45 protein-coding genes and 6 pseudogenes are annotated in these 41,231 nt (G+C 68.8%); 25 read left to right on the forward strand and 26 right to left on the reverse strand.

Annotation, left to right across the window (positions count from 1 at the left end; translation table 11 throughout):
• Window positions 1-78: 78 nt before the first annotated feature.
• The 4 genes from ACF08M_RS37395 to ACF08M_RS37410 form a co-directional block, all read right to left on the reverse strand.
• A complete protein-coding gene (locus ACF08M_RS37395) occupies window positions 79-384 on the reverse strand; it encodes a transposase (protein WP_392189762.1) in 306 nt (101 codons plus the stop codon).
• Between the two features lie 66 nt (window positions 385-450).
• Window positions 451-798, reverse strand: a complete 348-nt coding sequence (locus ACF08M_RS37400) for a glycosyltransferase family 2 protein (RefSeq protein ID WP_392189763.1) — start codon at window positions 796-798, stop codon at window positions 451-453.
• A 179-nt stretch (window positions 799-977) separates the two neighbouring features.
• Window positions 978-1,937, reverse strand: coding sequence for a hydroxymethylbilane synthase (gene hemC / locus ACF08M_RS37405; RefSeq protein ID WP_392189764.1), 960 nt, complete (start codon window positions 1,935-1,937; stop codon window positions 978-980).
• Between the two features lie 396 nt (window positions 1,938-2,333).
• Window positions 2,334-3,110 (reverse strand): hypothetical protein, encoded by a 777-nt coding sequence (locus ACF08M_RS37410; protein WP_392189806.1) that lies wholly within the window; start codon window positions 3,108-3,110, stop codon window positions 2,334-2,336.
• A gap of 18 nt (window positions 3,111-3,128) precedes the next feature.
• Here ACF08M_RS37410 and ACF08M_RS37415 point away from each other — a divergent pair.
• From ACF08M_RS37415 to ACF08M_RS37440, 6 genes and pseudogenes are all read left to right on the forward strand, one after another.
• A pseudogene (locus tag ACF08M_RS37415) lies at window positions 3,129-3,383 on the forward strand (ABC transporter permease subunit); the annotation flags it as partial.
• Window positions 3,380-4,228, forward strand: a complete 849-nt coding sequence (locus ACF08M_RS37420; RefSeq protein WP_392189765.1) for an ABC transporter permease — start codon at window positions 3,380-3,382, stop codon at window positions 4,226-4,228. The pseudogene ACF08M_RS37415 and the gene ACF08M_RS37420, both read left to right, overlap by 4 nt.
• Entirely contained in the window at window positions 4,225-5,736 is a 1,512-nt protein-coding gene (locus ACF08M_RS37425) for an ABC transporter ATP-binding protein (RefSeq protein ID WP_392189766.1), read from the forward strand. Before ACF08M_RS37420 ends, ACF08M_RS37425 begins: the two co-directional genes overlap by 4 nt.
• A gap of 554 nt (window positions 5,737-6,290) precedes the next feature.
• A complete protein-coding gene (locus tag ACF08M_RS37430) occupies window positions 6,291-6,569 on the forward strand; it encodes a GFA family protein (protein WP_392189804.1) in 279 nt (92 codons plus the stop codon).
• Window positions 6,570-7,255: 686 nt separating this feature from the next.
• Window positions 7,256-7,576: an NADAR family protein gene (locus ACF08M_RS37435; RefSeq protein ID WP_392189767.1), complete on the forward strand. Its 321-nt coding sequence runs from the start codon at window positions 7,256-7,258 to the stop codon at window positions 7,574-7,576.
• A 64-nt stretch (window positions 7,577-7,640) separates the two neighbouring features.
• A complete protein-coding gene (locus ACF08M_RS37440) occupies window positions 7,641-8,153 on the forward strand; it encodes a hypothetical protein (protein ID WP_392189768.1) in 513 nt (170 codons plus the stop codon).
• A gap of 111 nt (window positions 8,154-8,264) precedes the next feature.
• On the opposite strand, the gene ACF08M_RS37445 is transcribed toward ACF08M_RS37440, so the two are convergent.
• Both ACF08M_RS37445 and ACF08M_RS37450 read right to left on the reverse strand, forming a co-directional pair.
• Window positions 8,265-9,335 carry a hypothetical protein gene (locus ACF08M_RS37445; protein ID WP_392189769.1) on the reverse strand — a complete coding sequence of 357 codons (1,071 nt, stop codon included), beginning with the start codon at window positions 9,333-9,335 and terminating at the stop codon, window positions 8,265-8,267.
• 108 nt (window positions 9,336-9,443) lie between these two features.
• Window positions 9,444-9,920 carry a PadR family transcriptional regulator gene (locus ACF08M_RS37450; RefSeq protein WP_392189770.1) on the reverse strand — a complete coding sequence of 159 codons (477 nt, stop codon included), beginning with the start codon at window positions 9,918-9,920 and terminating at the stop codon, window positions 9,444-9,446.
• Window positions 9,921-10,470: 550 nt separating this feature from the next.
• Here ACF08M_RS37450 and ACF08M_RS37455 point away from each other — a divergent pair.
• A pseudogene (locus ACF08M_RS37455) lies at window positions 10,471-11,143 on the forward strand (IS6 family transposase); the annotation flags it as partial.
• Between the two features lie 527 nt (window positions 11,144-11,670).
• On the forward strand, window positions 11,671-12,504 hold the full coding sequence (locus ACF08M_RS37460; RefSeq protein WP_392189771.1) for an alpha/beta fold hydrolase: 834 nt from the start codon (window positions 11,671-11,673) through the stop codon (window positions 12,502-12,504).
• Between the two features lie 113 nt (window positions 12,505-12,617).
• Here the strand turns inward: ACF08M_RS37460 and ACF08M_RS37465 are convergent, their stop codons facing one another.
• From ACF08M_RS37465 to ACF08M_RS37485, 5 genes are all read right to left on the reverse strand, one after another.
• Window positions 12,618-13,304 carry an SDR family NAD(P)-dependent oxidoreductase gene (locus tag ACF08M_RS37465; RefSeq protein WP_392189772.1) on the reverse strand — a complete coding sequence of 229 codons (687 nt, stop codon included), beginning with the start codon at window positions 13,302-13,304 and terminating at the stop codon, window positions 12,618-12,620.
• A gap of 192 nt (window positions 13,305-13,496) precedes the next feature.
• Window positions 13,497-14,405 (reverse strand): MBL fold metallo-hydrolase, encoded by a 909-nt coding sequence (locus ACF08M_RS37470; RefSeq protein WP_392189805.1) that lies wholly within the window; start codon window positions 14,403-14,405, stop codon window positions 13,497-13,499.
• Window positions 14,406-15,014: 609 nt separating this feature from the next.
• On the reverse strand, window positions 15,015-15,536 hold the full coding sequence (locus ACF08M_RS37475; RefSeq protein ID WP_392189773.1) for a hypothetical protein: 522 nt from the start codon (window positions 15,534-15,536) through the stop codon (window positions 15,015-15,017).
• Window positions 15,537-15,664: 128 nt separating this feature from the next.
• Window positions 15,665-15,868, reverse strand: a complete 204-nt coding sequence (locus tag ACF08M_RS37480) for a hypothetical protein (protein WP_392189774.1) — start codon at window positions 15,866-15,868, stop codon at window positions 15,665-15,667.
• A 325-nt stretch (window positions 15,869-16,193) separates the two neighbouring features.
• Window positions 16,194-17,198, reverse strand: a complete 1,005-nt coding sequence (locus ACF08M_RS37485; protein WP_392189775.1) for a helix-turn-helix transcriptional regulator — start codon at window positions 17,196-17,198, stop codon at window positions 16,194-16,196.
• Between the two features lie 225 nt (window positions 17,199-17,423).
• On the opposite strand from ACF08M_RS37485, the gene ACF08M_RS37490 reads away from it, so the two are divergent.
• From ACF08M_RS37490 to ACF08M_RS37500, 3 genes and pseudogenes are all read left to right on the forward strand, one after another.
• Window positions 17,424-18,272 (forward strand): IS5 family transposase, encoded by an 849-nt coding sequence (locus tag ACF08M_RS37490; protein WP_392189776.1) that lies wholly within the window; start codon window positions 17,424-17,426, stop codon window positions 18,270-18,272.
• Between the two features lie 231 nt (window positions 18,273-18,503).
• A complete protein-coding gene (locus ACF08M_RS37495; RefSeq protein WP_392189777.1) occupies window positions 18,504-18,686 on the forward strand; it encodes a hypothetical protein in 183 nt (60 codons plus the stop codon).
• 229 nt (window positions 18,687-18,915) lie between these two features.
• Window positions 18,916-20,185: pseudogene (locus tag ACF08M_RS37500) on the forward strand (IS256 family transposase).
• A 184-nt stretch (window positions 20,186-20,369) separates the two neighbouring features.
• On the opposite strand, the gene ACF08M_RS37505 reads toward ACF08M_RS37500, so the two are convergent.
• On the reverse strand, window positions 20,370-20,837 hold the full coding sequence (locus ACF08M_RS37505) for a MarR family winged helix-turn-helix transcriptional regulator (protein ID WP_392189778.1): 468 nt from the start codon (window positions 20,835-20,837) through the stop codon (window positions 20,370-20,372).
• A 191-nt stretch (window positions 20,838-21,028) separates the two neighbouring features.
• On the opposite strand from ACF08M_RS37505, the gene ACF08M_RS37510 reads away from it, so the two are divergent.
• The 3 genes from ACF08M_RS37510 to ACF08M_RS37520 all read left to right on the forward strand — a co-directional run bounded on the left by ACF08M_RS37510 (window position 21,029) and on the right by ACF08M_RS37520 (window position 22,745).
• Window positions 21,029-21,589 (forward strand): NADPH-dependent FMN reductase, encoded by a 561-nt coding sequence (locus ACF08M_RS37510; RefSeq protein ID WP_392189779.1) that lies wholly within the window; start codon window positions 21,029-21,031, stop codon window positions 21,587-21,589.
• Window positions 21,590-21,633: 44 nt separating this feature from the next.
• Window positions 21,634-22,185 carry an ester cyclase gene (locus ACF08M_RS37515; RefSeq protein ID WP_392189780.1) on the forward strand — a complete coding sequence of 184 codons (552 nt, stop codon included), beginning with the start codon at window positions 21,634-21,636 and terminating at the stop codon, window positions 22,183-22,185.
• Window positions 22,186-22,259: 74 nt separating this feature from the next.
• Window positions 22,260-22,745 carry an ester cyclase gene (locus ACF08M_RS37520; protein WP_392189781.1) on the forward strand — a complete coding sequence of 162 codons (486 nt, stop codon included), beginning with the start codon at window positions 22,260-22,262 and terminating at the stop codon, window positions 22,743-22,745.
• Between the two features lie 339 nt (window positions 22,746-23,084).
• Here ACF08M_RS37520 and ACF08M_RS37525 read toward each other — a convergent pair.
• The 7 genes and pseudogenes from ACF08M_RS37525 to ACF08M_RS37555 all read right to left on the reverse strand — a co-directional run.
• Window positions 23,085-23,242: pseudogene (locus ACF08M_RS37525) on the reverse strand (IS110 family transposase); the annotation flags it as partial.
• Between the two features lie 18 nt (window positions 23,243-23,260).
• On the reverse strand, window positions 23,261-24,055 hold the full coding sequence (locus ACF08M_RS37530; protein WP_392189782.1) for an SDR family NAD(P)-dependent oxidoreductase: 795 nt from the start codon (window positions 24,053-24,055) through the stop codon (window positions 23,261-23,263).
• A gap of 38 nt (window positions 24,056-24,093) precedes the next feature.
• The gene (locus ACF08M_RS37535) at window positions 24,094-24,285 is read right to left on the reverse strand and encodes a hypothetical protein (protein WP_392189783.1); all 192 of its coding nucleotides are present in this window, start codon (window positions 24,283-24,285) and stop codon (window positions 24,094-24,096) included.
• Between the two features lie 3 nt (window positions 24,286-24,288).
• On the reverse strand, window positions 24,289-25,257 hold the full coding sequence (locus ACF08M_RS37540) for an alpha/beta hydrolase (protein WP_392189784.1): 969 nt from the start codon (window positions 25,255-25,257) through the stop codon (window positions 24,289-24,291).
• A 162-nt stretch (window positions 25,258-25,419) separates the two neighbouring features.
• Entirely contained in the window at window positions 25,420-25,773 is a 354-nt protein-coding gene (locus ACF08M_RS37545) for a UBP-type zinc finger domain-containing protein (protein WP_392189785.1), read from the reverse strand.
• Window positions 25,770-27,239, reverse strand: a complete 1,470-nt coding sequence (locus ACF08M_RS37550) for an ATP-binding protein (RefSeq protein ID WP_392189786.1) — start codon at window positions 27,237-27,239, stop codon at window positions 25,770-25,772. The genes ACF08M_RS37545 and ACF08M_RS37550 overlap by 4 nt, the downstream gene beginning before the upstream one ends.
• The gene (locus ACF08M_RS37555; RefSeq protein WP_392189787.1) at window positions 27,236-28,912 is read right to left on the reverse strand and encodes an FAD-dependent oxidoreductase; all 1,677 of its coding nucleotides are present in this window, start codon (window positions 28,910-28,912) and stop codon (window positions 27,236-27,238) included. Before ACF08M_RS37555 ends, ACF08M_RS37550 begins: the two co-directional genes overlap by 4 nt.
• Window positions 28,913-29,212: 300 nt before the next feature.
• Between ACF08M_RS37555 and ACF08M_RS37560 the strand changes: the two are divergent.
• Window positions 29,213-29,826, forward strand: a pseudogene (locus tag ACF08M_RS37560) (SDR family oxidoreductase).
• A 31-nt stretch (window positions 29,827-29,857) separates the two neighbouring features.
• Window positions 29,858-30,298, forward strand: a complete 441-nt coding sequence (locus ACF08M_RS37565) for a cupin domain-containing protein (protein ID WP_392189788.1) — start codon at window positions 29,858-29,860, stop codon at window positions 30,296-30,298.
• A gap of 434 nt (window positions 30,299-30,732) precedes the next feature.
• Here ACF08M_RS37565 and ACF08M_RS37570 read toward each other — a convergent pair whose 3' ends face one another.
• Entirely contained in the window at window positions 30,733-31,323 is a 591-nt protein-coding gene (locus tag ACF08M_RS37570) for a TetR/AcrR family transcriptional regulator (protein WP_392189789.1), read from the reverse strand.
• Between the two features lie 121 nt (window positions 31,324-31,444).
• Here ACF08M_RS37570 and ACF08M_RS37575 point away from each other — a divergent pair, with 121 nt between their 5' ends.
• Genes ACF08M_RS37575 through ACF08M_RS37590 form a run of 4 tightly spaced genes read left to right on the forward strand, consistent with a single transcriptional unit; the run spans window position 31,445 to window position 34,895 of the window.
• Window positions 31,445-32,077 carry a cysteine hydrolase family protein gene (locus tag ACF08M_RS37575; protein WP_392189790.1) on the forward strand — a complete coding sequence of 211 codons (633 nt, stop codon included), beginning with the start codon at window positions 31,445-31,447 and terminating at the stop codon, window positions 32,075-32,077.
• Window positions 32,074-33,651 carry an aldehyde dehydrogenase (NADP(+)) gene (locus ACF08M_RS37580; protein WP_392189791.1) on the forward strand — a complete coding sequence of 526 codons (1,578 nt, stop codon included), beginning with the start codon at window positions 32,074-32,076 and terminating at the stop codon, window positions 33,649-33,651. The genes ACF08M_RS37575 and ACF08M_RS37580 overlap by 4 nt, the downstream gene beginning before the upstream one ends.
• A gap of 16 nt (window positions 33,652-33,667) precedes the next feature.
• The gene (locus tag ACF08M_RS37585) at window positions 33,668-34,153 is read left to right on the forward strand and encodes a lipocalin-like domain-containing protein (RefSeq protein ID WP_392189792.1); all 486 of its coding nucleotides are present in this window, start codon (window positions 33,668-33,670) and stop codon (window positions 34,151-34,153) included.
• Window positions 34,154-34,196: 43 nt separating this feature from the next.
• Entirely contained in the window at window positions 34,197-34,895 is a 699-nt protein-coding gene (locus ACF08M_RS37590) for an SDR family oxidoreductase (RefSeq protein WP_392189793.1), read from the forward strand.
• Between the two features lie 11 nt (window positions 34,896-34,906).
• On the opposite strand, the gene ACF08M_RS37595 is transcribed toward ACF08M_RS37590, so the two are convergent.
• Entirely contained in the window at window positions 34,907-35,224 is a 318-nt protein-coding gene (locus tag ACF08M_RS37595) for a putative quinol monooxygenase (RefSeq protein WP_392189794.1), read from the reverse strand.
• A gap of 174 nt (window positions 35,225-35,398) precedes the next feature.
• On the opposite strand from ACF08M_RS37595, the gene ACF08M_RS37600 reads away from it, so the two are divergent.
• Window positions 35,399-36,220: an alpha/beta fold hydrolase gene (locus ACF08M_RS37600; protein ID WP_392189795.1), complete on the forward strand. Its 822-nt coding sequence runs from the start codon at window positions 35,399-35,401 to the stop codon at window positions 36,218-36,220.
• A gap of 18 nt (window positions 36,221-36,238) precedes the next feature.
• Here the strand turns inward: ACF08M_RS37600 and ACF08M_RS37605 are convergent, their stop codons facing one another.
• From ACF08M_RS37605 to ACF08M_RS37625, 5 genes are all read right to left on the reverse strand, one after another.
• A complete protein-coding gene (locus ACF08M_RS37605) occupies window positions 36,239-36,922 on the reverse strand; it encodes an SDR family oxidoreductase (RefSeq protein WP_392189796.1) in 684 nt (227 codons plus the stop codon).
• A gap of 5 nt (window positions 36,923-36,927) precedes the next feature.
• Window positions 36,928-37,365, reverse strand: coding sequence for a cupin domain-containing protein (locus tag ACF08M_RS37610; RefSeq protein ID WP_392189797.1), 438 nt, complete (start codon window positions 37,363-37,365; stop codon window positions 36,928-36,930).
• Between the two features lie 225 nt (window positions 37,366-37,590).
• On the reverse strand, window positions 37,591-37,887 hold the full coding sequence (locus ACF08M_RS37615) for a hypothetical protein (protein WP_392189798.1): 297 nt from the start codon (window positions 37,885-37,887) through the stop codon (window positions 37,591-37,593).
• A gap of 152 nt (window positions 37,888-38,039) precedes the next feature.
• Window positions 38,040-38,414, reverse strand: coding sequence for an SgcJ/EcaC family oxidoreductase (locus tag ACF08M_RS37620; RefSeq protein WP_392189799.1), 375 nt, complete (start codon window positions 38,412-38,414; stop codon window positions 38,040-38,042).
• Between the two features lie 34 nt (window positions 38,415-38,448).
• Window positions 38,449-39,162 (reverse strand): SDR family NAD(P)-dependent oxidoreductase, encoded by a 714-nt coding sequence (locus tag ACF08M_RS37625; RefSeq protein ID WP_392189800.1) that lies wholly within the window; start codon window positions 39,160-39,162, stop codon window positions 38,449-38,451.
• A 596-nt stretch (window positions 39,163-39,758) separates the two neighbouring features.
• On the opposite strand from ACF08M_RS37625, the gene ACF08M_RS37630 reads away from it, so the two are divergent.
• From ACF08M_RS37630 to ACF08M_RS37645, 4 genes and pseudogenes are all read left to right on the forward strand, one after another.
• Window positions 39,759-39,905, forward strand: coding sequence for a hypothetical protein (locus ACF08M_RS37630; RefSeq protein WP_392189801.1), 147 nt, complete (start codon window positions 39,759-39,761; stop codon window positions 39,903-39,905).
• A complete protein-coding gene (locus ACF08M_RS37635; RefSeq protein ID WP_392189802.1) occupies window positions 39,902-40,282 on the forward strand; it encodes a hypothetical protein in 381 nt (126 codons plus the stop codon). The genes ACF08M_RS37630 and ACF08M_RS37635 overlap by 4 nt, the downstream gene beginning before the upstream one ends.
• 102 nt (window positions 40,283-40,384) lie before the next feature.
• The gene (locus ACF08M_RS37640) at window positions 40,385-40,936 is read left to right on the forward strand and encodes a hypothetical protein (RefSeq protein ID WP_392189803.1); all 552 of its coding nucleotides are present in this window, start codon (window positions 40,385-40,387) and stop codon (window positions 40,934-40,936) included.
• A gap of 147 nt (window positions 40,937-41,083) precedes the next feature.
• Window positions 41,084-41,231 (forward strand): annotated as a pseudogene (locus tag ACF08M_RS37645) (MFS transporter); the annotation flags it as partial.

Below are 41,231 nucleotides of genomic sequence, written 5' to 3' on the forward strand. Positions count from 1 at the left end.
AGTAGGTGGAGGAGGGGATGTTCAGTTCCCGGAGTACGGGCTCGACCCCCAGATGCGGGTGCTCGTCGACGAGCGCCGTCACCTGGGCGTCGGGTCGAGCTGGGCCGCGAAAAAAGCCGAGGCCGTCCGCAGGACCTCGTTCGCACGCTTGAGCTGGGCATTCTCCTTGCGCAGGGCGGCAAGCTCCTCACGCTCGGCGGTGGTGAGCAGGTCGCCTCGCTCGCCGGCATCGGCCTCTGCCTGGCGAATCCAGTTGCGCAGGGCCTCGTGGTGCACGCCGAGTTCCTCGGCCATGCGGCGGATTACGGGCTTCGGCTCGGAGGCGCGGTACATCCGCACCGCACGCTCACGCAACTCCAGCGGGTACTTCCTCGGGGCAGGCATCGTCAGAGCTCCTCTCGTGAGCCCCATCTGATCTGCTGTCACCTCTCCCCGCATCTCGGGGGAACCTCAGGTCACATTGTCCGGCCCGGTCAGCCGCGGCTGGACGTAGGCGGCTTCGGGGTGCTGGTCCGCTTCAGTGACCAGCCGGGCGAGCACATCGGCGGCGGGAAAGGTCGCGTCGTTGTCCAGAAAGAACAGGTAGCCGTCGGGCCGGCTCGTATCGGCGAGTGCACGGGCTCCGGTGTTGCGCCCCCCGGGAATACCCATGTTGGTCTCCAGAGCCACCGAGCGGGCCCCGGCAGGGACAATGTCGGGGACGCAGCCGTTGCCGACAACGCAGATCTGCAGATCGACGCCTTGCTGGGCCATCAACGTGGCCTGAGCCGCGCACTCCTGGTCGGGCCTGTCATTCATTGACAAGAGGATTACCTGTACGACAGGGAGGCGTGCTGGCACGTTGTCTTCCAGAAGGGGCATGAGGCTGGCGGGCGGCGGTGCAACGGAGGCGCCGGTGAGCAGTCCGGGGCCCTGGCCGGCTGGATCCTGAGGTGGAGCGAACACCGCCCGGCGCTTCCGCGGGGCTGTGCGGCCTGTCATGACGATTCACCCAGGAGGGCGGCTGCGCCCGCGTCGAGGAGCTGCTGGCCCGCGCGCTGTCCGGTGCGGGTTGCCTGGTTGGTGGGGCCCGAGGTGGTGGTGCGGATCGGGGTGCCGCCGTGCGGGTCCAGGACGACGGCATGCACGGTCACGCTTTCGGCCACTGGGTCGTGGATGGCGTGGACGGACGCGGCGGTCAAGCAGCTGCCGTGCAGGGTGGCGAGCGCGGCCCGTTCGGCGCCCAGCACGATGCGGGTCGGACCGTGGGCGAGAGGGGCCAGCAGACTTCCGGTGTCACGGTCGTCGGCACGGTGCTCGATGGCCACGATTCCCGCGCCCGATGCGGGCAGCCACTGGGTCGGGTCGAGGATCTGTGAGGCCCGGTCGGCAAGCCCGAGCCGACGCAGCCCGGCAAGCACCGCAATCATGACGTCCACACCCAGAGTTCCGGCATCGAGACGGGACAGCCGCGAGTCCGCGTTGCCCCTGATCGGAACCGGCACCAGCTCGGGGTGGAGCGCGCGCAGGAGGGCTGCCCGTCGGGGTGCGCTGGTGCCGACCCGGGTGCCGGGCGGCAGGCCGGCGAGTGTGGCCGGCGGGTGCCAGGCGGGGAGCACGAGGACGTCGCGGCCGTCCTCGCGGGGCAGGACCGCGCCGACGGTGATGCCCGGGGCGCGGTCGTGCGGGCCTGGTACGTCTTTGGCGCAGGCGATGGCGGCGTCGATCCTGCCGTCGAGAAGGCGGGCGTCGGCGGACCGGGTGAAGGCACCCTTCCCGCCGATCTGGGAGAGCGGGCCGCGGTGCCGGTCGCCCTCGGACGTGATCGTGACGATGTCCAGAGGAGTGTCGGGGTGGCGGTCGCGGAAGAGGGCGGCGAACCGGCCGGTCTGCTCCATGGCCATGGGGCTGGGGCGGGTGCCCAGCCGCAAGGGCCGAGTGGTGACGGTGCTGGTCATGTGATGGTGGTCCGGCTTTCGGAGAGGCGGGCGGTGGGCCAGCTGGTGGTGCGCAGGGCGAGGTGGTGGACACCGGTGCAGCTCCGGAGCAGCGTGGTCAATGTCGCGGCCGGGTACGCGGGTTGAGGGCAGCCATGGGCATGATGACCGGACCACCGGTATGCCGGGCCAGGTTGGTGACACGCTTCGTGGCAGGTCCGCCAGGGCGGCAAGTCCTTCCGCCAACTGCTCGGCAAGCCCTGGCTCCTCATCCCGAAGATGTGGACCACCCGGCCACCGGTCAGGTATGCGCTGAACGAAGGGTGTGCGGGCAGCGAGAACAAGGCCGGCGGCCCACTCCTCGCGGGCTCGTCGCCGCCGGGTGGCCCGGCCTGCGTGGTGATCAGCTTGTGGGAGTCAGGCACGCCGGCGGCCTGCCGTGAGCAGATCCGGCGTCCCGTCGGGAACGCGGCCGGGCCACTGGAAGACGACCCTCGCGAAGGGCTTGTCGAGCACATCACCAACCGGTAGCTGCTCGACGGGAGTTCCGGCCGGGTGGACAGTCATCGATGGGTAGCCGCTCTCGCGTACCGTCTGGTCCCAGGTGCGCACGCAGTCGGCGAAGCGCTTTGCCAGCGCGTCGGCGGCCGGGCCGTAGGCATGGATGAAGAACTCGGTGAGACGGCCGGCCGGATTCGGGGCGTCGTTGACCAGGCGATGGGTCAGGTAGGCGAGGGAGCCGTCCGCCAGCATCGCGGCTGCGTCCTGCTGCACCACCAGCGTCGACTCTTCGGGGGCAGTCAGGCGACAGAACCCTGGCAGCGTGGTCGCGGCGTAGACCTGCAGGGTCTCGAAATTGAGGGTACCCCGGACCACGAGGCCAGTGGTGAGCTCGTGACGGGGGCCGCGCAACGCTTCATCGAGCCCGGCGGTGTCGCTGCGCGCTCCGTCCTCCCACCGCACGGTGACCTCGCCGCCGGCCAGAGGGACGGCGGGAGCGGTGCGGGCGGCGGCACCGCGGTCCCGCACGAAACCGCAGTACGTCCAGTGCTCGGTGTGCAGCACGTCTCCACGCCGGACCAAGGTGAGAGAGCGGGTGTAGCCGCCCATTTCCAGCGGCACGACCAGCCGCGCTCCCTCGGCGAGCTGCTCCCGCCACGACGGTGCGATGTCGGCCGCGCTGCGGGTGATCATCACCCCGTCGAACCCCTGCACCACCAGTTGCCCGGCGCCGTACCCGCCATCGCCACCGGCTTCGCCACCACCACCGGCATGCTGCTCGGCGGAGCCGTGGTCGTGGAGACCCTCTTCAACTACCCGGGGATCGGCAACCTGCTGGCCGGTGCCGTCGCCTCGCGCGACACCCCGCTGATCGCCGGGGTCGTCGCCTGCGCCGGTGCCGTCATCAGCCTCGTCCTGCTCGCTGCGGACCTGATCCGAGAGGCCACCCTGGGAGAGCCCGCATGACCACGATCGTCGCCCGAGCGGTTGCACGAAGCTCTACGGGACGCCCCCGCACCCTGGTAACGGCCGCCGTCGCCGTCCTGTCCCTCGTTCTCACCGTCGCCGGCCCCCTGGTGGCCCCGCACTCCCTCGCCTCGCCGGTCACCGCGCCGTTCGCCGCACCGAGTGCCGACGCCCCGCTGGGCGGAGACCAGTTGGGCCGTGACGTCCTCAGCCGCCTCCTGCACGGCGGCACCCTTCTCGTCGTGGGCGCGCTGCTCGTGGCCGCCGTGGTGACCGCGGCCGCCACCCTCATCGGCTGCTTCGCCGTCCTGCGTCCCGTGCTCGGCCGGGCCGTCGAGCGCTGCGCCGATGTCGCGATCCTGCTGCCGCCGCTGCTCGGCATCATGCTGATCGCGCTCGCCTGGCCCGGCGGTGGACGCTGGGCCGTCATCGCCGCCGCAGTTGTCCTCGGAATCCCCTACGCCGTACGGGTCGTCGCCGCTGCCGCCGCCCCGCTCACCACCGCTGGCTACATCGAAGCGGCCGTCACCCGTGGCGAGTCCACCGCCTACATCGCCCTGCGCGAGCTGCTGCCCAACCTGCGCTCCACGGTCCTGACCCTCTTCGGCCTGCGGTTCGTCGAGGCTGTCTACGTCATTTCCATGGCCGGCTTCCTCCAGATCGGCCCCCAACCCCCGGCCTCCGACTGGTCGTTGATGGTCCGAGAGAACGCCTCCGGCATCCTGCTCAACCCCTGGGCCGTCGTCGCCCCGAGCCTCGCCATCGCCGCCGTCGCCATCACCGTCAACCTCGCCACCCGGGCCCTGGCCCCCGAGACCACGCAGAAGGCGGTGACCCGCTCGTGAGCGACCTCGCCCACCAGGACCAGGCCCGCACCCGGCCCGACAACACGGCCGACGTGGAAGCCGACCCCGCACAGCCGGTGGCGACCGTCACCGGCCTGGAGATCGCCCTGCCCGACGGTACGGTCCTGCTGCCCGCCATCTCCGCTGCCGTCCATCCCAGCCAGGTCACGGCCCTGACCGGCGCCTCGGGGTCCGGCAAGACCACGCTCCTGCGCGCCCTCATCGGCCACCTCCCCGCCGGGGCCGTGATTACCGCCGGCACTCTCGACGTCCTCGGCACCCAGCCCCACGCTCTCACCCCGAACGCGCTACGACACCTGCGCCGCACCCGTGTCGCCTACGTCGGCCAAGACCCCGGCTCGGCACTCAACCCCCGCATGACCGTCCACCGCCTGGTCGCCGAACTGGCCACTGACCCCTCCGCCGACTCCGTCGGCACCCTGCTGACGGAATGCAGCCTTCCCGCCGATCTCCTCGGCCGACGGCCCACCGCCCTGTCCGGCGGACAACAGCGCCGTGTCGCCCTCGCCCGTGCCCTCGCCCGCACCCCGGAGATCCTCCTCCTGGACGAACCCACCGCCGGACTCGACATCACCCTGCGCGACGAGATCGCCCACCTGTTGCGCCGCCTTGCCACCGACAGGAATCTCGCCATCGTCATCGCCACCCACGACCCCGCACTGGTCGAGGCGTGCGCTGACGACACCGTTCAGCTCACGCCGCCCCGCGCGCAGCCGCCCGCTCCCGTGCAGCGCATGGTGGAGCGGCCAGCCGTACCAGAGCACACGTCCGGCCGGACCCTGTCCGCACAGCATGTCGAGGTCTACTTCCGCGGCGGAAGCGAGCGGCGCCCCGCCCTGACCGGAATCGACTTCACCGCACCGGCCGGCTCCGCCACCGCCGTGATCGGCCCCTCCGGATCCGGCAAGACCACCCTCCTCCGCGTCCTCGCCGGACTGCACCCGCCAACCAACGGCCACCTCACCCTGGACGGCGAGAAGCTGGCGGCCACGGCCCGCCGCCGCACCCGCGAACAGCAGCGCCGTATCCAGCTCGTCCCGCAGAACCCGCTCGCCGCCCTCAACCCCCGGCGCACCGTCGGAAAGCAACTGACCCGCCCCCTGCGCCTCCACACCACCCTCACGGCGAAGGAAACACCCGCGCGGATCGCCGAACTCCTCGAACAGGTGGAACTCCCCGCCGACTTCGCCGACCGCTACCCGAGCGAGCTGTCCGGCGGCCAGCGCCAGCGGGTCTCCATCGCCCGCGCCCTCGCCGCCGGCCCCGACATCCTCCTGTGCGACGAGGTCACGTCCGCCCTCGACCACGACACCGCCACGGCCGTCATGGACCTCCTCACCCGCCTGCGCGCAGAGCACGGCACAACCCTCGTCGTGGTCTCCCACGAACACCACCTGATCGCCCGCTACACCGACACAGCGCACCTGATGGACACCGGCCGGATCACTACCAGCGGCCCCACGACCGAGCTTCTGCCCGCGGTGTGACCCAGTCCAGGGCTGCGGTTGGTCAGTGCTTCGGCGACGCCGTAAGCGGGTGAGCGGGGCCCCGCCGTCCAAGACGCCGACCTGCTGCTGCACCTCACCGAGTGGCCGCAGTTCTCCCACATCGACCCGCACCGTCTCGCCGCCCGCACCGCCATCCCGCGCGTCATCGACGGCCGCGGCACCCTGAACGCCGACACCTGGCGCGACGCCGGATGACCGTCCGCGCCCTCGGACGCCCCTGAGCCGCAGTTTTGTGGCCCGGCCCGTGACGCCTCTGCAATCGGCGCATGCGGCCGGGCCACGCCAGAGCCGCCAAACAGCGTCCTGACGAACATGGAACGGATGGCACACTGATGGGCCCAACTTGCCCATCGTGTCCGGGAGATCACCTGATGAACGCCGCCCCCGCCGCCGACGGCCAGGGAGCCGAAACAGCCGGGGAACGTACCGGCGGCTGCCTGTGCGGCCGAATCCGTTTCACCACTCGAGGTCCGGCCGTCTTCCCCCACACCTGTGTCTGCCGCCACTGTCAAAAGCTCGGCGGCACACCAGTGATGTGGTGGGTGGGATTCGAAACGGTCACCTGGACCGGTGAGGGCGGCGAGCCAACCTGGTACGAGACCTTCGAAGGCGAGGCGAAACGCGGCTTCTGCCCGACCTGCGGCAGCCGCCTCGCGGCGATCGACAGCGACATCCCAGAGATGGGCATCAACGTCACCGCCCTGGACGACACCAGCGGCCCAGACCTCGTGCCGATCCACGCGTCCTTCCGCGACAACGCCGTGCACTGGCTGCCGTCGGCGCCGGAGACCGAGCACAGCACGGCCGGTTGACCGCCCGTCAACCCCACCTGCTCCCTCGATGGCCCCGGTCGCATCTCGTTCTCGCCCGCGAGCAGGGCGCGAACTCCCGGGCCGGGGCCCGCCGCGGTCATGCTCAGCTGGATGACGGAGAACTCTGCGAGTGCCGCGCGGCCGTCCAAGGACAGTCCAGGGGACGCTCAACCGGAGCGAGTCCAGAAAGGCGCTGGGCTACTTCCTAGACGAATTCTGGCCATCGACGCCTGCCGAGACGAAAGCGTGAGACCACATCCCAGGACGTTGAGAATTCCGGGCGGCTACGAAGAATCTGGGTGAGGGGAGCATCGGGTCCATCAGTGATGAATTGAGAGCCGCCCGCCACATGTTCCGCCGCATAGCGGAACATGCTCGGCACCGGGAACGCGAACAGGTTCATCAATTTCATCGAAGCGGCCTACATCACGCCGGTGAACAAGGCACAGTCGACCTGACAGGAACTGCTCGTCCAGACCGTTGGGTGGCCGTCCCATCCCTTCCACAGCCACCGCCGCGCGCCGTCATGCTGAGGAGGCACAAGACGTGAACACAATGACTTGACAGGGAAGTATGCGCCTGCCCCACTGCGCCCGCCTTTCCGGTGGTCCGCTCATGGCCTGGGTCGGATTCCGCCGGACCTCCTTCAGCTGGACCGGGCCCGGGACACCAATGCGCTCAAGACCATGAATCCCGCCGAGCAGGCTCACCTGCTCGCCGCACCCACGCCGCGCGAGGCGAAAGGGCGCGGTCGCCGCGTGACGCTCCGCCCGGACTGGAACACCGGCGGCCGGATGCTCGCCATGCGGCACGTACTGCGCAGCAAGCTCGCGCCGCACAGCGACCTTACCCGGCGGCTTGTCGCCACCGGCGGTCTCGTGCTCGTCGAGACGAACCACTGGCACGACCAGTTCTGGGACGACTGCACCTGCCCCGCACACGCCACAGTCCTCGGCACCCACATGCTCGGCGAGCTGCTCATGGCCACCCGGTCCATGAACCGCTGAAGTCGCCACCCCGTGCCCCGCGCTCACGACTCACCCGGAGAAGACCACGGCCGACATCGACCGCGTGAAGGCTGCGGCCGCCACCTGGCTTCACGGCAGGGGCGAGCAGGCCCGCTTCGACTTCGCCCAGTCCGACGGCGTGCCGGTCGGCTCCGTGGTCGACATCCACTGGCGGCACGGCGGGCTGCGGGTGCATCTGGACCAGGCAGTGGCCCCGGCGTGGGGCGAGGACCGAGGCGTTCGCACGGCCCACGGAGTGGTTCGGCCTGGACGAGTGCGCGTGACGGAGCGGGGGCTGTCGACACCGGCCGTCGAACGAATCGTCCAGGTCCGCAGCGTACCCCCTCCGGCGAAGTGGGCCACAGGCAAGGCCAGGAAGGGACCGGATACGGATGCCCGGGCCCGAGGGCTGCTGCGTCGGCTAGCCGATGCGCGGAAGGTCGAATCCGTGGTCGTGGTGACCCGGGTGTGCCGGGAGATCGCCGACCTGGCCGGGGCCAGCCAGGAAACTCAAGGCGAGCTGGACGCCGCCGTGCAGGGGAAGGGGGCCCGACCCCGAAGAGTCGAACCCCTATGACCTGCACGTTTGCCAGATCAGTGAAGCTGCGCCCGGAGGCCAGCGGCCCTCTTGCAGGACCGCGAAGAACATAACGGGGCGGGACCCGATGTGGGGTGCGGTCGGCGAGGGTCAGGACGAGCGGGTGTCGCGGTGGTGGCCCCACAGGGACCAGGCCCACAGGAGGGCTGCGGGGGGCAGCACCCAGGTGGAGACGGAGCCTGGATCGGGATCGTCGATGACCTCCGAGAGGGTGATGGCCACGAGGGGCAGGAACAGTAGGCCGGACCTCAGCTTCCGGCGGGCCGCACGGCGGGACGCGCCAGGCCCGTCGGCCAGCCGCAGCGCGTACACCTGCGGGGTTCCGAACTGTTCGTGGGCTTCTCCGCCGGAGGCGGCCAGATGGGCGCGGGCCTCCTCGACATGGGCCTGAGCCTGCCTCGGGGACAAGCCGTACGCGCCCCGCAGTACCCCATCGAGCCGGCGCAGCCACGCCTCGTCGTCGTGGTGTGCCGCCTCCGGGCCGTTGAACCAGCGACTCACCCGTTCCTCCGGCAGCAGCCAACCGATCACGGCGGGCAGCGCGGAGAGGGCCACCACGGCGGGCGCCGGCGCGGAGAACAGCGGCCCGTCAGGGAGGGAGATGGCCAGGGCGGCAACCGTCACCATCACGACGGCTCCGACGATCGCCGTCCACACCCCGCGCGGGCGACCCGCGGTTCGCAGCGTCAGCGCGACGACGATCAGTAACACCACCGTGCCGATCAGGGGGATGCCGACGAGCTCCGGCCAGCCGATCGTGAACTCCAGACCGCTGCTGAACCAGCGTTGCGCAGACAGCCACACGCCGACCGCGCCGAGGACGAGCAGTCCCCCGCGGAATCCCTCGCCGGGCGTGACGCCGTGCATGTCGCGGTGGCTCCGGTGCGCGTCGTCGATCCGTTCGGCGGCCACCTGGGCGGCGAAGTCGTCGGCATCACCGAAGAGTTCGTGCGCGCTGCGGCCGGAGTCGGTGACGGCCTCGTACACCTCGTCGACCACTTGGCCGCCCAGCCCGTCCGGGGGGTCGTGCCGCAGGAGCAAATGGAGCCGGAACCTGCCCGCCCACCGCTCGTCCTCCTCCCGGGGCCACGTTCGGGGCGCCACCTCGCTCCCCGACTGTTCGGGGTCGTCCTGCCCGAGCCTCTGCTGCTGTGTTGTCACCTTCGGTCCTGTCCTCGTCATCCGTCGGTCCCTAGGGTCTGCCGACCGGTGCAGTCCACGGTGCGGACGGTGTCCGGTCGGCCGGTGCGCTGGTGCGCCGACGCGGGGTCATGTGCTCATGCCGGGCTGTTGTGCGTCGGTCGGCTGCATGTCGGCGGGCCCGCTCCCGTGTGGCCCAGCCCCAAGCGGCCGTGCGCCGACGGGGTCCGGCATTGCGGTGGGTGCCGGGTGCGCGGCAGGGGCCCCGGGTGGGGTTGTGGCACCGGGTGGGGAGGATGCCGGCACCGGGCCGGTCAGCAGGCGGGAGACGGACGCGCCGAAGTTCTCCCACGCCGACCACTCAGCGTCGAGCCGCTCCCGGCCGACCTGCGTGATGCGGTAGCACTTGCGTCCCGGCCCGCCCTCGCCCGCGCGCCAGTGGACCTCCACCGCGCCGTCCTCAGCGAGCCGGTTCAGCGCCGGGTACAGCGTCGCCGGCTTGACGGACTCCAACCCGGCCGCGGTCAGTTGCTGAAGGAGCGCGTAGCCGTAACTCTCCTCGTGCCGCAGTGCGCCGAGCAGGCAGAGCGGGAGCACTGCCCGCACCCACGCTCCCTTGGTGTCCGCCGCCACTGTCCGACCGTCCCCTTCCTTGCCGCATACGCTCTCGTCCGCCCGCCCGAGCGGGATGCCCCCCGGGGCCGACGGGGATACGCCCACCGGTCCGTCCGGCCACCTGCCGGCCCGGACTCCGGCATCCGCCGTTCCGGATGCCGGGCGCCTGCAGTGATCAGCAGCCAGGGGGACATGGGCAGGAGGCCCGGAGCCCTCCCAGGCCCGCTGCCCGACCATTCGCGCTCTCCCACTATTCTGAATCTCAGACTAGTGGAGATGTCAAGTACGCAGGACCCACCACGCCCCCGTCCTTCTTCGCCTGATGCACGATCACGTCGACGCTGCGCGGAGCCGCGAATACCGTCTGGTCCTGCGGTGTGAGGTTCGGTGGTGGTGTCACTGGGATGTTCGGGTTTGTGTGTCACTGATGTGTGGGTGCATTGGTGCTGTTCGTAGGCGGTTGGATGGCACTGTCACGTTGGCTGACGACGTGGGATGATCTTGGGGTTGATCGGGCAGGCGAGGACCGTCTGTGGAGAGTGTGCCGCCGTCGTCCAAGGGTCACCGGTACCCGGTGGAGATCATCTCGCACTGCGTGTGGCTGTACTTCCGCTTCCCGCTCAGCTTCCGCGAGGTCGAGGAGCTGATGCTGGAGCGCGGCGTGGTCGTCTCCCACGAGACCGTCCGGCGGTGGTGCCTGAAGTTCGGGCAGGCTTACGCCAACGCGCTGCGCCGCCGGCGCCCCCGCTCGGGGGACAAATGGCACCTGGACGAGGTCTTCGTGAAGATCAACGGTGAGCGGAAGTACCTGTGGCGGGCGGTGGATGCCGACGACAACGTGCTCGACGTACTCGTGCAGAACCGCCGCGACAAGGCCGCGGCCAAGCGGTTCTGCAGGAAGCTGATGAAGGTCGCCCAGTCGGTGCCACGAGTGATCGTCACCGACAAGCTCCGCTCCTACGGTGCCGCCCACCGCGAGGCGATGCCGCTGGTGGAGCACCGCTCCCACAAGGGCCTGAACAACCGGGCCGAGAACTCCCACCAGCCCACCGGGCAGCGCGAACGCGCCATGAAGGGCTTTCGCTCGGTCGGCGGAGCACAGAGATTCCTGGCCGCGTTCAGCGGCATCTCACCCCACTTTCCGACCCCGCCGCCACCTGATGACCGCCACCGAGTACCGCACCTGGATGAGTACCCGATTCACGATCTGGGACCAGACCACCGGCCGCGCCGCCCTGCCCACAACGGCCTGCCCCAGACCGCCACCCGAGGCCGACCCACACCCCGACACACCATCAGACACCCCCACCCCTCACCAACGTGACAGTGCCCCCGCCTGGGGTCGGCCACGCGGGCCTGACCCACCGTGGGCCGTCGAGCACGCTCCCGAAAGCATGCTCGACACGGTTGCCCTCGCCACCGGCGGCGTAAGCGAGTGCCCCACCGTTGTTCTGCGCTGTCGGGCCAGGGATGTGCGCAGTGAGCACATCCAGGTTGCTGCGGAATTTGCCAAGCTGTCGGCGAGTGATCAACCCGCGGGTGGCGGAAGGACCGTCTGCCCCGCGGGGCCGAGGGGCAGACGGGATGGAACCTCCCAGACCACGGCGGAGGAGTCCCGCGGGTCGCCCATCCGGGCGAATGGCGCCAAGCGGCGGTCCGCACCACGGACGGGGACGGCGGGCTGCCGCCGTACCGGTCCCGCCCTTCCCACCACCGCATCGCTTTCATCAAGGAGACCGTCATGTCGTACATCACCGTCGGCCGCGAGAATAGCACCGACATCGACATCTACTACGAGGACCACGGGTCGGGACAGCCGGTTCTGCTGATCCACGGCTACCCGCTCAACGGCGATTCCTGGGAGAGGCAGACCAAGGCCCTTCTGGAGGCCGGGTACCGCGTCATCACCTACGACCGCCGCGGCTTCGGCAGGTCCGGCCGCCCCACAGCCGGTTACGACTACGACACTTTCGCCGCCGACCTCAACACCCTTATGGAGACCTTGGAGCTGACCGACACCGTGCTGGTCGGTTTCTCCATGGGCACCGGCGAAGTCGCCCGCTACCTCGCGACGTACGGCTCCGGCCGCGTGGCCAAGGCCGCTTTCTTGGCCTCTCTGGAGCCCTTCCTCCTCAAGACCGACGGCAACCCCACCGGAGTCGACGGGAGCGTCTTCGAAGGCATCCTGGAAGCCGTCTCCAAAGATCGCTACGCCTACTTCACCGACTTCTACCGGGACTTCTACAACCTCGACGAATACCTCGGCACCCGCATCAGCGACGAGGTTGTCCGCGCCAGTTGGAACACGGCGGCCGGGGCCTCCCCCCACGCCTCCAGCGCCTGCGTCCCCACCTGGACGACCGACTTCCGCGGCGACGTGTCCAAGATCGAAGTGCCGGCGCTCATCCTGCACGGCACAGGCGACCGCGTTCTCCCCATCGACGCCACCGGTCGCCCCTTCCACCGGGCCGTACCCCACGCCGATTACATCGAGATCGAGGGCGCCCCGCACGGGCTCCTGTGGACACACTCCGACGAAGTCAACACCGCGCTCCTCACCTTCCTCGCCAAGTAACCCCCTCCCGCACCGCGCAGGGGCCCGCCGGCACGTGCGCGCCGACGGGCCCCTGCCGCGTACCGAACGCTGACGGTACGGTCCACCGTGTGGGTCTCACATCAGGCACTCCCTCATGCGACGAGGAGCCCACCGTCGACATGGAGATCATGCGCGTTCATGCCCGTGTTGCGCAGGAGGAAGTCGGTGGCGTCGGCTATCTCGGCCCTCGTCACCAGCCGCCCGATGGGGGTGCGCCGTTCATGTGGATGATCCGTGACCTCCTGCCACCTGGGGCTGTCTCCGACCACGCCGGGGTGCAGGGCGTTGATCCTGTGTGGCGCCAGCTCGACGGCGAGGGTTTTGACCAGGCCTGACAGCCCGGCATTGAAGGTGGTCACCATGGTGGAGCCGGGGTAGGGGCGTTCCTTCGCCATGCCGCCGAAGAGCACGACGGAGGCGGCCGGATGGAAGCGGTCCCGCAACGCACGAACTGCTTCGGCGTACCCGACGAGTTTGATGGTCACGGAGCGGACAGCGTCTTCGACATCGAACTCGGCCAAGGAGTTCGGTGCGGGATCCATGGCCGTGAGGACCAGTTGGTCGACCTCGGTGACGCTGGCGAGGGCCGGGAGGATCGTCTCGGGCTGGGCAAGGTCGACGGCCAGGCCGCGGGTCGCGCCTCCGATCCTCTCCGCGGTCGCCTGTGCCCTCGCTCGGTCACGGCTGGTGACGACGACGGAATCGCCGCGGTCGGCGAATCGGCGGGCGACTTCACGTCCGAGACCGCCGCTACCGCCAATGACAACTGACGTGGTCATGCTTTCCCTTCGGGTAGGTAAATGGGGTGCTATGACGCGCGGGGAACCAGGAGCCCCGGTGTACGGATGAGTTGGCTGCACCAACCTCGGCCGGGCCGCACGTCGCAGATCCGGGGCGGCTGCGGCCCGTTACCCGTTCCCTTGGGGATATCCTGAATGCCAGCCTCGCGCAAGGCCGCCGTTGGCAGGGCGTCAGATACGGCTGAATCCCGCCCACTTCTTGATCCTGAAGCGGCTCCCGCTGCGGGCGATCTCGACGGCGCCGTGACCGCACAGGTGCGCCGGTAGCACGAGCACTTTATGGTCGGCGGCCCACTCCAGCGTGCGCCGTCGCGTTGTGCGCGCCTGTTTCTCGTCTTCCTCGAAGCAACTGTCGAACTCGGGGTGTTCGAGCTGCAACGGCGTGTGCAGCAGATCGCCGGCGAACACCGCTCTGTCGCCTCCCGACTGCAGCCGGACCACGGAGGAGCCGGGGGTGTGACCGGGGGCGAGGTCCAGCGTCAGGTTGCCGTCGATGGTATGGCTGCCAGCCCACAGCTTCACCAGACCGGCTTGGTGCACAGGCAGGATGCTATCTTCCCACACGTTCAGGGCGGCCTTCGGATCCTTGGCCTTGCTCCGGTGCTCCGGGGACCAGAATGTGAACTCGGTCTCGGGGATCAGGTAGGTGGCGTTCGGGAAGGTGGGGACCCAGTCCCGGCCCTGACGTCGGGTGTTCCAGCCGACGTGATCGTTGTGCAGATGGGTGTTCACGACGATGTCGACGTCCTGCGGGCGCACCCCGGCTCGGAACAGGCGACGCAGGAAGCCGGTGTCCAGGTACTGCCACGTCTTCGCGTACGGGCGGAACTTGTCGTTTCCGGCACCTGTGTCGATCAGGATCGTCCTGCCTTCGCTGCGCAGCACCCACGTCTGCAGCGCGATGCGGACGGCGTCCGTGTCGGGGTTCCAGAAGTCCGGACTGAGCCAGGAGCGATTCTGCCGCCACAGTTTCTCCGGGCTGTCCGGGAAGAACTCACGCGACGTCATTCCCACCGGGCCCGTGTACTCCACTACGCGGCTGATGGTGACATTGCCGAGCGTGATCGTGGACGCCTGCATCGCCTGCTCGGAGGTGGCGGCGGGTGTGCCATGGGTGCCGCTGGTGAGCGCCCGACCACCATCGAGCAGCGCGGCCGCTCCGAACCCTGCGCTGATGCCCGCTGCGGCTCCTATGAATCCGCGCCGGTTCATGGGGCGTAGAGGCTGGTCACTGTGCATCGCTCGGCTCCTGTCACAGAAGAGGGTGGGGTCACCAGCGGAATGATCGCTTCGTGCTCAGCGTGGCAAAGAGCGCGGCAGTTCAGGTGTGCTGACAATGCAGGCCCCTCGTCCCGGGGCGCATGACTGCGGACGACTTCCCTCACCCCGCACCGCGGCATGGCACAAGGAGTCCTCGGCCTCGGGCTCCTGCCGGTACGTCGCGCCGTCCGCGCTGTCGCCAAGCGCGCCCATCAGCCCCCCGTTCGCCCGCGTCCGCGGCCACGCGGGCGGGGGCGAGGCCGTCCGGTCGCCGGGAGAAACTCCCGCGTCCGCGCCGCGTCGGTGCGCGCGTACGCCGCGTGGAAAAGGGACTTCCCCCATCGCGCCGCTGCCTGCCGCCAAGGCCACGCACAAGCGACGTCCCCGTGGCCGAGAAGCAACGTGCGGCCCTCCGAATCGAACATTCGCTCAGGCCAGGGGCTCACGCCCCGCGAGGGCGTGGGGTATGACGGGCATCACGGGCCTCGATCCGCGCCATGTGGGCCCGGACGATGCCGACGTACGCGCTGCGGAGCGGTTCTTCTTCCAGATATCCCATGTGGGCCGCTCCGGGCTGCGTGCGGAGTCCGGAATACGTGCGGCGATGTCGGCGAGATGCGAGGGAAGGCATTTATCGAATTCCCCGCCGAGGACGAGCGTCGGAATCCGGATTCTTTCGAGTTCGTCGAATATTTCCCAGTCCTTGAGGGTGCCGGTCACATGGTAGTCCGCCTGCCCGACGAGCGTCCGGAAAGTGAGTGGGCTCATCAGTTCCGAATCGAGCCGAACCGGAGCAGTGCGCACCACGCAAGCGCGCAGATATTCCTCTTGCGCTGTCCAGTAGTCGGGGTCGTCCGTCTCACCCCGCAATTCGCGGCCGTAAGTACGGTCGAGCAAATTTCCCGGGAGTCCAGCGAGCAGTTCGCGAACCTCTTCCATGAACCGGGGCACGCTCGCCGGTCTGTTGGCACAGACCGGACTGGTTTACTCCGGCCCTCGCCGTGCGGCGAACTGGAGGCCGAGCATGGCTCCCCAGGAGTGGCCGTAGACATGCGCCCTGTCCAGGCCGAGCCCCTCGGTCACCCCTCCGAGTTCGTCGAGCGGAAGCGGTCCACGGTCAGCAATAGGGGGTCGTCGATCGGGTCAGAACGCCCCACCCCGAGCTGGTCGTACCAGACGATCTCGCGCTCCCGGGCGAGCGGCTCGAACGCCTCAAAGAGCACATCGCTGGGATATCCAGGACCACCGTGCACCAGAAGCAGCGGCACACCGCCACGTCCCATTCTGCGGTACCAAACATTCCCTCCGGGCACCGGGATCCGGCCTTCCGTGATACGGATGGAGTTCACTTCCAACCTCCTTCGACGGTGCGCCAACTGCTGATCAGAATGATGGAGGCGCTCGAAATCATTGCACGCTCAACGTAGCGAAGAATGCGCGAAGAAGTAAGTCTTGACTTGCCTCACGGATTCCGGCAGTACAACTCGGCTTCCGAGCCTCCAACTGTGCGGGGGCGCAGGTCCGCGTCCGCGTGCCTGATGGCGTCACCTGCGGTATCTCGGCCGGACCCGCATGGCTGGCAGAGGGGGCGCCCGGTCGCGGTGGCGGCTACTCCGCTCGCCTGGGGGCGTCCGCGTTCATGCCCGGAGAATGATCGTGATGTTCCGCGCGCCAGGCGGTCGGGGTGCAGCCCAAAGCGAGACGAAAGCGGCGAGAGAAGTGCGAAGCGTCAACGAAACCGCTGGCACGGGCGACGGCGGCGATGGTGAGGTCCGGTCGCGTAATCAAGCGTTGCTGAGCGCCCTCCAGGCGCAATTGCATAATTGATTCACTGAGGGAGAGCGGCTGGGACTGCCAGAGCTGGAACAGCTTGCGCACCGAGATGGCGTGGGCAGCAGCGATATCGTCAGGGCCGAGGCCCTGGTCACCGGCGTGCATGCGGAGAAAGTGTCTGATCCGGTCCAAGAGATGGTCATGAACGGCGTTACGGGACGCGGCATCGTCATCCCGAGCAGCGCTGGCCACCAACCCCTTCAGCAGAGCGATGGTCGCCTCCGTGGCGGACTCACGGTCCCCGGGATCGGTCAGCAGCGGAGCATTGGCGGACAGGGAGGCCAGGTGGTCGCGGACCACTCCGTACAGAGGGCTGCGCGTCAGCCGGTGGTCGGCCCTGCGGATGGTCTCCAGGTTCATCTCCAGGCGGGAACGATCGACCTGGACGCAAACTGTTCTGTAGGCGGCAGAGGCGTGATAGGCGAAGGCGGCATTCAAATCCGTGACGCAGAGATCGCCGCGACGCAACGGGCGGCTGACGTCGTCGTGTTCGTAGTGGCCGGGCCTGTCGCCGTCGAACAGCAGGAGGTAGATCCGCTCTGGACCGGCCCCTCGCAGATCTGCTTTGGTGCGCTCGATCCCGAAGCCGCCGCCGATTGTCTCTGCGAAGAAGACATCGCGGTCCAGTTCCACGCCGGACACACGGGCTCGGGCGGATGTGGGCTGGTCGGCGAGCACACGGACTCGATGGGGTGTGCCCGATGTGGCCATCAGATAGTCCGACATGGCCGCAGCGCGATCCGTCGGTGCGAACCGCGAGGCGTCGAGCAGTACCTGCATGTGTCCGCCTCCGCTCGGAACAGCAGCCGCCGGCCACCGCTTACCCGCTCCCATAAGCAGAACCAGCAGTTTACAGGGGCTTGTGCAGCGCGCGCCGACAAGGTGGCGCCATGAGTTCGTCACAGGGCGGTTTGTGAGTCTTTGAGTGGTTCTGCTGTCACCTGATGGTGTGGGGGTGGGGCGGAATCTGCCGGTCCGGAGCTGCCGGTCTGTTGATGTGACCGGGTGAGTGAACGCAAGCCGTACCCAAGTGACTTGTCGGACGAGCAGTGGGCGTTGATCGAGCCGGTGATCACCGCGTGGAAGGACCGGCACCGTTCGGTCAGTGGCCACCAGGGCAGCTACTCGATGCGGGAGATCGTGAACGCGATCCTCTACCAGGGCCGGACCGGCTGCCAGTGGGCCTATCTCCCGCACGACCTGCCGCAGAAGAGTGCGACGTACTACTACTTCGCCGCGTGGCGCGACGACGGGACCGACCAGGTCACTCATGAACTCCTGCGCTGCCAGGTCAGGGAGAGGGCCCGGCGATTAGAGGACCCGACCCTGGTGGTGCTGGACACGCAGAGCGTCCACGTGGCCGCCGGGGTCCCCGCCTCCACGACCGGCAAGGATCCCGCGAAGCGGGTGCCCGGGCGCAAGCGGGGGCTGGCCGTGGACGTCTTGGGTCTGGTCATCGCCATCGCGATCCTCTCGGCGAACACGCACGACAATGCCGCGGGCATCGCCCTTCTCGACCAGGTCGCCGAGCACGTCGGCGGCAGAGTCAGCAAGGCCCTTGTCGACCAGGGCTTCAAGAACCAGGTCGTCGATCACGGCACTCGCCTCGGTGTCGACGTCGAGATCGTCGCCCGGAACCCGCAGGACAAGGGCTTTGTCCCGCAGCCGAAGCGCTGGAGGGTGGAACAGACCTACGGGATCTTGATACTGCACCGGCGCCTGGTCCGCGACTACGAACACCGGCCGGCCTCCTCGGCCTCTCGCGTCTACTGGGCGATGACCCACGTCATGGCCCGCCGTCTCACCGGGGCGAACACCCCCACCTGGCGCGACCCGCAGGCAGCGGTCGCATGAGCATCCAGCCTCTGCTCTACGCGCTCGACATCCAGGAGAACGCCGCCCGGGCTCTGGCCGACGACCTCCGTGCACAGATCGCCGAACTCCAGGACCGGCTGAAGGAAACGGAGACCCACCTCGAGCACCTGGCGATCACCCGGAAGACGGTCACCGCCCTCGCCGACCGGCTGCCCACCCAGCCGGCCTCGCCCGACCTGCCCGAGCCCGGACTACCCCCGCATCATCACCGTGTTCAACGAGGCCACCGGCCCACTCCGGGCCCGCGACGTCTGCCAGGCCCTCGGCCACGATCTCCTGCCGAAGAACATCGAAGGCACCCGCGCCAAGCTGAAACGCCTGGTCAAGCTCGGCATCCTCACCGAGGCCGACTCCGGACACTTCACCAGGGAGCACCAGCCATCCGCTCCGTGACCAGCGGCCATACCCCAGCCTCACCGGGAAACAGGCATCACCTTACGAACCGCCCTCTCAGACCTGTCGGCCGAGGAAGGCCAGCAGCCGGGGAGTGTCATGAATCAGGTGTGATCTTCCTCGAAGGAGTCACCTGATGAGTACGACGACGGATCACCGGATCGAGACCTTCGGCAGCGTGTCGCTTGCCGTGGCCGACGGGAGTGTTCAGGGTGCCGACGTGAAGTCGATGCCAGTGTCTGAGAATGGTCTGTCCAGCGAGCTGCTGGAGGAGCTGGCCGCGCTTGCGGCGGAGAAGGTCCGCGGGCAGGGGCTGCGGCTGATGGGCAAGGGCGGTCTGCTGCCCGAGCTGGCCCAGCACCTGATGCAGGCCGCCCTGGAGGCCGAGATGGACGAGCACCTGGCCGCCGAGGCCGGCCGGGTCGGCGGGCGCGGATCACGCTCGGGCGGCAACATGCGCAACGGTTACCGGGCCAAGAAAGTCATGACGGAGGTTGGCTCCGTGACGGTGCAAGTCCCGAGGGACCGGCTGGGTACCTTCCGGCCCCGAGTCCTGCCCGCGTACGCCCGCCGCACGGGTGCGTTGGACGATCTGGTGCTCTCGCTGACCGCGAAGGGCCTGACCTCCGGCGAGATCGTCTCCCATCTCGCCCAGACGTACGGGATGACGACCACGAAGGAGACCATCTCCACGATCACGGACAAGGCCCTGGAGTCGATGGCGGAATGGCGCACCCGCCCGCTGGACGCGGTCTACCCGGTCGTCTTCATCGACGCCGTGCACGTCAAGATCAGGGACGGTCATGTCGCCAACCGGCCGGTCTACGTGGCCGTTGCGGTCACCGTTGACGGCTACCGCGAGATCCTCGGTCTGTGGGCCGGGGACGGCGGGGAGGGCGCCAAGTACTGGCAGACCGTCCTGACCGAGATCAAGAACAGGGGTGTGCGCGATGTGCTCATGCTGGTCTGTGACGGGCTGAGCGCCCTGCCGGACGCGGTCAACACGGTCTGGCCCCGCACGGTGGTGCAGACCTACACTCGTCCACCTCATCCGCGCCAGCCTGCGCTATGCCTCGCGCCGGGACTGGGCCGAGGTCGCCCGCGACCTCAAGCCCGTCTACACCGCCGTCAACGAGGAAGAGGCCCGGCAACGGCTCGCCGACTTCGACGCCACGTGGGGCAAGCGCTACCCGTCGATCGCGGGAACCTGGGAGCGGGCCTGGAGTGAGTTCGTGCCCTTCCTCGGCCTGCCCGACGCGATCCGGCAGGTCGTCTACACCACCAACGCGATCGAGTCCCTCAACGCCCGCTACCGGCGCGCGGCTCAGGCCTGCGGGCACTTCCCCAACGAACAGGCCGCCCTCAAGCGCCTCTACCTGGCCACCCTCGCCCTCGATCCCACCGGCCGCGGCCGCCAGCGCTGGAACAACCGCTGGAAGTCCGCACTCAACGAGTTCGACGTCCTCTTCGACGGCCGCCTTACCGCCGGACGAGTGTAGGCCGATCAGCCCACCGATCAACTCGTAGGCCAAACAGACGAATCACACCTAATTCCTGATAGACCCCCCCCTGCGAAAACGCCCCGTTCAGTGGTCAGGCCGCCTCACGAGTGTCCGGGGTGCAGTGGCGCTGGGTCGGCCGCGCCGGAGGCGGCCGTGTCGCTGCGGCGGCCGTGCATCTGTGTCAACGGGGTTCGGTGGTGGTGGCTGCCACGTGCTGGAGTGCGGCGGTGAGTCGTGTGAGGTCGTGGTCGGCGAAGTGGTCGACGAGGTGGTGGCGCACGCTGACCAGGAAAGCGGGCCAGGCCCTTTCGAGGCGCTGCAGGCCGAGCTCGGTCAGGGCGGCGTTCCAGCCGCGACCGTCCTGGGTGCTCTTTGTGCGCTCGACCCAGCCCTGATTCTCCAGCCGGGTGACCACGCGGGTCATTCCGCTGAGGGAGAGGCTGCAGGCGGCGGCGAGTTCGCTCATGCGCATTGCCTGGTCCGGGGCTTCGGACAGGTGCATCAGGGGCGTGTACTCGGACAGCGGCAGTTCGGCTTCGCGCAGGATGTCGGCGTCGACCGCTCGGGGCAGTTCCTGCATGACGCGGCTCAGTTCCCGTACGAAGGCCTCTTCGCTCGCGGTGAGAGGTTGCTGCTGGGCGGAAGACATGGGCTCATCCTATCTCCTTGACTCGTCAAGGAGATAGGCCGGTCAAGGCGTGATCGGGTTCCGGATGTCCGCACCACACCCCCAACTCCTTGACGAGTCAAGGAGTTGGGGGTGTACTTGCTCCGTCAAGCAGTTACTTGACGGAGCAAGTATGTGTTGGGTTGCTCCGCATCCGGACGGACGGAATCTCCATGCCCAAGATCGGCATCATCCTCGGAAGCACCCGCCCCGGACGTAGCGGCGAGGCCGTCGCACGCTGGGTGTACGAGAACACCGCCCAGCGCAGCGACGCCGAGTTCGAACTCGTCGACCTGGCCGACTACGAGCTGCCGCTGCTCGACGAGGCCCACCCGCCGGCCATGGGCCAGTACACCCAGCCGCACACCCGCGCCTGGGCGCAGAAGATCGCGTCGTTCGACGGCTTCGTGATCGTCACGCCCGAGTACAACCGCTCGGTGCCCGGCGCACTCAAGAACGCCATCGACTTCCTGCACGCCGAGTGGATCAACAAGGTGGTCGGATTCGTGAGCTACGGCTCGGCCGGAGGCACGCGTGCCGTCGAGCACCTGCGTCTGATCGCCGGCGAACTCCAGATGGCCGACGTGCGCTCTCAAGTTGCCCTCTCCCTGTTCAACGACTTCGAGAACTTCACCGACTTCAAGCCCCTGGCCATCCAGCGCGACACCCTCGCCACCACTCTCGACCAGGTCATCGCCTGGACCAACGCCCTCGCTCCCCTCCGCTCCCGCTGACCCACCCTGCGCCACCGGCAACGCCCCACCCATCAGGAGTTCAGATGACCAGCAGCAAGCCCACCGACGCCCCCGCCTCCACCAAAACCGCCCCCAGCAGGCGCGGAATGATCGGAACCCTCGCCGGCCTCGGCGCCGGAGCGGCACTCGCCACCGCCGCTCCGGCTCACGCCACCCCCGATCGCCGGAGCTCCCCACACTCGCCACGGCAGGTCGCCGCGGCTTTCTACGCCAGCTACAACGGGGACCTGGCCGCCGGATTCGAGCGGTACATCTCCAAAGACCTCGTGCTCCATGGATTCGACGGGCCCAACGAGCGTTCGGCCTGGGTAGCAGGCGACCTCGAGCTCAAGGCGTCGCTGACCGGATACCGCCTGGACATGTTCGACCAGATCACCGAGGGCCCCAAGGTTGTCACCCGCTGGAGCCTGCGCGGCATCCACACCGGAACGATCCTGGGCATCCCGCCGTCGGGCCGCGAGGTCCACCTCAGCGGCATCTCCATCGACCGCATTGTGGGCGGCCAGTCCGTCGAGCACTGGTCGGAGGGAAACTTCGGCCGCTTTCTTCAGATCCTCCGCGGCGAGGATGCCTGACACTCCGCCACCAGCCCCGCCCCACGCTCATAAGAGCCCAGGCGGTGCCCTCCGAATCCACCAGGAGCACCACAATGAACAAGCCCATCAGCCGACGCACCGTGGTCGGCGGCGCACTCGCCGGCAGCACCCTCGCGCTCACGTCCGCCATCCCCGCCACCGCTGCGACCCCCTCCAGCCCCAAGCGCACAGTGAAGGCCTTCTACGAGAGCTACCGCCTGCGCGACCTGCAGACATCCTGGGACCGCTGCATCCACCCCGACGCCGTCATGCCCGTTCCCGGCTTCGACCGGCAGTCCTGGCTGGAGATGGACAGCAAGATCGTGGCCGCCTTCGCCGACCTCGCCATCACCGTCCTCGACCAGCTGGCCGAAGACGACAAGGTCGCCACCCGCTGGGTGCTGGGCGGCCATCACACCGCACAGTTCCTCGACATACCGCCGAGCGGCCGCTACGCCTCGTTCACCGCAACCACTGTCGACCGGGTGAAGGACCACAAGATCATCGACCACTGGTCCGACGCAGACTTCACGGCCTTCCTCCAGCAGTTGGCCGAGTAGACCCGGCCCCCTCCACATGGCCGCCGCCGTGGTTGGCGCCCCGGCAGAAAGCTCCGTCCAGTTGCGCAGGTGACGGCCTCAGCCGCCCGGGCAACTGGACGGAGCTGAGCACCGTAACCGCACCGCCGCCCGCCCACCGCGCCCAGAACCGGGCACGGCTCGTCTGCACGCGGCTGGACTGCCTCACACAAGCACCTCCCGGCGAGAGCGGAGCGAGGTGGGGCAGTTGTAGGCGCGATCTCAGTGCCTGATGCGGCCTCGGACGGCCAGGGCCCGCTGGCCTGGCAGGCCGCCTTGCCCTACGAGCGCGCGCGGCGCCTGGCCCACCGCGAGTGCGTTGCCAGGGGCCCGGCACCGGTCGCGGTAGCCGCGGGAGGCCGGGCATGCAGGGCGGCGAACGCGGAAGGGAACATCGCACGTCCGAGGTGCAGGTTGTCGCCTCTGGGTGCGTGTTCGCCGTGGATCGACGTGCCCGACTGCTTTGCGGCCGGGGCGAGACGCAGTGGGGCAGGCGATCAGACCGTCTTGACTTGGCCGCCGTCGATGGTGAACTCGGCTCCTGTGATGTTGTCGGCGACGGGTGAGGCGAGGAAAATGGTCAGGTCGGCGACTTCGTGGGCTTCAGTGACCCGCCCGGTGGAGATGCCCATGCTCTGCGGAATTACCGCGTCCATGGCCTCCTGGGCGGTGGTGCCGGCCTGGGCCGCCGTGGCATCGGCAAAGCCACCCGGTGCGGTCCAGAAGGGAGTGCGGACCGGGCCCGGGGCGATCGCGTTGACCCGGACGCCGCGCGGTGCGAACTCCTCGGACAGTGACTTGGTCAGGCTGGTCAGCCCGGCCTTGGCCGCCGAGTAGTCCACGACTGCGGGGAAGGGCAGGCGCGCGTTGATGGAGCTGATGTTGACGATGGATCCCTTGCCTGCGTCCAGCAGGTGAGGAAGCGCCGCGCGGCTGGTCCGGACCGCGCTGAACAGGGTCATGTTGAAGATCCGTTGCCACTCGGCGTCGTCGATGTCCAGGAAGCTCGGACGGGACGTCGCGGTACCCAGGTTGTTCACCAGGATGTCGACCCTGTTGTACTGGTCCACTGCGACCTGGACGAGCGTGTCCGGTCCGTCTTGGGTAGACAGGTCGACCGGGACCGCGGTGAGGCCGTACTTCTCATGGAGCGCCTCAAGCTCAGGCGTGCTGCTCCGGCTGCCGGCAACGACGTGTGCGCCTGCGCGGCAGAACGCATCAGCGATGGCGAGGCCGATGCCCTTGCTCGCCCCGGTGACGACGACGACCTTGTCCGCGAGCTGAAGGTTCATGGCGTTCCCTTGTGTGCTGATCACCGTATAGGCCGAGACTAAGCGGCATCCACGTCGCCGCTGCGCCGCGACACCGTCCCTGGGCCCTGCCGATGACCGAGCGGCTGCCGGGCGTGCATGCCTTGCAGCAGTTCGTGAACCAATCGCCGTGGGGTGAGGTGCTGAACCGGCACCTGCGCCATCTGCGGCCGCCCCCTGCCGACGTGCAGAACCAGGATCTGACGCAGCATTACCTAGTCCTGGGCTGTTCCGAGGGCGTTTCGCAGGAACGCCGTGGCCTGGTCGATGGCTCCGCGAGCGGCTTTGGACCGGCTCAGCGAGTTGAGCATCATGAAGTCGTGGACCGTGCCGTCGTAGCGCACGGTGGTTACCGGAACGCCGGCTGCTCGGAGCTTGGCGGCGTATGCCTCGCCCTCGTCGCGGGGCACGTCGGCCTCGTCGACGATCAGCAGGGCGGGCGGCAGGCCGGTGAGCTGGTCGATGGCGGCGCGGTTGGGAGATGCGGTGATCTCCGCGCGCTGGTCCGGGTCGGTCGTGTACGCGTCCCAGAACCACTCCATCAGCTTGCGGCTCAGGTAGTAGCCAGTGGCGAACTGGTCGTAGGATTCGGTGTTCATGGACGCGTCCGTGACGGGGTAGTACATCGACTGCTGCACGAACGTGACGTCACCGCGTTCCTTGGCCATGAGAGCGAGTGCGGCTGTCATGTTTCCGCCGACCGATTCCCCGGCCACTGCCAAGCGCTGTGCATCCAACCCCTTGGACGCACCCTCGCGGCCGATCCACTGAGCGGTGGCGTAGCCCTGCTCGATGGCCACGGGGTAGTGCGCCTCGGGCGACGGTGTGTACTCCACGAATGCCACCGCCGCACGGGCGCCGACCGCCAACTCGCGCACCAGGCGGTCGTGCGTGCCGGCATTGCCGAGTACCCAGCCACCACCATGCATGTACAGCACGACAGGCAGCGTTCCAGTGGCACCCCGCGGCTTGACGATGCGGACCCGTACGTCTCCCACGGAGGCGGGAACGGTGACCCACTCCTCGTCGACGGGCAGCTTGTCCACCGGTGCGGCCTGGAGGTCGTCGAGAACCTTGCGTGCCGCGGTGGGTTCCAGCTCGTACAGGAACGGGTGTTGCGAGGTTGCGTCGGCGATGTCCTGTGCCTCGGGCTCAAGGACGATTGATGCGGTCTGAGCAGCCATGGGAATGCTCCCTGGGGTCCGAGTAACGCATGGTGACGAGCACAGCTGGCTGGAGAGTGTTGCGCTGCGATCGGGCTGTTGGGTGACCAGTAGAGCCTGCACCCCTCTTCAGGCCACAGATGAGCGCGTATGTGTCTGTCTTGGTCATTCCGCTGCCGGCTCTCAGGGATGGAGCAGGTCCGGCCAGTTCTGCGGGACACGGTCGGCCGGGCCCGGGGTGGGCTGGTCGTCCGGGTGGCTGGTCGGCGGGGCCAGTTCGGGTCCGGACTCGTACAGGACGTCGGTGGCATAGTTCCAGTACCACTCCTCACCCGGCTCGAAGCTCTGTACCAGGGGATGCCCGGAGGACTTCCAGTGGGCGGTGGCGTGCTGGGCCGGTGACGAGTCGCAGCAGCCGATGTGGCCGCACTGCGCGCAGCGCCGGAGGTGGAACCACCAGCCTCCCGCTGCGTCGCAGTCCGCGCAGCCGGTACTGCTGGGCGGGACGCTCGCCGCGATGCCGTCGATGTCGGTCATACGGACTCCTCGGTGGTTGTGGTTGTGGTTTCGGTCTCGGGGGCGGTCAGCGGCAGCAGCACCTGGAATCGCGTGTCGCCCGGTACGGACTCGACCTGGATGCTGCCGTGGTGCTTGTTGACGACGATCCGCCAACAGATGTCGAGGCCGAGGCCGGTGCCCTCCCCGACGGCCTTGGTGGTGAAGAAGGGGTCGAAGATGCGGCTGCGGATGTCCTCGGGGATACCGGGGCCGGTGTCGCGGAACTCCACGAGCAGTCGGTCGCCCTCCCTGGCCGTGCGCACCGTCAGGGTGCCGTCGTGGCCCGTGCTGCCGATGGCGGCCACCGCGTTGTCGATGAGGTTGGTCCAGACTTGGTTGAGTTCCGCCGGGTAGGCGGGTACTTCGGGGAGTGAGCGGTCGTAGTCCTTGACCACCCTCACCCGAGGGCCGATCTTGCCGGACAGCATCAGCAGAGTGCTGTCGAGGAGTTCGTGGACGTCGATGTCCTGGTGAGGGGCGCGGTCGAGCTGCGCGTACTGCTTGGCCGCGTCCACCAGGCGGGAGATTCGGGTGGTGGAGTCGTCGATCTCGTCCATCAGCAGCTCGGTCTCGACCGTGTAGTTGAGCCAGCCGATCGCCCCCGGCAGGATGTCTTCGCCCACGGTCGCCGCGACCTGGTCCAGCCAGTCCGTGTCCAGCCCGGCCTGGACGAAGACCGGCGCGATCCGCCAGCCCTCCGGGATGCCGTGATCCTCCAGCCAGCCGGCGAGCTCGTCCTCCCGGTCGGACGCCCCCAGAGGGGGCAGCACCGGTGCCTTGGCGACGCGTTCGGCGGTGCGTTCCTGGATCTCGATGAGCTCGGCGAGGGCCCCTGGGGAGTAGCGGCCCTGCGCGATGACCGCCAGTTTGTTCCGCATCCTGCCGACCCGCTCACGCAGCGCCGCGGTGGCGCGGACGGCGGCCGCGGCCGGATTGTTGAGCTCGTGGGTGAGTCCGGCGGACAACGATCCGAGCGCCAGCAGGCGTTCCCGCTGGCCAATGGCCCGCTGGGTGTTCTTGGAGCCGAAGAAGAGCCCCTCCAGCAGGTGCGTCGGCATCGGGAACCACTCCCGCATGACATCCGCGAACGACTGTGCGGGCAGTACGAAGAACCGGCTGGGTTCGGTCACCCGCATGGAGTTGACGTACGTCTGCGGTACCCGGTCGCCCAGATACGCCTGCATGGCCCCCGCATACACGCCGCGCTGCGAGGTCCGGCTGACCTCCACATCGTCGCCGCCGACCCGGCGGGACATCACGACGGTTCCCTCGACCATCACGTAGAAGCAGGTCGCCGGGTCGCCCTCGGTGTACACCGGGCCGGTCTCGAACCGCTCCATCCGTCCCTCGGAGCACAGCCGTCCGAGCTGCTCCGGGGAGAGCTTCTCGAAGAGGAACAGCGAGCCGATCTCCTGCGGGTCGCAGGCCATGACCTGTGCGCTCATGACTGCTCCAGGAAGCGGTGGACGAGCATCACGGCCATGGCGCCCTCTCCCACGGCGGACGCGACGCGCTTCGCGGACCGGGCGCGCGCGTCGCCCGCCACGAACACACCCGGGACGCTGGTCTCCAGGTGGTAGGGCGGCCGGTCCAGTGCCCATTCGGCAGGCGGGCGCCCGTCCGGCGTCAGATCCGGTCCGGCGAGGATGAAGCCCTTCTCGTCGCGCAGCACGGTCCCGCCGAGCCAGTCGGTCAGCGGGGCGGCACCGATGAAGACGAACATCCACTGGGCATCGACGACTTCGGTGGCGCCGGTCACGGTATCCCGCAGAATCAGCCGTTCCAGGTGCTCCTCGCCGTGCGCCTCCTCGACGACGGTCCGGGGCCGCACGGTGATGTTCGGAGCCTCGTCGATCTGCTGGATCAGGTAGTACGACATCGACGCTGTCAGGGACTCCCCGCGCACCAGCATGGTCACCGACTTCGCGCTCCGCGCCAGGAACACCGCCGCCTGCCCGGCGGAATTCGCGCCGCCGACGACGTACACGTCCTGGCCCTCACAGGACGACGCCTCGGTGAGGGACGAGCCGTAGTACACCCCGCGGCCGGTCAGCTCGTCGCATCCCGGCGCCCCCAGCTGCCGGTACGACACACCGGTCGCCAGGATGACGCTGTGCGCGGCGACCGCTGAGCCGTCGGAGAAGCGCACGACGCGTGCCGGACCGTTCACTTCCAGCCCCGTGACCTCGCGAGCGGTGAGGATCTCGGCACCGAAGCGGCTCGCCTGGCGGCGGGCACGATCGGTCAGCTGCGCACCGGACACGCCGTCCGGGAAGCCGAGGTAGTTCTCGATGCGGGAACTCTGGCCGGCCTGTCCGCCGGTCGCCGACCGCTCGACCAGTACGGTCCGCAGCCCCTCGGAGGCCCCGTACACCGCCGAGCCGAGTCCCGCCGGACCGCCGCCGATGATGACGAGATCATAGAACGCGGCGGTCGGCGTGGTCGCGAGCCCCACGTGGGCGGCCAGTTCGGTCGGCTCCGGCTCGATCAGCGCGGTACCGTCCGGCGTGATCACCAGGGGGAGCCGTCGGCCGTCGGCCCCGGCCGCCGCCAGAAGCCTCTGTCCCTCCGGTTCGTCGGAGGAGTACCAGCGGTACGGCACCTGGTTGCGGGCGAGGAATTCTCGCGCCCGCGAGGAGGGGGCGGACCAGCGGTGCCCGACCACCTTGGTGGTGGGTACCGGCCGGTAGTCGCTGGACCGCCAAGCCGTGAGGAGATCGTCCAGGACCGGGTAGAGCTTCTCCTCGGGCGGGTCCCAAGGCTTGAGGAGATAGTGGTCGAGGTCGACGACGTTGATCGCGTCGATGGCGGCGTCGGTGTCGGCGTAGGCGGTCAGCAGCACGCGCCGCGCCCCCGGGTACACACCGAGGGCCTGTTCGAGGAACTCGATGCCGTTCATCTGCGGCATCCGGTAGTCGGCGAGAATCACGGCCACCAGGTCGCCGCGCAGCTTCAGCTCGCGCAGCGCCTCCAGCGCGGATTCGCCGGACTCGGCGCGTACGATCCGGTAGCCGCCGCCGTAGCGGCGCCGCAGGTCGCGGGCGATGGCGCGGGAGACCCCCGGGTCGTCGTCCACCGTCAGGATGACGGTCCGCGTTGCGTCGGTGGCCTGAGCCATATTCCTCCGCCCTGCGTGCCGGTACGAAGAGCTGCCCGAGCCCGCTTCCGACCATCGTATGTTCGATCGAGCCGGACCGCTTCGGCCGCTACGGCCCGTGCGGCCTGGGTGACCTGACGGTGGCAGGTCGCTGCCGAGCCAGAGCACCTGGTGTGCCGCGCCTCAGAGCTCAGCAGTACGGGTGCGTCACGGGGGCACTGGCCGGCCGGGTACGGCCCGCGTGCGCCGCACACCGAGCCGTCGCAGGCTGGGGGCATGACCCAGCGGTACGCGACGAAAGGCGACCGATGAAAGTGCGCAGTGATCGGCGGTACAACCCTCATCGGATCGCAGGTCGTGAAGAAGCTGAACGCGGCAGGGCACGAGGCCGTGCCGCATTCCATGTCCACGGGCGTCGACGTGATCACCGGGCAGGGCGTGGAGGAGGCAGTGGCCGACGCCGACGTCATCGTCAATCTGACGAATTCCCCGACGTTCGACGACACCTCCCTCGCGTTCTTCCGGACCTCTATGGAGAACCTATTGGCCGCCGGCCAGAAGGGCGAGGTCGGGCACGCCGTCATCCTCCCCGTCGTCGGCACGGACCAGTACCCGACCTCGCCTACTACCAGGCCGAGACCATCCAGGAGGACATCCGCAAGTCCGGGCCGGTCCCGTACTCGATCGTGCGCGCCACCCAGTTCATGGAGTTCGTCGCCGCGGGTACCCCCCTGAACGGCACTCTCATCGTCGGCGGGCTCGACGTCTTCCCTCTCGACGACCTCGGACGGATCACGCTGAACGCCCGTCCCGACGGTCACAGCGTCGTCACCGACGGCACCGACGGCATGTTCGCCGCCGTCAGCGGCGACGTTCTCACCACCAAGGGCGACGCCCGTATCGCCCCCACGCACTCCACGGACTGGCTCTCCTGACCCAGCCCGCCCACCACAGGAGGCCTCACCCATGGCGAACAATGAACCGACGGCGGGCGGCGCCGGGAGCCGGCCACGCTCGGAAGCGTGGAAGACGGCGCTCACCGAGTTGCAGTCGGTGAAACCGCCGTTCGTTCCGGAGGGGGTGGAGGCGATGACAGTTCTCGTCGAATTCCCTCCCGGTGATCCCGGCACCCCTCCCCACCGGCACTCGGGACCCGCCTTCGGCTACATGCTGGAGGGGGAGATGCTCTTCGAGCTGGAAGGCGAGCCCGAGCGGGTGATCAAGGCCGGCGAGACGTTCTGGGAGCCGGGTGGCGATGTCATCCACTACCACGACGGCAACAACCGGACGGACTCCTGGAGCCGATTCCTCGTCACCATGTTGTGTGCACCCGGTCAGCCCATGCTCACCCTGGTCGACGACGAGGAACTGGCCCGACGCCAACACCTGCGAGCTCCAAGGGCTTGAACGAGACCGCAGTGGTTCCCCAGGGCCCCCGCCCTCGGCTTGGTAAGGGCTTGTGGAAGCCGGGATGAGCCTGGAGCGGAGCCGGGCCGCGTCCTGTCCGGGAGGCGGGCCGGAGCGTGCTCTGATACGCCGCTGGAACGGGGTGACTTCGTCCGCTCGGCACACAACAAGCCGCCCGCACACTCGCCGAACGGGCCGAGCAGATGGGGCTCGCTCAACCCGGACGGTCACGACGCCGTGCACGGATACGAGACCGACGGCCGCCCGGCCGCCGCATGGACGTGGAACGACCTCGACTGACGATAAGGCCGCTCATCAACTCGGCCCGCGCCCTCGCGCGTATGCCCGGCCCTTGAAGAAGCTGATCAGTTCGCGGCTCAGCAGCTGCGGCTGCTCCTCCGAGAGGTTAGTGCTGCGTCGGGCGGATCCGTACGTCAGTCGGCAGTTGCCGGAGTTCCCGGCGTACGTCGTTTGAGCTGGTCGGCGACCGTCTTCAGCAGCTCGTCGGAGAGGTCGCGGTCGGCCGTCGCGCGGGCCATCAGCATGGCGCCGACCATGGCGCTGAGGGTGACCATCGCCTCGGCTCGGGCGTCCTCGGAGTCCTCGTCGAGGCCGGTGAGCAGGTCCAGGTAGGTACGGATCTGCTGCTCGTACGCCTCCTTGAGGTGCTGGTCGCCGCGGCCCGCGGCGGCGCCGAGGGTGACCAGGGCGCAGCCGGTGCCCGGTGAGTCGCGGTGCCGCTCGGCGAGATAGGCGTCGATGACACCGGCCCGCGGCGCCTCCTCGTTCTTCCGCGCGGCGCGCTCCATGTTCGCCGTGCCCTCGGTCAGGGCCAGCTCCGTGGCCTGGGCGATCAGCTCGTCGCGGGAGGCGAAGTGCTTGTAGAAGCCGCCGTGGGTGAGCCCCGCCTCCTTCATGAGGTCCGCGATGCCGGGACGGGTGACGCCCTCCTCCCGGACCTTGCGGGCCGCTATCTGCAGCACCCGGTCCCGGGATGCGGCCTTGTCGGCCTTCGAGTGCCCCATGCCGGGCCTCCTTCGGATGTGTCGCTTGACTTTCTGGATGATGAGGATAATCCTCAAGGTGGATGATGTCCATCATCCAGAAATTCGGGCGACACAAGCCGAGCTACAGATTCGAGGAGCCATGTCCGCGACGTACAACCCCCGACACACGGCGGTCCTGCTGGTCGACCCCTACAACGACTTCATCTCCGAGGGCGGCAAGGTGTGGCCGCGCGTGCAGCCGGTGGCCGAGGAGGTGGGCCTGCTCGGCCACCTGCGCTCGGTGGTGACCGGCGCACGCGAGGCCGGCGTTCAGCTGGTGTTCGTACCGCACCGCAGGTGGGAGCCGGGTGACTACGACACCTGGAGCCACACCAACGCCAGCCAGCTCAGCATCTCGGAGCAGCACACCTTCGCCCGGGGCACCTGGGGCGGGGAGTTCCACCCGGACTTCCAGCCGCAGCCCGGCGACGTCGTCGCCCACGAGCACTGGGCGCAGAGCGGGTTCGCCAACACCGACCTCGACCTCCAGCTCAAGCAGCACGGCATCACCCATGTGGTGCTGATCGGCCTGCTGGCGAACACCTGCATCGAGTCCACCGGCCGGTACGCCATGGAGCTCGGCTATCACGTGACGCTGGTGCGCGACGCCACGGCGGCTCTTCGCCCCGAGATGATGCACGCCGCCCACGAGCTGAACGGCCCCACCTTCGCCCACGCCATTGTCACCACCGACGAGATCACCACCGCGTTCAAGGGAGCCGCACAGTCATGAAACTGACCGGAGAACTGCTGATCGGAGCGGCTTCCGTGCCCGCCACCGCAGGAACGATGAAGGCGCTCGACCCCGCCACCGGGCAGCTCCTCGAACCCGACTTCGCCTTCGGCGGGGCGGCCGAGGCCGACCGGGCCCTGCGGCTGGCCGACGAGGCGTTCGACAGCTACAGCCACACCGGCCTGTCCGAGCGGGCCGCGTTCCTCGACCTCGTCGCGGACAAGCTGGAGGCGGTCAAGGCGGAGCTCGCCGCCCGTGCCTCGCTGGAGACTGGTCTGCCCGCCGCCCAGTTCGAGGGCGAGATCGCCCGGTCCGCCGCGACGTTCCGCAAGTTCGCCGTTGTCGTCCGCCAGGGCCGGTTCCTTCAGGTCACCGTCGATCCGGCACAGCCGGACCGGCAGCCCGTGCCGCGTATGGACCACCGGCTGCAGAAGGTGTCGCTCGGCCCCGTGGTGATCTTCGGTGCGAGCAACTTCCCGGTCTCCTACTCGGTCGCGGGCGGTGACACGGCGTCGGCCCTGGCCTCCGGCAGTCCGGTCGTCGTCAAGGCCCACAACGCCCACCCCGGTACCTCCGAGATCCAGGGCCGAGTCATTCAGGAGGCCGTGGCCGAGGCGGGACTGCACGAGGGGGTGTTCTCGCTGATCCGGGGCGCGGGCAACGAGATCGGTGAGGCGCTGGTGGACCACTCGCTGGTACGGGCCGTCACCTTCACCGGATCCGAGGGCGGCGGCATGGCTCTCTACCGGCGGGCCCGGCAACGGCCCGATCCCATCCCGGTGTTCACCGAGATGACGAGCGTCAACCCGACCTTCGTCCTGCCCGGTGCCCTGGCGGCCCGTGGCGCGGAGATCGGCGCCGGCGTCGCCTCACGCGCGCAGTACAACGTCGGCCAGGCCTGCCTTAAGCCCGCCATCCTCCTCGCCGTGGACGGCCCCGGCTTCGAGGAGCTGCGTACCGCGGCGATCGCCGAGGTGGAGAAGACGGCCGCGCGGATCATGCTCACGCCCGGCATCCACGACGCCTACGTCCGCAACGTACAGCGGCTGGAGGAGAACGGCGCCATCCGCATCGGCGCCGGACCGGCCCCGGTCCGTGGCTGGGATGGCCGGTCCCTGCTGTACGAGACCACCGGCGAGCAGGTGCTGGCCGAACCGTCCCTGCGCGAGGAGGTCTTCGGCCCCGCCGTGCTGCTGGTCCGGCTGACCGACGTGGAGCAACTGCTCGAAGTGGCCCGCGCGTTCAGGGGACAGCTGTCGGCCACGATGCACGCCGAGGCGTCCGACCGCGCCGCCGCGGTCAGGCTTCTGCCGGTCCTGGAGCGCCGTACGGGCCGCATCGTGGTCAACGCCTTCTCGATGCCGCAGGAGGTGTCGTACGGCACCGTCCACACGGGCCCGTTTCCGGCCACCTCCGACAGTCGCTTCACCTCCGTCGGGATGAGCGCGATCGACCGCTTCCTGCGGCCGGTCACCTACCAGGGTTTCCCCGACGAACTGCTGCCCGAGCCGCTGCGTGAGGGCAACCCGCTGCACGTGTGGCGGCTGGTCGACGGCGAACTCACCCGCGACTGACGAAGAGAACACGGCCATGACACCAGACCCGCGGACAACGGCAGTTGACGAACGCGAGGCCCGCGAGGAGGTACGCAACCGCCTGCTCGGCGCATGGGAACTCGTCTCCTACACCGCGACCGACGCCGACGGCCAGGTCATCCACCCGCTCGGCCCGAACCCCCACGGCCTGATCGCCTACACCCCCGACGGACACATGTCCGCCCAGCTGAGCCGCGCCGACCGCCCGCACGCGGGATCCGACCGCCTTGAGGAGACCACGAAGGACGAACTGGCGCAGGTGGCGAAGACGTACCTCGCCTACGCCGGCTCGTTCGACGTGATCGACCCGGTGACCGTCGAGCACCACGTCACCACCAGCCTGTTCCCGAACTGGGCCGGAAGGCCGCAGATCCGGACGGTCGCCTTCGACGGCGAGTTCCTGAAGCTCGGCATCACCACCCCCAATCGCCTGTGGGGCGCGGACCGTACGGCCGAACTCACCTGGCGCAGACCGAACTGAGCAATTGCCCTATCCGGTAACGCAATTGATGAAGGAGAGAACCATGGAACTCAAGGGTTCAGTCGCCCTGGTGACGGGAGCCAACCGCGGGATCGGCCGCGCGTTCGCCCGTGCGCTGCTCGATCACGGCGCGGCGAAGGTCTACGCGGCGGTCCGTGACCCGGCGAGTGTGGCCGATCCGGACCTGGTGCCGCTGTGTCTGGACGTCACCGACCCCGAGCAGGTCGCCGCGGCAGCCGCAGCGGCGGGTGACGTCTCGATCGTGATCAACAACGCCGGGACCGCGGGCTCGGGCTCCGCGCTCCTCGACGGTGGCTTCGACGGTGCGCGTCAGGCGATGGAGGTCAACTACTTCGGCACCTGGGCCGTGTCCCGGGCCTTCGCCCCGGTACTGGCGCGCAACGGCGGCGGTGCCCTGGTCAACATGCTCTCGCTGGCGTCGTGGGTCGGACAGCCGGATTTCCCGGGGTACGCGGCCTCCAAGGCGGCGCAGTGGTCCCTGACGGACGCCCTGCGGCAGGGCCTGCACGAGCAGAACACCTTGGTCGTAGGGGTGCACGCGGGCTTCGTGGACACCGACCTCAGCGCCTGGGTGGATGCCCCGAAGATCAGCGCCGAGACCGTGGCGGAGCTGACCATGGACGCCTTGACGAACGACCGACCGGAGGTGCTCGCCGACGCGGAGACCCGTAAGGCCAAGGCCGGGCTGTCACTCCCGCCGACCGCCACACCGGCGAGCTGACCCGCGAACCGCTACGTGGATCCGGAGGGGTACTTGCCGGCGTACGGCCGGAGGTGGTCGACCTCCGTCTTCTCGGCGTACTTCTCACTCTCGCTCAGGAAATGGCGGACGTGCGGCTGACGTACGTGTTCGTCAAAGGCAGCGCGGTCGGCGTACAGCTCGAAGACGAGGCGCTCGTTCGGAGCTCCCTCGACCGCGCTGCAGGCGTACACCAGGGTGCCCGGCTCATGTTCGAGGACCGCCGCAGCGGCCTGCCGGACCAGCTCGTCGAACGCTTCACCAGCACCGTCACGCAGCGTGAAACGGACGCAAAGTGCGATCTGGTTCATTTCTTGCCTCCCTCTTGGCGCTCCCAGTCTCTCCACGCATCCCGTGAGCTGCGCGGACAGCAGCCGGGCCATCACATACTCATGACGGCCAGACACTGCATCCTCCGATTGCGGGTGCGTGGAGCACAACCCAGCATGAGCGCTGACAAGGCTCGTCAGAGCGAAAGGAAGCCCATGTCCCAGGCCCCCGGGAACAGCGACGCCGACGACCGGACCAACGCCGGATTGCCCCGGCGCCATGTGCTGCGCACCGCCGGTGCGGGTGCGCTGGGGCTCGGCCTGGGAGGCATCGCGCTGACCGCCGTCACACTGCCCCAAGACGGAGCCTCGCAACCCCACGCCACAGGCACTCCTGATGGCCTCGGCTCCGTCGAACAGGCACCGCACCTGCCGGCTGGGTTTACCAGGACGTTCACCAGCCGTTTCGTCCGAGCCAATGGAATCCGCCAGCACGCGGTCGTCGGAGGCGAGGGACCGCCGCTGCTCCTGGTGCACGGCTGGCCCGAGACCTGGTACGCCTGGCGCCTGGCGATGCCGGAACTGGCCCGACACTTCACGGTCGTCGCCGTCGACCAACGCGGCATCGGACTGACCGACAAACCCGAGAGCGGGTACGACACACGCACCCTGGCACACGACCACTACGTCCGCATCCTCGCATCCCAACACGATGCGCTGCGGGGCAGCTTCGGGTGGTACCGCGCACTCGACACCACCAGCGCGCAGGATCAGCAACGCAGCACGCGCCCGCTGACCCTGCCCGTTCTCGCGATCGGCGGCGCGGGCAGCCTCGGCGGGAATGTCGCCGACACCATGAAACGTGTCGCACACGACGTACGGAGCGCGGTCATTCCCGGTGCGGGCCACTGGGTGGCCGAGGAAGCCCCTCGGGAAGTGCTCGCGGCGCTGACCACGTTCCTGGCGCCGTACCAGGACCAGGACCAGGACCAGGGCCGGAGCGCACGACACCAGCCGGCCGCGACGCCCGGCAGATGAACGCCATCGATGTGTGGCTCAGCCGAGTGGCTGCGAGAGGGCGTTCTTGACCTGCTTGGTCCGCTCGTCGGTGAGGACTTCGGCCCGGTCGTTCGCCAGGGCTTCCATGGTCTGCTCCGCCACGTCCGCCGCGCTGATCTTCGGCGCATCGGTGAAGTTGCTGAGTTCCGTCTCCACGAAACTGGCGTGGACGCCGATCACGAGTGTTCCCTGCTCGCGCAGGCCCTCCCGCAGCGCGCCCGTCAACGACCACTGGGCCGCCTTGGAGGCCGCGTATCCGGGGTAATCCGGCCGGGAGGCCCAGGAAGCTGTCGACAGCATGTTCACCAGTGCGCCGCCGCCGTTGCGGGCCAGTACCGGGGCGAAGGCACGGGACACGGCCCAGGTGCCGAAATAGTTGATCTCCATCGCCTCGCGCGCACCGTCGAGGGAACCCGTCAGCAGCTTGGTCCCGAAGCCCCCGACGCCCGCGTTGTTGATGATAATGGTGACGTCACCGGCGGCCTCGGCCGCCGCGGCGACCTGCTCCGGCACGGTGACGTCCAGGCGCAGTGGGGAAAGGTCCTCATCGGTCACGCTCGCCGGATCGCGGACACCGGCGTAGACCTTCGCGGCTCCCCGTTCGAGCAGTGCGCGGGCGAACGCGTGGCCGATGCCACGATTGGCCCCCGTCACCAGGGCAACCGATCCTTTGATCTCCATCGCGCTCAGCCGTTTCCGTAGGTGGTCACGAGGGGCTTCGTCTCGTCGACGACATACGTGGAGAGCATCATCGTCGTGACCGTGCCGACGTTGCGGGCGTTGTGGATGGCGCCGTTCGGGATGAAGAACGGGTCACCTGTGCGCAGCCGGATGGGCGGCCTGTCGTCGAACTCCATCAGGACGTCTCCGCGGATGATGTATCCGACCTCGACGCCGGGATGGCTGTGCCGGCCCGACTCCTTGTGCCGGGGGATCTCCACGAGAGTCTGTGCGGTCTTCCACCCCGCGGCGGGCGAGGGGTGGTCCTGAAGCAGGACACGGGTGACACCCGAAGTGGGATCGGGGTCCGTCGCCGCGGCGGCGGACGAGGAAGCGGCGGCGGCGCCGAGCAGCCCGGCCGCCGCGGCACCACTGGTGCGCAGAAGAGAGCGTCGGTCAATCATCAGGCATCCTCCGCGGGTGTGCAGCGCTTCGACCAGCAGGACGAGCGCTGTCCAGGCAAACATGGGCGTTGATGACGCGCAAAGGCGCGGCACGAGTCGATCACGGCGGACAGGCGGACATGCGCTGTGTGTTGTGAAACCGCACAGCGCATGTCCACTTCGATGGGTGTGGTGAGGGAGGCGTTTGCCCTGTCGCGGGCACGGAGCTGATCACCACGAGTCGGGTCAGGGCGCGTAGTGCTGGTCCAGCAGCAGGATGTCCTGCTTCAGCGCCGCGCCGATCGCGCCGTTCCAGGTGTTTTCTTCGACGAATCGCTGGGCGTCGGCGCGGACATCCTGCCAAGCGGTGTGGTCGGTCGGGGCACCGGCCTCGATCAGGTGTTGCTGGGTCTGCGCGACGGCGTTGGCGCAGAGGTTCGGGATGTGCGCGGAGGCCGGCGCCGTCTGCGCCGTCCAGAGCAGGGTTGCCAGCGACAGGGCGCTGAGCGTGGCGGTGGCGATTTTGCGGGGCGTGGCGTTCATCCGAAACGGCTCCTTCTCTGACGGTGTTTCACCTGGCGGTCACCGTAGGAACCGATACCGCCATTCCAGTGACACCACGCCATCGCCCCCGGCATATTCACCCTCACCCCGCACAGACCGAACGGGTGCGCGAAACTCCCGCCCCGGCCTGCTCACCGCAGGCGGGAGGCCTGGTAGTGGGCGATGGCCCAGCCCTCGTCGGTGTGGCGCAGCAGGATGCTGAGGTTGACATTGACGGTCGGCCGGTCGGTGAAGGTGAAGTCGACCTCCAGGTAGCCGAGGATCAGGTCGTCGGCGAGACGTCGGGTCTCCAGGACGCGGTAGTCGGCGGTCATGCCGAGCGGCTGGGAGGCGTAGTAGGCGGCGACGCCGGGGCGTCCGACGCTGTACGGGCGGAGGCCCTGGAAGACGGCGTCCTCGGTGAACCGGGCGGCCACCAGGTCGGGTTGATGGCCGTCGACGGCGGCCTTCCAGCCGTCGAGGACGGTGCGCAGGGTGGTTTCGTCGTGGGTGGTGGTGTGGTTCATGACGGTGTCTTCCCGGGGGTTGGCGGGCGGTGGGTCAGTGGCCGGCGCTCATGCCGCCGTCGACGTGGAGGATCTCGCCGGTGACGAACGGGGCGTTCTCCAGGTAGAGCACCGCGTCCACGATGTCGCTGATCTCGCCGAGGCGTCGTACGGGGTGGAGGCCGGCCAGGTAGTCGTGGGTCTCGGGTGTGTGCATGGGGGTGCGGATGGTGCCCGGGGAGACGGCGTTGACCCGGATGTTGCGGGTGGCGTACTCGATGGCCAGGGACTTGGTGGCGGATTGCAGGCCGCCCTTGGTGAGGGAGGCGAGTACGGAGGGGACGCGGGCGTCGGCGTTGTCGACCAGGCTGGTGGTGATGTTGACGATATGCCCGTGGCCCTGGCCGAGCATCTGGCCCACGGCGAGTCGAGTGAGATGGAAGAAGCCGCTCAGGTTGACACCGGTGACGGCGGCGTAGTCGGCCGGGGTGTAGTCGGTGAAGGGCTTGGCGACGAACAGCCCGGCGTTGTTGACCAGGGTGTCGATGCGGCCGAATCGTTCGATGGTCGCGGTGATGAGGTGTTCGGCGTGCGCCGGGTCGGAGATGTCGCCGGGGACGGTGAGGATGCCCCCGTCTGCGGACGGGGTGATGCCGCGTGAGGTGGCGACGACGTTGTGGCCGAGCTTGCGGTAGGCCCCGACCAGGGCGGCTCCGATGCCCCGGGAGGCTCCGGTGACGACGGCGACCTTCTGCTCGAACGTGGACATGGCATGCCTCCGGAATGACCGGCGTGAGCGCGGTCTGGTTGGGTGTGCAGGACGGCGTCACCGGTCATGCGCAGGGCCCAGGTCCGGGCCCCGGCGTCTTGTTCCGGTCGACTCCTCGACGGTAGGCCGGGTCCCGGAACGCGGGCAACGCCGAACCGCCCCCGCGCCGGGACCGGCTACCTCCCTGCTGGGAGGCGCAGCCTCCCAGCCCAGATCAGCGCCTCGGTGCTCAGCGGATCGCGGACCGCCGCCGGGCAGCCAGACGTCCGGACCAGTCAGCCCGTGCTCGTGGGCCTCGTCGGCGAGTGCGTCGACGACTGCCGGCACCGTGGCCCGCTGCTCATCGGCGCGCCGGACCACGAACCACGGCCAGTGCACCTCCGGCGAGACCACCAGGCGCTGGACCAGGTCCGCGGGCAGCGCGGCGTTCTGCCCCTTGGGGCAGTTGAGGACCGGACGGCCGAGCCTGCGGACGTGGTCGAAGTAGGCCGGGCCGGTGATTCCGTTGTCGGAGATCTGTTCCGCCGGGGCGTCCGTGGCGCGGATCAGCTCCTGCGCATAGACGTTCCACGACGCCCACGAGTCTGGCCGAGACCATGCTCACTCCGGCCGAGCGGGCCGAGCGTGCGGAGAAGGCCCGCGCGGCGTTGAAAGCGTGGACGGGGTATGCCCCCACCCGCGCCGAGCAGGACGACCTGGACAGTGAGCTGGACCGGCGTCTAGCCCGGGTGACGGCCCGGTGAGCGATTCCTTGCACATTGTCCTGGACGACACCGCGATGGCTGCGGCCGGCCAGGGCAACGTCCTTGCTTCCCGGCTCATCCACCGGGCCCACGCCGAACCGGGGTGGTTCCTCTACGCCCCGGCGTGCGCGCTCGTCGAAGCCGACCGGGCACGTCCCGGTACGGCCGAGCACCTGGCCGCGCTGCCCGGCATCACGGTCCTGGACCTGGACCTGCCGGCCGCACTGGCTGTCGCGCGGCGGGAGAGCTGGGCCGCGGCGCACAGCCAGTACGCGGCGCAGCCCACCCCTGACCGTCCCGACGGGGCGGTCATCGCGACCACCACCCCGAAGCGGTGGGAGGGCGAGCCGGTCCGCGTCCTCGACCTCAACTCCTGAACCGTCTCCGTATCCGCGTCACGGCAGCAGTTGTCACCAGGGTGGACACTGGACAAAATTACGGCGAGCAGCGAGCCCGGACCACGCCTCTCAGGAGGAGAAGTGAGCACAGGCGTCATAGCACTGCTAGTTGCCGTGGTTGGTGTAGTTGGAACGCTGCTGGCTCCGATCACTACTGCATGGGTGAGCTCGCGATCACGCTTGCAGGAGTTTGAGCTTCAGCGACGTACCGATCAGGTCACTCGGCAACTCGAAGATGCTCAGCAGAACCTGGAGCGCCGACGCGACATCTATGTCGCCCTGAACTCCGGCGCCCGACGGTACCGGATGTTGATGATGGAAGACCTACATGCCAAGCGCACTGGGGCCGCTCCGCAAAGTGATGCCACGGAGGCTGCCCGCGTTGAGTTTCAGGCCACTTACGCTCAGGCGCAGATGCTTATCCCCGATGCCGTCCTGGAACCCTCACGTAAGGTCCGTGTGGCGCTGGCAGACGCCAGAAAACTGATAGGTGCTCTGTACGAAGACGCAACACACGGTCAGGAGGAGTGGCAAGAAGCTCACACCTTCCTGATCCAGATGTGGGATGTGATCATCACGATGCAAGTTGCTATGCGCCAAGACCTTGGCATTACTCAACCGCCCAACCGGTGATCGGCTAATCGAATCGGGCATCGAGATAACGGAAGCCGCGAGCAACTGGGGCTTCATCAGAAACGACGAGCTGGACAACCCACCTGAAGATTGGCGCTTCACGTCGCCGACGGTGGCCAACGGTGTCGCGTATATCGGCAGCAGCAAGCCCCGCGGCTGCTGCCGCCGCGCACCTGGCGGGCTGAGCGCGGGCTGCCCGCCACGGTGCTGCTGCGGGCGCTCACTTCGGGCGCGTACTTCACACTCGAAGCGTTCGTACCGCTGATGCTGAGTACGGCGCGGCGGGTGCCGGGCG

Origin of the sequence: Streptomyces sp. NPDC015032 (genome assembly GCF_043080425.1) — a bacterium.
In the GTDB taxonomy this organism is placed as follows: Bacteria; Actinomycetota; Actinomycetes; order Streptomycetales; family Streptomycetaceae; genus Streptomyces.

Bases quoted from the DNA above. Each gene is read 5' to 3' on its own strand.
- ACF08M_RS37615 (WP_392189798.1), bottom strand. From the start codon at position 37,887: ATGAACGCCACGCCCCGCAAAATCGCCACCGCCACGCTCAGCGCCCTG.
- ACF08M_RS37435 (WP_392189767.1), top strand. From the start codon at position 7,256: ATGAATCCCGCCGAGCAGGCTCACCTGCTCGCCGCACCCACGCCGCGC.
- ACF08M_RS37510 (WP_392189779.1), top strand. From the start codon at position 21,029: ATGCCCAAGATCGGCATCATCCTCGGAAGCACCCGCCCCGGACGTAGC.
- ACF08M_RS37590 (WP_392189793.1), top strand. From the start codon at position 34,197: ATGGAACTCAAGGGTTCAGTCGCCCTGGTGACGGGAGCCAACCGCGGG.
- hemC (WP_392189764.1), bottom strand. From the start codon at position 1,937: ATGACCAGCACCGTCACCACTCGGCCCTTGCGGCTGGGCACCCGCCCC.
- ACF08M_RS37540 (WP_392189784.1), bottom strand. From the start codon at position 25,257: ATGGCTGCTCAGACCGCATCAATCGTCCTTGAGCCCGAGGCACAGGAC.
- ACF08M_RS37600 (WP_392189795.1), top strand. From the start codon at position 35,399: ATGTCCCAGGCCCCCGGGAACAGCGACGCCGACGACCGGACCAACGCC.
- ACF08M_RS37420 (WP_392189765.1), top strand. From the start codon at position 3,380: ATGACCACGATCGTCGCCCGAGCGGTTGCACGAAGCTCTACGGGACGC.
- ACF08M_RS37595 (WP_392189794.1), bottom strand. From the start codon at position 35,224: ATGAACCAGATCGCACTTTGCGTCCGTTTCACGCTGCGTGACGGTGCT.
- ACF08M_RS37535 (WP_392189783.1), bottom strand. From the start codon at position 24,285: ATGCTGCGTCAGATCCTGGTTCTGCACGTCGGCAGGGGGCGGCCGCAG.
- ACF08M_RS37580 (WP_392189791.1), top strand. From the start codon at position 32,074: ATGAAACTGACCGGAGAACTGCTGATCGGAGCGGCTTCCGTGCCCGCC.
- ACF08M_RS37410 (WP_392189806.1), bottom strand. From the start codon at position 3,110: ATGATCACCCGCAGCGCGGCCGACATCGCACCGTCGTGGCGGGAGCAG.
- ACF08M_RS37585 (WP_392189792.1), top strand. From the start codon at position 33,668: ATGACACCAGACCCGCGGACAACGGCAGTTGACGAACGCGAGGCCCGC.
- ACF08M_RS37430 (WP_392189804.1), top strand. From the start codon at position 6,291: ATGTGGTGGGTGGGATTCGAAACGGTCACCTGGACCGGTGAGGGCGGC.
- ACF08M_RS37395 (WP_392189762.1), bottom strand. From the start codon at position 384: ATGCCTGCCCCGAGGAAGTACCCGCTGGAGTTGCGTGAGCGTGCGGTG.
- ACF08M_RS37465 (WP_392189772.1), bottom strand. From the start codon at position 13,304: ATGACCACGTCAGTTGTCATTGGCGGTAGCGGCGGTCTCGGACGTGAA.
- ACF08M_RS37570 (WP_392189789.1), bottom strand. From the start codon at position 31,323: ATGGGGCACTCGAAGGCCGACAAGGCCGCATCCCGGGACCGGGTGCTG.
- ACF08M_RS37630 (WP_392189801.1), top strand. From the start codon at position 39,759: ATGCTCACTCCGGCCGAGCGGGCCGAGCGTGCGGAGAAGGCCCGCGCG.
- ACF08M_RS37625 (WP_392189800.1), bottom strand. From the start codon at position 39,162: ATGTCCACGTTCGAGCAGAAGGTCGCCGTCGTCACCGGAGCCTCCCGG.
- ACF08M_RS37460 (WP_392189771.1), top strand. From the start codon at position 11,671: ATGTCGTACATCACCGTCGGCCGCGAGAATAGCACCGACATCGACATC.
- ACF08M_RS37555 (WP_392189787.1), bottom strand. From the start codon at position 28,912: ATGGCTCAGGCCACCGACGCAACGCGGACCGTCATCCTGACGGTGGAC.
- ACF08M_RS37480 (WP_392189774.1), bottom strand. From the start codon at position 15,868: ATGGGACGTGGCGGTGTGCCGCTGCTTCTGGTGCACGGTGGTCCTGGA.
- ACF08M_RS37520 (WP_392189781.1), top strand. From the start codon at position 22,260: ATGAACAAGCCCATCAGCCGACGCACCGTGGTCGGCGGCGCACTCGCC.
- ACF08M_RS37610 (WP_392189797.1), bottom strand. From the start codon at position 37,365: ATGATTGACCGACGCTCTCTTCTGCGCACCAGTGGTGCCGCGGCGGCC.
- ACF08M_RS37620 (WP_392189799.1), bottom strand. From the start codon at position 38,414: ATGAACCACACCACCACCCACGACGAAACCACCCTGCGCACCGTCCTC.
- ACF08M_RS37485 (WP_392189775.1), bottom strand. From the start codon at position 17,198: ATGCAGGTACTGCTCGACGCCTCGCGGTTCGCACCGACGGATCGCGCT.
- ACF08M_RS37575 (WP_392189790.1), top strand. From the start codon at position 31,445: ATGTCCGCGACGTACAACCCCCGACACACGGCGGTCCTGCTGGTCGAC.
- ACF08M_RS37515 (WP_392189780.1), top strand. From the start codon at position 21,634: ATGACCAGCAGCAAGCCCACCGACGCCCCCGCCTCCACCAAAACCGCC.
- ACF08M_RS37550 (WP_392189786.1), bottom strand. From the start codon at position 27,239: ATGAGCGCACAGGTCATGGCCTGCGACCCGCAGGAGATCGGCTCGCTG.
- ACF08M_RS37530 (WP_392189782.1), bottom strand. From the start codon at position 24,055: ATGAACCTTCAGCTCGCGGACAAGGTCGTCGTCGTCACCGGGGCGAGC.
- ACF08M_RS37470 (WP_392189805.1), bottom strand. From the start codon at position 14,405: ATGCAGGCGTCCACGATCACGCTCGGCAATGTCACCATCAGCCGCGTA.
- ACF08M_RS37605 (WP_392189796.1), bottom strand. From the start codon at position 36,922: ATGGAGATCAAAGGATCGGTTGCCCTGGTGACGGGGGCCAATCGTGGC.
- ACF08M_RS37565 (WP_392189788.1), top strand. From the start codon at position 29,858: ATGGCGAACAATGAACCGACGGCGGGCGGCGCCGGGAGCCGGCCACGC.
- ACF08M_RS37505 (WP_392189778.1), bottom strand. From the start codon at position 20,837: ATGTCTTCCGCCCAGCAGCAACCTCTCACCGCGAGCGAAGAGGCCTTC.
- ACF08M_RS37545 (WP_392189785.1), bottom strand. From the start codon at position 25,773: ATGACCGACATCGACGGCATCGCGGCGAGCGTCCCGCCCAGCAGTACC.
- ACF08M_RS37400 (WP_392189763.1), bottom strand. From the start codon at position 798: ATGAATGACAGGCCCGACCAGGAGTGCGCGGCTCAGGCCACGTTGATG.